Origin of the sequence: Actinomadura sp. 3N508 (assembly GCF_044326375.1) — a bacterium.
Classification (GTDB): Bacteria; Actinomycetota; Actinomycetes; order Streptosporangiales; family Streptosporangiaceae; genus Spirillospora.
Genome location: NZ_JBIRAX010000006.1, coordinates 171,583 through 227,727, shown reverse-complemented (window position 1 = coordinate 227,727; position 56,145 = coordinate 171,583). Strand labels below are relative to the sequence as shown.

Sequence of the window (56,145 nt, the reverse complement as noted above, 5' to 3'; positions counted from 1 at the left end):
GCTGGAGTTCCCGAGCGAGGACGTGCACGCGTTCGTCCACGGTGAGGCGAACTTCGTCAAGGTGCTGCGGCGGCACCTGCGGGTCGAGCGCGGCCTGCCGCTGGAGCGGCTGTCCATCTCCGGCTACTGGCGCCGGGGCCGCGACGAGGACGGCTGGCAGTCCAGCAAGCGCGAGTGGAACCAGCAGGTCGAGGCAGAGGAGGCCCAAGCCCTCGCCTGAGATCAGGCGGTGGCCTGGGTCTGGTCGTCCAGGTCGGGGCCTTCGCCGGCGGCGAAGCCGGGGAGCCAGCGTTCGGCCTCGGCGCGGAACTCGCCCTCGGCCTCCAGCTGGCAGAGGACGCCGCCGCATCCGGACAGGGCGCGGCTGACGGCCAGGTACTGGGGCGGCAGCCGGAACTGGCGGGCGAGCGCGCCGGGCCGCATGTCGGCCGCGAGGCCGAACCCGCGCGCCGTCTGCTCGCGCAGCCATTCGCGCGAGTAGCGGAAGCGTTCGACGGCGAACGGGGCGGCGTGCGGCGCGACGAGGTCGGCGACCTCGCCGGCGTCGACGTCGGCGTCCGGGGCGAGGAAGCCCTCCTCGCGGAGCGCGTCGACGATGTCCTCGGGGTCGCCGAGCGTGCCGATGCGCAGCAGGCGGCCGATCGACCATTGCAGCTCGGCCGGGACGCGGGCGGCGCCGCCGAAGTCCATGACGCCGAGGCGGCCGTCGTCCAGCAGCCGGAAGTTGCCCGGGTGCGGGTCGATGTGGATCATCTCGCAGCGGTCCGGGCCGGAGAGCAGGAAGCGGAACAGCAGCAGGCCCGCGCGGTCGCGCTGCTCCTGCGAGCCGTCGGCGATGACCTTGGCGAGCGGGGTGCCCTCCAGCCATTCGGTGACCAGGACGTTGCCCGACTGGGCGACGACCGCCGGGACGAGGAAGTCGGGGTCGCCGGCGTAGGCGTCGTGGAAGGCGGTCTGGGCGCGGGCCTCGTCGACGTAGTCGAGCTCCTTCTCCAGCCGCCGTTTGAGGTCGGCGATCACGGGCTTGACCTCGACGCCGGGGAACAGCGGGGTGAAGAGCCTGCTGAGCCGGGAGATCTGGTTGAAGTCGCTCATCACGGCCTGGGCGGCGCCGGGGTACTGGACCTTGACCGCGACCGTCCGGCCGTCGTGCCAGACCGCCCGGTGGACCTGGCCGATGGACGCCGCGGCGGCGGGCCGGTCGTCGAACTCGGCGAACTTCTCGCGCCAGTCGCGGCCGAGCCCTTCGGCGAGGACGCGGTGGGTGGTCGCGGCGGGCATCGGCGGCGCGGACTCCTGCAGCTTGGTCAGGCTCGCGCGGAACGGCCCGGCGATCTCCTCGGGCAGCCCGGCCTCGAAGATCGACAGCAGCTGGCCGACCTTCATCGCGCCGCCCTTGAGCTCGCCGAGCACGGCGAACAGCTGGTCGGCGGTGCGGCGCTGGACCTCCAGCGCGACGGCCTCGGCGGGCCGCCCGATGGTCCGCTTCCCGAACCCGAGCGCGGTGCGGCCGGCGAAGCCGAGCGGCAGGCTCGCCAGCTTGGCGGTCCGCGTCACGGCGCGGCGGGGGATGTCACTCACGGCCCGACCGTCCCTCGTTCGACGATGCGTCCAATGGCTGCCAGCCTCTCACGGCGTGCGAACACCTCAAAGTGGTCATTGCCCGTCAAAGTTTCAGCGTTCGAGCAGGCCGGAAGATTCCCGGACCGGGGCGTGAGCCGGGTCCGCGGGGCGGCGGCTCTTTGCGATCGAGCGACTACAGACCGTGATCAAGGGTAGTTAGCGGGTGTGAGAGAGAAAATCGGAGGTGCCGGACGCAAGGGCCGGCTGCTGATCATCGGCGGGGCGGAGAACCGCACCTGTGGGTCAGGGGCGCTGGAGACGTTCGTCGAGCTGGCGGGCGGCGAGGACGCGCGGATCGTGGTCGTGACGACGGCGACCGAGGTACCGGAGGAGGTCGCCGACGAGTACACCGCCGTGTTCGGGCGGCTCGGCGTGACCTCGGTGCGGGAGCTGCGGCTGCTGGGCCGCGCCGCGGCCGACGGCGCGGCGACGCTGCGGGCGCTGGACGCGGCGACCGGGGTGCTGTTCAGCGGCGGCGACCAGTCGCGGATCCGGACCCTGGTGGGCTCGCGGACCAACGAGCTGCTCAAGCGGCGGCTCGACCAGGAGGGCCTGGTCATCGCCGGGACGAGCGCGGGCGCCACCGCGATGGGCCACTGGATGATCCTGGGCGGGCACGGCCACGAGGTGGCCGCGTCCAGCGTCAAGGTCGGGCCGGGGCTCGGGCTGCTCGACAACGTGCTGATCGACATGCATTTCAACGAGCGCGGGCGGCTGCCGCGGCTGATGAGCGGCATCGCGCTCGACACGCGGCTGCTGGGCGTCGGGATCGACGAGGACACCGCGATCGTGGTCGGCGACGGGCAGTTCGACGTCGTCGGGACGGGCGTGGTCACGGTCGTGGACGCAGGCCAGTCCACCATCGCCTACGCCGTCTCCGACGACGAGCCGATGGCGATGCTGGACGTGTCGCTGCACCTGCTGCCGGCCGGGTGCGCCTTCCAGATGAACGACAAGCTCCCGGCGATCGGCAACATGCGCGGGCCGGAGGAGGGGTAGCCGTGCGGCTCGACCATGTGCGCCGCCTGAGCGGCCCGAACGTCTTCCTTTCACGTCCCGTCGCGGTCGCGCGGCTGGATCTGCAGGGCCTGACCGGCCACGAGACGACCGACCATCCCGGGTTCGCGGAGCGGCTGGTGGAGGCGCTGCCGGGGCTGCGGACGCACCACTGCTCGGCGGGACGTCCGGGCGGGCTGCTGGAGGCGATGGCGCGCGGCACCTATTTCGGGCATGTCACCGAGCACGTCACGCTGGAGCTGTCCGGGCTGATCGGCCGGGAGGTGTTCTTCGGCCGGACGGTCCGCGCGGGCGGCCCCGCCGAGTACGACGTGATCCTGGAGTGCCCGCGCGACGAGCCGCCGGCCAGCCCGGTGGTGGAGCGGCTGATCACGCTCGCGCTGCGGCTCGTCAACGGGGCGCTCGCCGGGCTGGTGCCGGACCCGGCCGCCGACCTGGCCCGCATCGCCGCGGCCCACGAGGAGGAGCGGCTCGGGGTGAGCACGTCGGCGCTGGCGCGGGCGGCGCGGCGGCGGGGCGTGCCGGTCCGCCGGGTCGGCGGCCTGAACCTGCTGCGGCTCGGGTACGGGCGGTACCGGCGGACGGTGTGGGCGGCGATGACCGACGGCACCTCGGCGATCGGGATGGAGGTCGCGGGCGACAAGCGGCTCGCGCACCGGGTCCTCGCCGACGCGGGCCTGCCCGTCCCGGAGGGGCGGGTGGCGGCGTCGCCGGCGGAGGCGCTGGAGGCGCTGCGCGAGATCGGCGGGCCGGTGGTGGTCAAGCCCCTGTCCGGGCACCAGGGCGAGGGCGTCCACATCGAGCTGGCGACCGCGCCGGAGGTGGTGGCGGCGTTCGCGTCGGCGGCCGGCGAGGAGGGCGAGGCGCTCGTCGAGTCCTACATCCCGGGCCGGGACTACCGGGTCCTGGTCGTCGGCGGGCGGGTGGTGGCGGCGGCGGAGCTGACGGCGGCGTGCGTCACGGGCGACGGGGCCGCGACGGTCGCCGAGCTGGTGGCGCGGGTCAACGCCGACCCGGCGCGCGGTGCGGGGCACGACCGGCCGCTGACGCGGATCGCGCTCGGCGCGACGGAGCTGGCGCTGCTGGCCCGGCAGGGCCACGGCCCCCGGTCGGTGCCCGGCGACGGTGAGCGGGTGTGGCTGCGGCGTAACGCGAACCTGTCCACCGGCGGCACCAGCCGGGACGTCACCGACGGCGTCCACGCCGAGGTCGCCGACATGTGCGTGCGCGCCGCCGCGACGGTCGGGATGGACGTGTGCGGCATCGACCTGCGGCTGCCCGACATCGGCTCGCCGGTGCCCGCCGACCCGATGTCGGGCACTCGCGCCGCCGGGATCCTGGAGGTCAACGCCGCGCCGGGCCTGCGGATGCACCTGGCGCCGCACGAGGGCACGGGACGCGACGTCGCGGGCGACATCATCGGCCTGATGTACCCGGCGGGCACGCCGTCGCGGGTCCCGGTGGTGTCGGTGACGGGCACGAACGGCAAGACCACGACCGTCCGGATGATCGCGCACATGCTGGAGCTGGACGGCCGCCGCACCGGCATGACCAGCACCGAGGGCGTGTACGTGGGGCGGCGGCTGGTGCACGCCTCGGACGCGTCCGGGCCCCGGTCGGCGGAGATGGTGCTCGGCGACCGGTCGGTGGAGGCGGCGGTGCTGGAGACGGCGCGGGGCGGGATCGTCCGGCGCGGCCTCGGCTACGACCGCGCCGACGTCGCGGTCATCACCAACATCACCCGCGACCATCTCGGCGTGGACGGCACCGAGCACCTGGAAGACCTGATCGACATCAAGGCGCTCGTCGCGGAGGAGATCCGGCGCGGCGGGCACCTCGTCCTCAACGCGGAGGACCCGGCCGTGGTGGGGCTGGCCGGCCGTCCCACGGTGAAGGACCGGGCGCCGGTGCTGCGCTACTTCGCGATCGCGGCCGACGCGCCCGTCCTGGTGGAACATCTGCGGGGCGGCGGCCTCGGCTTCTACGTGCGGGACGGCTGGCTGACGGAGGCGCACGGCGACCGCCGGACCCGGATCCTGCCCGCCGCCGACGTCGCGGGCTCGTTCGGCGGGCACGCCGTCCACGTCGTCGCCAACGCGCTCGCCGCCGCCGCCGCGGCCCGCGCGCTCGACGTCCCGGTGGACGTCGTGGCGCGGGCGCTGCGCACGTTCGACCCGCACCTGCGCAACCCGGGCCGGGGCTGCGTCTACCGGGTCGGGGCCAATCCCGTCCTGGTCGACTACGCGCACAACCCGGCGGCGGTCACCGCGATGGCCGAGTTCGTCGAGCGGCGCTGGGGCGGCGGGGGGGTCGCCGCGGTGACGCTGCCCGGCGACCGGTCCGACGAGCTCGTCGGCGAGACCGCGCGGGCGCTGGCCGGGACGTTCGGCCGAGTCGTCGTCTACGAGGACGAGGACCTGCGCGGACGCCGCTCGGGGGAGATGACCCGGCTGATCGTGCAGGGGCTGCGGGAGGGGCGTCCGGGCGTCCGCACGCATCCGGCGGGCGACCTGAAGGGGGCCCTGACGTCGGCGCTGGACATCGCGGAGCCGGGCGAGCCCGTCCTGCTGCTGTACGAGAAGCTTCAGCCCGTCGTCGAGCTGCTGGAGACGCTGGGCGCGGAGCCCGGGGCGCCGGAAGCGGGAACGCCGGGTGTGGCGGCGGGCGGGCGCAGCAGCAGCACGGTGATCGACAGCAGCGCGAGCGCGACGATCCCGTCCAGCCAGTAGTGGTTGGCGGTGGCGACGACGACCGCGATGGTCGTCACCGGGTGCAGGAGCCAGAGCCACCGCCACCGCGTCCTGGACGTGACGACGAGCCCGAGCGCGATCACGGCCGCCCACCCGATGTGCAGGGACGGCATCGCCGCGTACTGATTGGCGATCATGTCGCTCTCCGGGGCCCCGTACACGGCGGGCCCGTACCTGGCGGCGGTGTCGATGAGACCGGTGGCGGGGAGCATGCGGGGCGGGGCCAGCGGCACGAGCAGGTGCAGGGCGAGCGCGGCGGCGGTCAGGCCCACCAGGACGCGGCGGATCCACCGGTAGTGGGCGGGCCGCCGCAGATAGATCCAGAGCAGGAACAGCACGGTCGCGGGGAAGTGCACGGCCGCGTAGTAGCCGTTCACGAGGTGGATCAGCGCCTCGCTGTGCAGGATCGCCTGCTGGACGGCGGCCTCGTCCGGCAGGTACAGGGTCCGTTCGAGGTCCCAGATGTCGCGGGCGTTGGCGAAGGCGTCGGTGACGCGGTCGCTGGAGAACAGCCGGCCGAGCTTGTAGAGCCCGAACAGCCCGAGGATCAGCGCCAGTTCCCGGACCGGCCGCGGCCGCCCGCCCGGCTTCTTCTCGTTCCGCCTCGCCGCCTGGTCCGGCCGCTCGGGTTCCGGCGGGCGTGGCGGGGTCTCGTCCGGGTGGTGCGGCTGCTCGACAAGGCTCACCGCGCTCCCCCGACCGCCCGCACCGTCACGGGCCCCACGGTAGACCGAACTTGCCCTTTCGGCAGAATTTCAGACGCTGTCACCTTAGGTGACATCCATCTCATCACCCGATCGGAAGGCCGACGTAGTTCTCCGCGAGCGTCGTGGCGGCCGGCTCCGAGGAGGCCACGTAGTCCAGGTGGGCGCGCTGGAGCCGCCGCTCGAACGCGGTCGCGGACGGGTCGGTGTGCAGCAGCGTGGTCATCCAGTACGAGAAGTGCTCGGCCCGCCAGACGCGGCGCAGGCACGTGTCGGAATAGCCGTCCAGCAGGCTCTCCGATCCGGTGGCGTAGCGCTCGGCGAGCGCCCGCGCCAGGATGATCACGTCGGACACGGCGAGGTTGAGGCCCTTCGCGCCGGTCGGCGGGACGATGTGGGCCGCGTCCCCGGCGAGGAACAGCCGGTCGTGCCGCATCGGCTCGGCGACGAAGCTGCGCATCGGCGTGATCGACCGGTCGGTGATCGGGCCCTCGTGCAGCTTCCAGCCGTCGCCCGTGGCGAACCGGGCGGCGAGCTCGTCCCAGATGCGGGCGTCGGGCCAGGCGGAGATGTCCTCGTCCGGCGGGACCTGGAGGTACAGGCGGCTGACCGTGGGTGAGCGGAGGCTGTGCAGCGCGAAGCCGCGGTCGTGGTGGGCGTAGATCAGCTCCTCGGTGGACGGCCGGACGCCGGCGAGGATGCCGAGCCACGCGAACGGGTAGTCGCGGAAGAACGTCCGCAGCCCCGGGACGGCCGGGCGGCTGACGCCGTGGAACCCGTCGCAGCCCGCGATGTAGTCGCAGTCGAGGGTGCGGGTCTCGCCGCCGCCGCGGTAGGTGACGCGGGGCGCGGACGCGTCCAGGTCGACGACCTCGGCCTCGAACCGGACGTCGCCGCCGTCCGCGAGCCGCCGCGCGAGGAGGTCCTTGACGATCTCGGTCTGCGCGTAGACGGTCACGGTCCGGCCGGTGAGGTCGGTCAGCGGGATGCGGTGCCCGGCGCCGCCGAACCGCAGCTCCAGCCCGTGGTGGACGAGGCCCTCCCGGTCGAGCCGCTCCCCGACGCCCGCGTCGCGCAGCGCGTCGGTCGTGCCCTGCTCCAGCATCCCGGCGCGCTGCCGGTGCTCGACGTAGTCGCGGTCCCGGCTCTCCAGGACGACCGAGTCGATCCCCTGGAGGTGGAGCAGCTGGGACAGCAGCAGGCCCGCGGGCCCGCCGCCGATGATCGCGACCTGGGTGCGCATCGCTCTCGTTCTCCTCGTCGTCTCGTTGATCGGGGGGTTCAGGCGCCGGTGTCGCGCTCGGCGGAGAACATGTCGGGGTTCCCGTGCCAGTGCGCGGCCACGTCGCGGGACAGGGCCCGCACCGCCGTCGTCAGCGGCGGCAGCAGGCGGCGCAGGTCGGCCCCGCGGGTACCGGAGACCAGCGACATCGCCGCGACGACGGCGCCCGCGCCGTCCCGGACGGGGGCGCCGACCGACGACGCGCCGAGCGTCATCTCGTCGCGGGTCAGCGCGTATCCGGAGCGGCGGACCTGCTCGATCGAGCGGCGCAGCTCGTCCGGGTCGGTGATGGAGCGGCGCGAGTGCCGGTCGAGGTCGCCGCGCAGGACCTTCTCCCGGACGTCCGGCGGCGCGTAGGCCAGCAGCACCTTCCCGACGCCGGTGGTGTGCAGCGGCAGCGTCTGCCCGACCTGCGTGACGATCGGGGCCGAGCGGGTGCCGCGCAGCCGTTCCACGATCAGCACGCGGTCGTCGCGCAGGACGCCGAGCTGGACGTTGTCGTGCGTGGCCTCGTACAGGTCCTCCATGTGCGGGAGCGCCAGCTCGCGCAGGCCCATGACGGCGGGCGCCTGGCTGCCGATCCGCCACAGCCGGGTGCCGATGCGGTAGGTGCCGTCCGGGACGCGCTCCAGGAACCCGCCCGCGACCAGCTCGCCTACGAGCCGGTGACCGGTGGCCAGGGGCAGCCCGGCCCGGCGGCAGATCTCGCTCAGGTTCAGCCGCACGCCGCCCTGCGCGAACGCGTTCAGGATGGCCATGACCTTGCCCGCCACGCTGACCGGCCGCGTCCCGCTCGTCTGGTCACCGCCCACGCCGTCCACCGCCCGCACTGTCACTGCCCGGGACCGCCCGCCCGTCATTCCTGTTCGGTGAGTACCCGCTGGGCGACGGCGAACGCCGAGTTCGCGGCGGGCACCCCACAATAGATCGCCGACTGCAGGAGAACCTCCTTGATCTCCTCGCGGGTCAGGCCGTTGCGGATCGCGGCCCGCACGTGCATCGCCAGCTCCTCCAGGTGCCCGCCGGCGACCATCGCGGTGAGGGTGATGCAGCTGCGGGTCCTGCGGTCCAGGCCGGGGCGGCTCCAGATCTCGCCCCACGCGTACCGGGTGATCATGTCCTGGAAGTCGGCGGTGAAGTCGTCCTTGCGGGCCTCGGCGCGGTCGACGTGCGCGTCGCCGAGGACCTCGCGGCGGGTCTTCATGCCCTGCGCGTGCCGCTCCGCGTCGCTCTTCCGCTGCGCGTCGCTCATCGGGCGGTTCCCTTCCAGGTGCGGTCGAGGTGCTCGGTGATCGCGCCGGTGACCGGGGCCGGCCGCTCGACGTTCGCCAGGTGCCCGGCGTCGTCGATCACGGTCAGCCGGGCGTCGGGGATGCCGGCGGCGAGCGTGCGGGCGTGGCCGTCCGGCGGGGTGGGGCGGTCCTGCGCGCCGGCGATCACCAGGGTCGGCGCGGAGATCTCGCCGAGCCGGGCGGTGACGTCGAACCGGGCGAGGGCGTCGCAGCAGGCGGCGTAGCCCTCGGGGTCGGTCGCGCGGAGCATCGCCACGCAGGGGTCGGCGCCGGTGAAGGACGGGGTGAACCAGCGCCCGGCCGCCGTGTCCGCCACGGGCCCGACGCCCTCGCGGCGGACGAGCGCCGCCCGCTCGTGCCACGGCCCGGGTTCGCCGAAGCGCGGGGACGTGCAGCACAGGATCAGGCTGGCCACGCGGCCGGGGGCGCGGAGCGCGAGCGTGGTGCCGATCGCCCCGCCGAGTGACACGCCCGCGTAGGCGACCCGGTCGATGCCGAGGTCGTCCAGGAGGCGGGTGATCCCGTCGGCGAGGTCGTCGACGGTGAGGTGGCCGTCCGGTGGCGGCTCGTTCCCGTGGCCGGGCAGGTCGTAGCGCAGCACGCGCCACGACCGGGTCAGCGCGGGCAGCTGCGGCAACCACAGGTCCATGGACGTCCCGAGGGACGGGCCCAGGACGACGACGGGCGCGTCCGCCGGGCCGTCCAGCCGGTGGTGCGGCGGTCTTGCCCCGGTCACGCGCGGCTCCTGCGGTAGGCGTCGAGGGCCTGGTCGACGAGGACGGCGGCGGCGCCCGGCCCGGGATCGCGGCCGAGGACGTCGAGCAGGTCGTCGAGGTCTGCCCGCATCAGCTCGGTGGACACCTCGAGGCCGGCCACCAGCCCGGCGGCCGTCTCCGCCGCGCCGCCGGTGAGGCGCAGGCACTCGCGCAGCGGCTGCCACTCCGCGTGCCACTCCCCCGCCGGACGCTCGTGCGGCGCGGCCTGCGCGGCGAGCAGCACCTGGACCTGGGCCGGGACCTGCAGCGCGGCGGACCGGATCAGCGTGGACAGCGCCGGGTTGCGCTTGTGCGGCATCGACGACGACCCGCCCTTGCCCGGCCCGGCCGCCTCGGCGACCTCCCCGACCTCGCTCTGCGACAGCAGCCACACATCGGTGGCGATCTTGCCGAGCGCGCCGGTGACCAGCGCCAGCGCCGCCGCGAGGTCCGCGACCGGGGTGCGGCGCGTGTGCCACGGCAGGACGGGCGCCGCCAGCCCCGTCTCCTCCGCGTAGGCGGCTACCAGGTCGAGGGCCTGGTCGCCGTAGGCGTCGAGCGTCCCGGCGGGGCCGCCGAGCTGCACCGGGAGGGACACGGCGGCAAGCCGTTCGCGGCCCTCCAGGCAGCCCAGCAGCCAGTTCGCGGCCTTCGCGCCGAACGTCGTCGGCAGCGCCTGCCGGCCGAGCGTGCGGGCGGGCATCGGGGTGTCGCGGTGCCGCGCCGCGAGCCCGGCCAGCGCGTCCATGGCCTGGTCGAGGTGGGCGAGGACGATGCGCCGGGTCCGGGCGGCGACGAGCATGGCGCCGGTGTCGACGATGTCCTGGCTGGTCGCGCCCTTGTGGACGTGCTCGCCCGCCGCCCCGGCGAGCCGCCGCAGGTCGGCGACGAGCGGCACGACGGGGTTGCCCGCGCCGCGGGCCCGGAGCGCCACGTCCGCCAGGTCGAACCGGTCCGGGACGGCGGCGGCGGCGATCGTCTCGGCCGCGTCCGCGGAGACGATCCCAAGGCGGGCCTGAGCGCGGGCCAGGGCGGCCTCGGCGTCCAGCATCGCCGTCAGGTAGGCGAGGTCGCTCGTGGCGGCCTCGGCCTCCGTCCCGGCGCGGACCGGGGACAGCAGCCCCGCGTCCGGCGACGCGGTTCCGGCGGCCTCGCCCGCCGCGCGATGTTCGTCAGAAGCCAAGGAAGACCGTCTCCCGCTCCCCTTGCAGGTGGATGTCGAAACGGTACCGCCGCTCCCCCTCGCGCTCGGCGACCAGGGTCGCGCGCCGCGCGTCCGGGACCTCGCGGAGCAGCGGGTCGCCGGCGTGCGCCGCCGTGTCCTCGGGGAAGTACAGCCGGGTGAAGACGGGCTTGAGCAGGCCGCGGGCGAACACGAGCACGGCGATGTAGGGCGCGCCCGCGCCGACCGCGCCGGGCTTGACGGTGCTGAACCAGTAGCCGCCGTCCGCGTCGGTGCCGCAGCGTCCGAAGCCGGCGAAGTCGTGCCCGGCGCGGGCGATGCCGCCCGGCCGCCGCCGGATCTCGCCGGTCTCGTCGGCCTGCCAGATCTCCAGCAGCGCGTCCGGCACCGGCTGCCCGGCGCCGTCGAGGACCCGGCCGCGGACGCGGATCGCGTCCGGCCGCCAGCCCGGCACGACCTCCGGCCCGGCCTCGTAGGGCAGCGCGTACCCGAAGAACGGTCCAACGGTCTGCGAAGGCGTGCTCATGCTCATCAGGCCTGCCTTTCTGGGGGACGACCCCCAGACCCCCGGGGGGCGGAGCCCCGAAGATCCTCGCTCCGCTGCGGTCATCAGGCCTGCCTTTCTGGGGGACGACCCCCAGACCCCCGGGGGCGGAGCCCCGAAGATCCTCGCTCCGCTGCGGTCATCAGGCCTGCCTTTCTGGGGGACGACCCCCAGACCCCCGGGGGGCGGAGCCCCGAAGATCCTCGCTCCGCTGCGGTCATCAGGCCTCCATGGGGGTGTCGCCGAGGACGATGTCCCATTGGTAGCCGAGCGCCCACTCCGGCTCGGTGGTGTCCATGTCGAACCGGGCGATCAGCTTCTCGCGGTCCTTCTGCTCCGGGATCGACTGGAAGATCGGGTCGTAGGCGAACAGCGGGTCGCCGGGGAAGTACATCTGGGTGACGAGCCGCTGCGTGAACGCCGTCCCGAAGACGGAGTAGTGGATGTGCGCGGGCCGCCACGCGTTGTGGTGGTTGCCCCACGGGTAGGCGCCGGGCTTGATCGTGATGAAGCGGTAGCGGCCGTCGTCATCGGTGAGGCAGCGTCCGGCGCCGGTGAAGTTCGGGTCGAGCGGCGCGGGGTGGACGTCGCCGAGATGGTTGTAGCGGCCCGCCGCGTTCGCCTGCCACGCCTCGACGAGCGCGCCCCGCACCGGGCGGCCCGCGGTGTCGAGCACCCGGCCGGTGACGATGATCCGCTCGCCGAGCGGCTCGCCGGGATGCTGGGCGGTGAGGTCGAAGTCCCGCCGGCCGAGTTCCTGGTGGCCGAAGACGGGCGAGGTCAGCTCGACGCTGTCCGGGCCGAGCCTGGGCATGATCAGTTCCTGCGCGGGGGCGCGGAGCACGGTGCTCTTGTAGCCCGGGTACAGGTACGGAGGGTGCGGCGACGCCTCGACCATGTCCATGTGCCTCCCATTCCCACTCGGCGGGGGCGGCTCCGGCCGTCGTGCCGGGGCCGCTCGTCATCCACCCTGGCAGCCGGCGTCCGATGCGCCCGCCGCGGGTTTCCGCTCAGTGGAAGGGAGGGCCGTTCAGAGCTCTTCTGCCAGCCCGAACAGCGGGAACAGGGTCGTGTCGAAGAACGCCGAGACGTGCGCGACGCCTTCTTCGGTGACGCTGATGACCTGGAGCTGGTAGGCGCGGTGGACGCCGTCGTCGCCGCGCATGTAGAGCCCGAACGCGGGCTGCCCGTTCGCGGCGGACGGGACCATCCGGATGTCGCCCGGCGAGGGCGCGCACTGGACGCTGATGAGCCGCACGACGTTCTCGGCGCCGACGAACCAGTCGAGGTGGGGCGGCATCTCCCAGATGACGTCCTTCTTGAACAGCTCGATGAGGCCGGTGATGTCGGCGTCCTCGAAGGCCTTGGCGTAGCGTTCGAGCAGGTCACGCTGGGCGGCGTCGGTCGGCTCGACGAGCTCGTCGCGCAGGGGCTGGTTCTCCTCCAGCTGTGCCCGCGCCCGCTGCAGCGCGCTGTTGACGGCGGCGGTGGAGGTGTCGAGCAGCTCGGCGACCTCGGCGGCCCGCCACTTCAGGACGTCCCGCAGGATCAGCACGACGCGCTGCTTGGCGGGCAGGTGCTGCAGCGCCGCGACGAACGCCAGCCGGGTGCTCTCGCGGGCGGCGACGATCGTGGCCGGGTCGGCGGCGTCGGCGCCGATGACGGCGTCGGGGACGGGCTCCAGCCACGGCACCTCGGGGGAGGCGACGACGGGCCGCTCGGGCTCGTCGCTCGGCGCCCCGAGCCCGGACGGCATGGGCCGGTTGCCGCGCTGGTCGATCGCGGTGAGGCACACGTTGGTGGCGATCCGGTAGAGCCACGTCCGCAGCGAGGAGCGCCCCTCGAAGTTCTCGTAGGACCGCCACGCCCGCAGGTAGGTCTCCTGCACGAGGTCTTCGGCGTCGTGCATGGACCCGAGCATCCGGTAGCAGTGCGCCAGCAGCTCACGCCGGTAGGGGTCGGCGAGTTCCTGGAAGTCCCGGTCTGTCTCGATGGTGCTGTTCGACATGGCTGGTCGTCACCTTCGTTCGGCGTCGTCGCTCGGACGGGCGTGGGCCGACGGGCCCCTGTCGCCTCCGACCGTAGGCGAGCCCACCGACAGAACGTGTAAAACCCGCCCCATTCTACGCTCCGACCAGCGAATCCACCGCGAAACGGGCGGCCGCGTCGGCCCGCGCGGGGGCGTCAGAACTCGAAGCCGCCGGGGCGGCCGTTGCGGTCGGCGATCAGCCCGGCGAGGGTCGCGATGGCGATCTCCGCCGGGGTGCGGGAGCCGATGTTCAGCCCGATGGGGCGCTGCACCCGGGCGATGTCGGCGGCGGGCACGCCGAGCTCGGTGAGCGCCGGGATGTGCGGGGCCGGGTGGCGGGGGTTGCCCATGACGCCGACCCACCGGACGGGCTGGGTCAGCACGTCCCGCAGGACGGGCCCGAGCTCGGGACGGTGGTGGTCGGTGACGACGACGTCCGCGGTCGCGTCGAGCGGCGGGAGGTCGGTGGCGCCGGCGCGGTCCTTGTCGGGGTCGACGAGGAACGTGCGGTAGCCGAGGTCGGCGCCGTAGCGCAGCAGGTGGTCGGCGACGGCGCCCGCGAAGACCGCGACCAGCGTCCGCTCCCCCGCCTCGGGCCGGACGTCGCCGTGCGCGACCGCGCAAGACGGGTCGTTCGCGTGCGGTGTGGCCATACGGGAAGTCTGCCGCCGGCGGGGCGGCCGGTAAAGCGGACGCGTTCATTTTGGGGAAACCGTCGTTTCCACTACGCGAAACACTTCCGTGGCGGCGGGTATGCCTGCACCCTAGACTGCACATCAACCGGCGGCCTCGGGAGGGACCGTGATCGCGAGACCGGAGGGCGGCCCCCGCGTGGTGGTGGGTGTCGACGACTCCGCGGGCGCCCGCTGCGCCCTCTCCTGGGCGATCGGCGAGGCACGGCTGCGGAGGCTGCCCCTGCTGGTCGCCCATGCCGCGCCGCTGCCCCCGCACGTGTCGGCGGCCGGGCAGCTCGGCTGCGGCATCACCGAGGCGCTGCGCGGGTCCGGCGCCGAGCTGATCGCGCGGCTGCTCGCGGAGGTGAGCGACGGCCCGCCGGACGGCCTGGAGATGACGGCGCTGGCGCTGGTCGGCGAGCCGGGCGCGACGCTGGTGCGGCTGGCGGGCGACGACGACATCCTCGTCGTCGGGCACGGCACCCGCAGCCCGTTCTCGCGGCTGCTGCGCCCGTCGGTGCGGCTGCACTGCGCGCGGCGGGCCCGCGCGACGCTGGTGTGCGTCCGCCCGCCCGCGTTCGACCTGCTGCTGGAGTGCCTGACCGAGCGGGACGAGTCGCCCGAGCACGTCCCCGACTCCCGGTTCCGCCGCCTGGGCCGCCGCCTGCGCCTGCCGCTCTGAACGGGGCTCCGGGGCGCGGCGCATAGGCTCTCGGCATGCGCAAGTACGTCATCATCGGCCCGCTCGGCTGCGGCAAGGGAACGCAGTCGGGGCTTCTCGCGCGGGACCTGGACATCGTGCACATCAGCGTCGGGGACATCTTCCGGTGGCACGTCAAGAACCACACCAAGCTCGGCGCGCAGGTCCGGCGGATCATGGCGGCCGGGGAGCTGGTCGGCGACGACCTGGTGGAGGGCGTCGTCCGGAGCCGCCTCGACCAGCACGACTGGAACTACGGGTTCGTGATCGACGGGTTCCCGCGCAACCGCAGGCAGGCGGAGTTCTTCCTGGAGAGCTACGACATCGACGGGGTGATCCATCTGGACCTGCCGGACGGTGAGGTCCGCCGCCGCGTCCTGGCCCGGCGGCTGTGCTCCCAGTGCGGGATGGACTACAACCTGATCAACGACCGGCCCACCGAGGAGGGCCGCTGCGACGTGTGCGGCGGCGACCTGAAGGCGCGGGAGGACGACACCGAGGAGGCGCTCGCCGAGCGGCTCCGGCTGTACCACGAGAAGACCGATCCCGTCCTGGACCTGTTCGGCCGCAAGGAGTACGTGGTGACCGTGGACGCGCGGCCGGGCGTCCAGGAGGTGCAGAAGGCGATCCGCGAGCGGCTCCGGCTGCCGATGCCCCGGTGATCTCGCCGGTGCTCTCCCCCGTCGCCGAGCTGGCCGACGACCGGTTCGCCCGGCGCGGGCTGCGGCTGTTCCTGAAGCGGGACGACCTGATCCACCCGGAGCTGCCCGGCAACAAGTGGCGCAAGCTCAAGCACAACCTCGGGCCCGCCCGCGAGCACGGGACGGTCCTGACGTTCGGCGGCGCCTACTCCAACCACGTCCGGGCCACGGCGGTGGCCGGGAAGATCTTCGGGTTCGCGACCATCGGGGTGATCCGGGGCGAGGAGCACCTGCCGCTGAACGATTCGCTGGCCTTCGCCGAGCGGATGGGGATGCGCCTGACCTATCTGGATCGTGCGTCCTACCGGCGCAAGCACGAGCCCGGTGTCATAGCGGCGCTGCGCCGGGAGTGGGGCGGCTTCTACCTGCTGCCGGAGGGCGGGAGCAACGCGGCGGCCGTCCGGGGCTGCGCGGAGCTAGGCGAGGAGGTGCCCGGCTACGACGTCGTGTGCTGCCCCTGCGGGACGGGCGGGACGCTCGCGGGCCTGGCCGCCGGGCTGGGACCCGGCCAGCGCGCCCTGGGCTTCTCCGTGCTGAAGGGCGGCTTCATGGACGGCGAGGTGGCGCGCCTCCAGCACGAGACGTACGGCGAGCGGCGCGGCGACTGGCGCGTCGAGGACGGCTTCCACTTCGGCGGATACGCCAGGACGACACCGGAGCTGGACGGCTTCGCCGACGACTTCGCCGCGCGGCACGGGATCGTCCTCGACCGGATCTACACGGCGAAGATGATGTTCGGCGTCCTCGCGCTGGCCGACCGCGGCGCGTTCCCGGACGGCACGCGAGTCTTGGCCGTCATCACGGGCTGATCGGCGCGTCAGGCGGGCGGCAGATCGACGAGCCCGGCCAGGGCGGTGCGGTGGCGATCGGGGGTGCCGAGGGCGATCGCGTCGGCCTTGGCGCGTTTCAAGTACAGGTGCGCGGGATGCTCCCAGGTGAAGCCGATGCCGCCGTGCATCTGGACGCATTCCTCGGCGGCCTTGAGCGCGGTCTCCGAGCAGTGCGCCTGCGCCACGGCGACCGCGATCCGCGTGTCCCCGTCCCCGGCGGCCCCGCCAGTGGCAAGGCAGGACGCGGCGTGGCGGGCGACGGCGCGGGCCTGCGTGATGGACGTCCACAGGTCGGCGAGACGGTGCTTGAGGCCCTGGTAGGAGCCGACCGGGCGGCCGAACTGGTAGCGCGTCTTGACGTAGGCGACGGTGTCGTCCAGGCACCGTTCGGCGAGCCCGAGCTGCTCGGAGGCCAGCATCGCCGCGCCGGCGAGCAGGGCGGCGTCGACGGCGCCGGTCCCGCCGGCGACGCGGCGGGCGGGCGCGGCGGTGAAGGCGATGTCGGCGAGGCGGCGCGTCATGTCCAGGGAGGTCACGGCGGTGCGGCGGGCTTCGGCGGCGGCCACGGCGTAGAGGTCGCCGGCCGCCGGGACCAGCAGCACGTCGGCGGCCATCCCGTCGGCGACGCTGGTGACCTCGCCGGTCAGCGCGTCACCGCCCGCCTGGACGGTCACGGCGCTCGCGCCGATCTCGTCGCCGGGAGCGGCGCTGAACGGGACGGCCAGGACGGCGATCTTCTCCCCGGCGGCGACCCTGGGGAGCAGGTCGAGCACGCCGGGCTCACCGGCGGCCATCAGCGCGGCCGTCGCGACGACCGAGCTGGTCAGGAACGGGACCGGCGCGGCGAAGCGGCCGAGTTCCTCCATCACGACGGCGGTCTCGCGCCAGGTCGCCCCGGCGCCGCCGAGGTTCTCGGGGACGGGCAGCCCGGCGCATCCCAGGCCGGTGGCGAGCGCCCGCCACAGGGACGCGTCGTAGGGGTCGTCCTTCTCGGTGCCAGCCAGGACGGACGTCCAAGGCGCCCTGTCGTCGAGGACCTGGCGGACGCTCGCCCGCAGGTCGTCCTCGATGTCGCTGTAGAGGAGGTCGGTCACTTCGGCAGGTCCTTCCACGGCACGTCCTTGTCGACCCGGATCTCGCCGGGCAGGCCCAGGACGCGCTCGGCGATGATGTTGCGCAGGATCTCCGAGGTGCCGCCCTCGATGGAGTTGCCCTTGGCGCGCAGGTAGCGGTAGCCGGGCGAGCGGCGGGTGAAGTCGACCTCGGTCGGGCGGCGCATGGTCCAGTCGTCGTAGCGCAGGCCGTCCTCGCCGAGAATGTCCAGCTCCAGGCCGGACACCTCCTGGTTGAGCCGGGCGAACGCCAGCTTGACGCCCGATCCCTCGGGTCCGAGGTGCCCGGCGGTGAGCTGCTGCCGGAGCCGCTCCCCGGTGAGGCGGGCGGCCTCGGTGCCCACCCAGGCGCGCATCAGCGCGTCGTGCAGGCCGGGGGTGCGCAGCTCGGGGCGGTCGCGCCAGAGGGCGGCGGCCACGCCGATCATGCCGCTCTCGCGGGGCGCGGCGTGGCCGCCGATCGCGACGCGCTCGTTCATCAGCGTGGTCGTGGCGACCTGCCAGCCCTGCCCGACCTCGCCGAGGCGGTGCTCGTCGGGGACCCGCACGCCGGTGAGGAAGACCTCGTTGAACTCGGCCTCGCCGGTGATCTGCCGCAGCGGCCGAACCTCGACGCCCGGCGCGGTCATGTCGAGGACGAAGTAGGTCATGCCGCGGTGCTTGGGAACGCCGGGGTCGGTGCGGGTGACGATGATCGCCCAGCGCGCCTCGTGGGCCATGGACGTCCAGACCTTCTGGCCGTCGACGGTCCAGGCGTCGCCGTCGCGGACGGCGCGGGTGGCGAGCGCGGCGAGGTCGGACCCGGCGCCGGGCTCGCTGAACAGCTGGCACCAGACCTCCTCGCCCGTCCAGAGCGGGCGCAGGAAGCGGCGTTTCTGCTCGTCGGTCCCGAAAGCGGCGATCGTCGGGGCGGCCATGCCGAGCCCGATGGCGTTGCGCTCGGGATGGTTGGCCGGCGCGCCCGCGTCGGCGAACCGCCGGTCGACGGCGGGCTGCAGGGCGCGCGGGGCGCCGAGCCCGCCGAGCCCCTCCGGGTAGTGGACCCAGGCGAGTCCGGCGTCGAACCGGGCCCGGAGGAACTCCAGGGGCTCCATCGCCGCCGGGTCGTGCGCGGCGAGGAACCCGGTGACCAGCCCGTCCAGTCCGGCGGCGTCGGGCGGTGCCGCGCTCACAGGGCGAACGCCTCGTCGAAGGCGTGATGTCCGGCGTAGTCGCGGGACTCGACGATGCGGCCGTCCCGTACCCGCAGGACGAAGATGTTGGGCACGACGAACGCCCGTCCCGTCTCGGTGTTGCGTCCCTCGTACTCGAACTCCGCGATGATGACCTCGGGGTCGGCGGTGTGGTGGACGACGACGTTGCGCGCCGTCATCTCCACCGGCAGCGTCTCCAGCCGGGCGAAGTGCTCGCGCAGCGCCTCGCGGCCCTCCAGCCGGGCGGCGGGACGGGCGAGCGGGTGCACGACCACCGCGTCCTCCGCGTACAGGCGCGGCAGCGCGTCGGGCCGCCGGGCGGTCACCCCGTCGATCAGCCGCTGGAAGACGGCCCGGGGGCTGGCGAACTCGGACATTTCCCTCCCCTACAATCGGAGTTCGTGCTCCGGAAGACGATATAGGAGCCGCGACACCGGTCAATCCGGCCAAACGGCACAAACATGTCAATGAAAGGCTGCGATGACGTCATCCGCGTCCGGGCGGCCGCTTCGTGCCGACGCGGTGCGCAACCGCGCGAAGGTCCTCGCCGCGGCGGAGGAGGTCTTCGCCGGCCAGGGGACCGCGGCCCCGACCGAGGAGGTCGCGCGGGCGGCGGGCGTCGGGATCGGCACCGTGTTCCGGCATTTCCCGACCAAGGAGTCGCTGCTGGAGGCCGTCCTGGTCGCCCTGCTGGAGCGGCTCGTGGCCGAGGCGGAGGCCCTGCGGTCGGCCGAAGACGCCGGAGAGGCGTTCTTCGGCTTCTTCACGCGGGTGGTGGCGCAGGCGGCGACCAAGCACGCGGTGACGGAGGCGCTGGCCGAGGCGGGTGTCGACGCCCACGCGGCGTCGGGGCGGGCGGGACCCGACCTGAAGGCGGCGCTCGGCGTGCTGCTGGAGCGTGCGCAGGAGGCGGGAGCGGTCCGCGGTGACGTGGGTCCGGCCGAGGTGATGGCGCTGCTGGCGGGCATGTCCTACGCGGCCGGGCGCGCCGGGGCCCACGAGGACGTCCTCAAGTTCGCCTTCGACGGCCTCCGCCCCCGCCCCTGACGCGCGGCTTCAGGAGGCCAGCTCCGCCGGAAGATCGTCGCGGTGCAGGATCGTCAGGGACGTGACGGCGCGGGTCAGCACCACGTACAGGCGGGCCAGGCCGCGCGCCTCCGCGGCGGCGATGGCGGCGGGCTCGGCGACGATCACATGGTCGTACTCCAGGCCCTTGGCGAGCGTCGCCGGAATGACGAGCAGGCGGGCGGCGCCGTCGGAGTCGGGCCCGAGAATGGCGTGCTCGACGTCCGCGGCGCGCAGGGCGGCGGCGTGCGCCTCCGCGGCGGCGTCCGGGACGATCAGCCCGACCGACCCGGGACGGGCGAGGGCCTCGCGAGCGGCGTCGACGGCGGCCGGCAGCGGGTCGGGGACGCGCCGGACGTCCAGCGCGCCCGGCCCGGCACGCAGCGAGCGCGGCCGCTCCAGCTCCGGCGCGACGTGCGGGAGCAGCCGGGCCGCGAAGTCCAGGACGGTGCCGGGGACGCGGAACCCGAGGGTGAGCTCGGTGACGTCGCCGTCCTGCCCGAGGTGGGTGAGGACGTCCTTCCAGGACCGCGCCGACCAGGCCGTGGTGCCCTGCGCGATGTCGCCGAGGACGGTCGCCGAGCCCGTCCCGCAGCGGCGGCCCAGCGCCCTCAGCTGCATGGCCGAGAGGTCCTGCGCCTCGTCCACGACCAGGTGCCCGAGGGAGGCGGTGCGCTCGATGAGGTCGTTCAGTTCGTCCAGCAGCGCACGGTCGGCGGCGGTCCACTTGGCCGTGCGGTGGGAGCGGGCGGGCTTGGCCCACCGGATGGCGTCCTGCTCCTCCTCGTCGAGGACGCCCTTGGCGGCCTTCCGCAGGAAGTCGGCGTCCGACAGCAGCCGGAACAGCACCTGCTCGGGGGTCAGCTTGGGCCACACCTCGTCCAGGACCTGCTTGACGGGCCTGCTGCGCGCGACCTGGTCCTGGACGCGGTCGTCGGGCGCCTCGCCGCGCCGCTCCATCAGGACGAGGATCTGGTGGGCGAGCCGCTGCGCGAACGCGGCGCGGCCGCTGCCGTAGCGGGTCGTGCCGCGCAGCGCGGCGGCGATCTCCCGGACCTCGTGGTCGGCGAGCCGGAAGCGGGCGGAGCCCCGGGTGAAGACCAGGCCGTCCGCGGGCTTGCGGACGTGCAGCCACAGCGCCTTGCGGAGCACGTCCGCCATCCGCGCCTCGCCCTTCAGCGCCGCGACCGGCGCGGGCTCCTCGGCGGCGGGCGCGCCGAGCAGGTCGTCGATCGTGGCCTGCTCGACCCTGACCTCGCCGAGCGCGGGCAGCACGGCCGAGATGTAGGCGAGGAACGCCCGGTTCGGCCCGACGATCAGCACCCCGGACCGCGACAGCCGCTCCCGGTGCGTGAACAGCAGGTAGGCGGCGCGGTGCAGGCCGACGGCGGTCTTGCCGGTGCCGGGCGCGCCCTGCACGCACACGGTGCGGGCCAGGTCGGCGCGGACGATCACGTCCTGGTCCGGCTGGATCGTCGCGACGATGTCGCGCATGGGGCCGGTGCGGGGGCGCTCGATCTCCTCGGTGAGGATCCGGGAGGGGCCGGTCGCGCCGCCGCCGTCGAGGGGCTCGTCCTCGAACGCGGTCAGCTCCCCGGCCTGGAACCCGAACCGGCGCCGCAGCCGCCAGCCCATCGGGTCGGCGGGCCCGGCCTGGTAGAACGCCCGCGACACGGGGGCGCGCCAGTCCAGCACGAGCGGGCGGCCCTCGTCGCCGTCGTGGACGTGCCGCCGCCCCACGTACATGATCGCGGGCAGGTCGTCGTCCGGGAGGGTCGCGGAACCGGCGGCGTCGCGGTCCATCCGGCCGAAGAACAGCGGGGTGTCGGGGTGGTCGGCGAGCGCCGCGACGCGCTGGTCGAGCAGCGACTCCAGGAACTGCTTGGACACCCAGTCCGCCGCGACGTCGGCGGACAGGCTCCGGGCGTGCTCGCGCATCCGCCGCAGCGCGGCGCGGGACTCGGCCAGGTGGGCGCGCTCCGCGGCGAGGACGTCCGCCTCGGCAGGGCGCTCGGGTTCGTCGGGTTCGTCGGGCTCCGCGGATCGGGCGGGTTCGGCGGGCATGCGCGCAGACCTCCGGCGGCGAGAGGGGGGTGGGTGAGGGCGAAACCCACAACCTTACCGGGCCGGGTCAAGCCGTGCCCGCGGGCGGCGCTGCGCCTTGCCGGGCGGCCCGGGGTGTGTGACGTTGGGCGGCATGCTGACGCAGACCGGGAAGACCCTGACGCAGACCGGGAAGACGAGGCCGGACGGAGCGGGACGATGACCCTCGAAGGACGGTCCGCGCTGGTCACGGGCGCCTCGTCCGGCATCGGCGCGGTCGTCGCCGAGGCGCTGGCGGCCGCCGGGGCGCGGGTGGGACTCGTCGCGCGGCGCAAGGACAGGCTGGAGCAGGTCCTCGCGCGGTGCCGCGAGCACGCGCCCGACTCGGCGATGTGGGCGGCCGACCTCACCGACCTCGACGCGATCGCCGACCTCGCGGCGGACGCCGAACGGACGCTCGGCGGCGTGGACGTGCTGGTCAACAACGCCGGAATGCCGAAACGGCGCCGCGTCCAGGACCTCACCCCCGCCGAGGCCGAGGAGGTGATGCACCTCAACCACCTGTCCCCCGTGCGGCTCACGCTGGCGCTGCTGCCCGGGATGATCAGGCGCGGACGCGGGAACCTCGTCGCGATGGGGTCGGTCGCGGCGCGGCTCGGGCCGCCGCACGAGGCCGCCTACGCGGCGTCGAAGGCGGCGCTGACCGCGTTCTGGGAGAGCATGGCGGTCGATCTGGACGGCACCGGCGTGCGGGTCCACGTCGTCCAGCCCGCGCTGATCGCCGGGACGGAGCTGTTCACGCTCCCCGGCAACGAGGAGCCGATCAGCGACCTGTCCGACGCGCTGCCGCCGCAGGAGGTGGCCGCGGCCGTGCTGGAGGTCCTGGCGAGCGGCCGGTTCGAGCAGTACGTCCCCGGCTGGTTCAGCGAAATGGCATCGGGCAAGGCCGCCGACGTCGACGCGTTCATCGCCGGGGTAAAGGAGTGGACCCGGGACCGCCTGGCACCCTGACCAGGGAGGGGCCGGCGAGGGATAATGGTGACGTGCGCCCCCGCCGCACGATCACCACCCCGGAGGCACGACGACATATGGGCACTGCCGGCCGCCCCGTGCGCGAGTCCCTGCTGGACGCCGCCGCCGACCTGCTCGTCGAACGCGGCTACCGCGCCGTCCGGATGCGGGACGTCGCCGCCGCCGCCGGGGTGAGCCGCCAGACCGTCTACAACGAGTTCGGCGACAAGTGGGGCCTGGTGCAGGCGGTCGTGATCCGCCACAACGAGCACTACCTCGACGGCATCGACGCGGTGCTGTCCGATCACGACGACCTGTACTCGGCGGTGGTCGCCGCGGTGACCTACACGCTGGAGACGGCCGCGGACGACCGGCTGATGAAGGCGGTCCTGACCGGCGAGGGCGGCGACGAGATGCTGCCGCTGCTCACCACCCGGGCCGAGCCGCTGCTGTTCGCCGCGAGCGACCGCATCGCCGCGCACGCCCTGCGCCACTGGCCGCACCTGGACCGCGCCGCCCTCACCGAGATCACCGCCGCCGCGGTGCGCCTCACCACGAGCCACCTCATGCTGCCGTCCGGCCCGCCGGAGCACACCGCGCACTTCATCGCCCGGATCGTGACCCGCTACCTGGGCGCCCCCGCGAAATCCCCTGGCACCGGCGCCGGCTCCCCCGGTACCGTCTGAACCGCCTCGCGGCTGCTGAACCGGAGGAACGAGCGGGCCACCGTCCGCTCCCCCGCCGTCGCGCGCCTCCCTGCGCGGACGGCCTTCCCCCGCGCGCCATGACGCGCATCCAAGCAGCCCGAAGGAATCGCATGCCCGCACGTCAGGACCGCCGGCTCGTCCGCACGGACGAGCACTGGCTCACCCTCCCCAACCCGCACGGCGTCCCCGCCGAGATCTGCGCGGGCGACGACGTCCCGCTGGAGCCCGCCGCCGTGGACGAGGCCCTCTCGCTCCTCGACACCGCCGTCACCCTGGAACGCCTCGCCGAGGCCAAGCCGCACTACGACGGGCCCGCGCCGCGGATCACCCGCCTCGTCCTCACCCCCGACTTCCACAAGGGCGCCGGGATACCGATCGGCACCGTCCTGGAGACCGAGGGCGCGCTGCTCCCGCAGGCGGTCGGCAACGACGTCAACTGCGGGATGCGGCTGGAGGTGACCACGCTGCGCGCCGACCGCGTCCGGCCGAGGCTGGAGGCGCTGGAGCGGCGGCTGCGGCACCTGTTCTTCGAGGGCGGGCGCCGGATCGCGCTCACCCCCGCCCAGCGCGAGGGTCTCCTCCGGGACGGCCTGCCCGGTCTCCTGCTCACCGGGGAGACGCCCTGGCAGGGCGTCCGGCCCGGCGACGCCGAGGAGTGCCTGGACCGGGTGCACGCGTCCGGCCATCCGGTGGAGACGGCCGCCGCGTTCGCCGACTGGATCGGCAGCGCGGGCGGCGCGAGCCACGACAGCGTCATCGGCGGGATCGGCGGCGGCAACCACTTCGCCGAGCTGCAGTACGTGGCGGACGTCCACGACGCCGCCGCCGCGCACGCGTGGGGCCTGACGCCCGGCACGGTCGTGACGATGGTGCACAGCGGGTCGCTGTCGACCGGGCACCAGGCCAACGCGACGGCGCTGACCCGGCTCCGCGCGTACTGGCCCGCCGGGCTGCCCCGGCCGGGCAACGGCATCCTGCCGTTCCTGCTGGACGAGCGGTCCGAGCCGGACCGGCGCCGGTACCTCGACGCGTTCGGCAACGCCGCCAACTTCGCGTCCGGCAACCGGTTCTTCCTCTCCCTGACCATGCGCGCCGGGCTCGCGGCCGAATGCGGGGACATGGCGTCCCGGCTCCTGTACGACGCGCCGCACAACCTGTTCTGGCAGGACGGCGACCGGGTCGTGCACCGCAAGGGCGCGACCCCGGCGGGCGGGCACGCCGAGATGGCGGGCGGCCCGTACGCGATGTGGGGCGAGCCGGTGATCGTCCCGGGGTCGATGGGGGCGGCGAGCTTCGTCCTGCGCGGGCATGGGAGCCCGCGCACGCTCGCCAGCGCGTGCCACGGGGCGGGACGCCGCGTCCCGCGGGGCGCGGCGGCGCGCGGGAACGACGCCGAGCTGGACGCGTTCCTCCGCGACTTCCGCGTGGTGACACCGCTCGACCACCGGGACCCGAGAACGGCGCGGCGCTCCGACGTCATCGAGGCGTGGCGCCGTGACCTCAAGCAGGAGGCGCCGTGGGCCTACAAGGACATCGGCCCGGTGGTCGCCGGGCTGCGGGGCGGCGGCGTGGCGACGCCGGTCGCCGAGCTGCGCCCGCTCCTCACGGTCAAGGGATGACGCCGTACGAGGTCGTCAGTGTGCACTTACTAGAATCCGGTACGGTGAGCGGACCGAGCGTGTAGGGAGGCGCGGTGGACTTCGACCTGCCGGAGAGCGCGGCCGCGGTGCGCGAGGGCGTGCTCGCGATCGCCCGCGAGTACGACCAGGACTACTGGGGCCGCTGCGACGCGGACAAGCGCTGGCCCGAGGAGATCTGGCGGGATCTCGTCCGGGGCGGCTGGCACGCGCTGGCGATCCCGGAGGAGCACGGCGGCGGCGGGCAGGGGCTGCTGGAGCTGTCGGTCGCGCTGGAGGCCCTCGCCGAGGGCGGCGCGGGCGGCGCGGCGGGCTTCATGTACCTGCTCACGCCCGCGTTCGGCGGGCTGACGATCGCCCGGCACGGCACGGACGCGCAGCGCCGCGAGTTCCTGCCGGGGATCGCCGCCGGGGAGATCGAGACCTGCTTCGCGATCACCGAGCCGGACGCGGGCAGCAACTCCATCGCGATCACCACGCGCGCCCGCCGGGACGGCGACGGGTTCACCGTCAGCGGCCGGAAGATCTGGATCTCCGGCGTGGAGCGGGCCGACTTCATGCTGGTCGTCGCCCGGACGATCCCGGCCGCCGAGGCGCGTCCGCGCACGGCCGGGTTCACCGTCCTGCTGGTGGACGTCAAGCAGGCCGTCGCCGACGGCACGCTCACCTACCGGCCGATCCCGAAGCTCGGCACCAACGTCGTCGCGTCGAGCATGGTGTTCCTGGACGAGGTGCGCGTCCCCGCCGACCGGGTTCTGGGCGAAGTCGACCAGGGCTTCGCCGTCCTGTGGGACATCCTCAACCCCGAGCGCGTCCTGGCGGCGGCGAGCGGTGTCGGGTTCGGGGAGCTGGTGCTGCGGATCGCGTGCGAGTACGCGTCCGAGCGGGCGCCGTTCGGGAAGCCGATCGGCGCGAACCAGGCGGTCGCGTTCCCGCTCGCGCGGATCAAGGCGCAGGTCGAGCTGGCCCGCCTCATGACCTACAAGGCGGCCTGGCTGTGGGATCGGGGCCGCCCGTGCGGGCCGGAGGCCAACATCGCCAAGCTCACGGCCGCGGACGCGGCCTGGCAGGCCGCCGACCGCGCGTTCCAGACCTACGGCGGCATGGCCTACTCGCTGGAGTACCCGGTCGCGCGCATGTTCCGCGACGCGCGCATCGCCAAGAACATCCCGGTCGCGGAGGAGCTCGTCCTGGCGCACATCGCCCAGCACGAGCTGGGCCTGCCCAATTCGTACTGACCGCCTGCCCCGATCAGCCGAACTCGGGGCGGCGTTTCTCGCGGATCGCGGCGACGCCCTCCCGCACGTCCGGGCCGGTGAACCCGAAGAACTCCATCGCGAGCGACGCGTCGAACGTGGGACCGGCGAGCCGCAGCCAGTTGTTCAGCGCGTGCTTGGTGAACGACAGCGCCTCCGCGGGCCCGGCGGCGAGCCGCGCGGCGATCTCCAGGGCGCGGTCGTGGACGTCCTCGTCGTCGACGCACAGCGAGACCAGCCCGATCCGCTCCGCCTCCTCGCCGGTGAGGACTTCGTTGAGCAGCAGGTAGTACTTGGCCTTCGCCAGCCCGCACAGCAGCGGCCACACGATCGCGGCGTGGTCACCGGCCGCGACGCCCAGCCGCGTGTGCCCGTCGATGATCTTCGCGGTGCGGCCGGCGACGGAGATGTCGGCGAGCAGCGCGACCGCGAGGCCCGCGCCGACCGCCGGGCCCTGCACGGCGCTGACCACCGGTTTCGAGCAGTTCAGCACGTTCATCACGATGTCCCGGGCCTCGCGCATGATCGTCCGGCGGGCGGTGTGGTCGCCCATCATCTCCTCGATCATGGCGAGGTCGCCGCCGGCGGAGAACGCCGTCCCCTCGCCGCGCAGGAGCACGGCCCGCACCTCGTCGTCGGCGTCGGCGTCGCGCCAGATCTCCGCCAGCTCCCGGTGCCCGGTCCGGTCGACGGCGTTGAGCTTGCCGGGCGTGCTGATCACGACCCGCAGCACGCCCTCCCCCGCCCGGTCGATCTTCAGCCGCTCGTAGCGCTCATACGGTCCGCCGCCCATGCCCGGCTCCCTCCCGCGTCCGCTCGCCGAATGCCGCGCGCAATCGTCGCACAGCGAACTCGATGGCCTCCGCCCCGGCGTCGAAGATCTCGGGGAGCAGGAAGAACGCGTGCACGACGCCGTCGTGGCGGCGCAGCTCCACCGGCACCCCGGCGGCGCCGAGGCGGCGGGCGTACGCCTCCGCCTCGTCGCGCAGGATGTCGTACTCCGCGGTGATCACGGTGGCGGGCGCGACCCCGGCGAGGTCCGGGGCGCGCAGCGGCGCGAGCCCGGGGTCGGACGGGTCGGCCCCGCCCCGGTACAGGGTCATGAACCGGGCGAGGGTCGCCGCGTCCAGGCCGTATCCGGTGGCGTAGCGGCGCCAGCTCGGGGTGTCCATCGCCGTGTCGGTCACCGGGTAGACGAGCAGCTGGTGGACGAGCCGCACGCCCCGGTCGCGGGCCAGCAGCGCGACCACGGCGGCGAGGTTCCCGCCCGCGCTGTCACCCGCCACCGCGACGGCCCCGGGCCGGACGCCCCACCGCCCCGGCTCGCGCGCGGCGGACGCGACGACGGCCCACGCGTCGTCCACCGCCGCCGGGAACGGATGCTCGGGCGCGAGCCGGTACCCGACGTTCAGGACGGTGCAGCCCGTGCCCGCGGCCAGCTCGCGGCACAGCGCGTCCACGCTGTCGACGCTCCCGAGGACCCAGCCCCCGCCGTGCAGGTAGACGATCGCGGGAAGCGCGCCCCGGCCGGGCGGCTCCGGCCGGTACACGCGCACCGGCACGGACCCGCCCGGACCGGGCACGGCGACGTCGCGGACCAGTGGCAGCTCCCGCCGGACGGCCGGGGACGCCAACCCGACCTCGGCCCGCATCTCCTCGATCGTGGGCTCGGCGCCCTGCCGCAGGTCCGTCCAGGACGCGAGGACGTCCAGGAAGCGCACGGTCTGCGCGTGCAAGGGCATGCGGCCTCCGGCGGGCGGGAACGCGACAGGGATCTCCCCGATCGCCTTCCCCGGGCGCCGCGGCGTCAACCCCGCCGCGGCGGCCATCAGCGGCCGGCGGCCTCGGCGACCAGGGCCTCGAACAGCCGCCCGTCGCTCCCCTCCTCCGGATGCCACTGGACCGCCAGCCCGAAGCGGTGCCCCTGCAGCTCGACGGCCTCCACCACCTGGTCCTCCGCCCAGGCGACGGCGGACAGGCCCTTCCCGAGCCGGCTCACCGCCTGGTGGTGGTAGGTGGGGACGTCCGCGGTCTCGCCCAGGATCTTGCCGACCAGGCTCGTCCCGCTGATCCGCACCGGGTGCGAGCCGACCATCCCGATCTCCGGCGCGTGGCCCTTGTGCCCCACCGCCTCCGGCAGATGCTGGATGAGCGCCCCGCCGCGCGCCACGTTCAGCACCTGCATGCCCCGGCAGATCGCCAGGAACGGCAGGTCGGCGTCCACCACGGCGCGGGTGAGCGCCAGCTCGAACCGGTCGCGCAGCGGCTGCGGCGGCCCGGTCTCGGTGTGCCGGAGCGCGCCGTACAGGTCGGGATCGAGGTCGCCGCCGCCCGCGATGACGATCCCGTCGAGCCGCGCGACGAGGGCCTTCAGCCCGTGCAGCGCCGTGGTCGGGGGCAGCAGGACCGGGACCCCGCCGGCCCGTTCGACCGAGCGCACGTACGGTGCCGGCAGGAGCGCGGCCTCGCGCACCCAGGCCCCCCAGCGGGCCGGCTCCAGATAGGTGGTGACTCCGATGAGCGGCGGTGGCCCGTCACCGCCCGGGTTCGGGGCCGGGGCCCCGCGGATGGCCTCTGACATGCGTGCTTCCCCCTCTGCTGAGCACCGGCCACAGGACGGCGAAATGGGTGATTCGCCGTCCTTGACTGGACATCATGGTGCATCACCCTCCCCTCCGGCCGTCCTGCCCCCGCGCCTTGCCTCCCGGTCAGCTTGCCGCACGGGACCGATTCACGCAGTCCCAAACGGCGAGAACGTCAACGCGGGCCGGGCTTCCCGGCCGCCACGGCCACGGCGAACCCCCGGCCGCGAAAACCAGCAAATCCGGAAATCTTCCACCAGGGAGGAGGATCATCCTCCATCCGCCCACCCCCGACCCGGCCACAAGGAGTTCATTCCGGGCCATGTTGGTACTGATCAGTATGCGTCCGCTTCTTTCTGAATATCCGGCTACGGAGAATTAATGGCCGATCACGCACCGCTCTGATCACGCCGGCGTCCCGGCGTCCCGCTTGAACACCTGCGGATTCGGCTGCGAGAATCTCACCCAGCCGGGCATCGAACGCGGTCCGATCACCGCCGATATCCCGGACCAGGCCGCTGAAAAGCCCCAGGGGGCGAGCAGGCGAATGGCACCGGAACCCCGAATCGTCAAAGAGACCTTCACCCGCCTCGAATCCGACCCGGCGGGCGCGATGAGCTTTTTCTACGGCCGCCTTTTCGCGGCGGAACCGCGGCTGCGCGCCCTGTTCCCGCCCGCGATGGGCACCCAGCACGACCGTTTCTTCCACGCGCTCACCCGGCTCGTCTGGAGCCAGGACAACCCGGAGGACCTCGCCCGCCACCTCGGGCGGCTCGGCCGCGACCACCGCAAGCACGGGGTGCTGCCCGAGCACTACCCCGCCGTCGAGGCCGCGCTCATCGCGACGCTGCGCTTCTTCGCCGCCAACGTGTGGACCGCCGAGGCCGAGCGCGCGTGGACCTCCGCCTACCGGTCCGCCGCCGCGACGATGATCGAGGCCGCGGAGCGGGACGCGGCGGACGCCCCGCCCTGGTGGCTCGCCGAGGTCGCCGCGCACGACCGCCGCGCCGGCGACCTCGCGGTCCTCACGCTGCGGCCCGAGCGTCCGCTGCCGTTCCTGCCCGGCCAGCGCGTCAGCGTGCAGACGCCCCGCTGGCCCCGCGTCTGGCGGCCGTACTGGATCGCGAACGCGCCCCGCTCCGACGGGATGCTGCGCCTGCACGTCCGCGCCCGCCCCGCCGGATGGGTCAGCGGCGCGCTCGTGCGGCACACCGCGCCCGGCGACACCGTGCTGCTCGGCCCGGCCGCGGGCTCGATGACGCTCGACCGGGACTCCGGCCGCGGGCTGCTGCTGATCGGCGGCGGCACCGGCCTCGCCCCGATGAAGGCGCTCGCCGAGCAGGCCCTCTCGTCCGGGCCCGGACGCGACGTCCACCTGCTCGTCGGCGCCCGCGACGGGCGGGACCTCTACGACCTGGAGGAGCTGCGCCTGCTGGAGTCCGCCTACCCGCGGCTGCGCCTGACCACGGTCCTGTCGCGACCACCCGAACCCCACGACGCGCCGGGCCGGGCGCCGGGCTCCCCGCAGGGCCGGCTGCCCGACGTCCTGCCGTGCTTCCTGGACCGCCTGCCCCACTGGGAGGACCTCGACGCCTACGTCGCCGGGCCCGCCCCCTTCGTCCGGAGCACCGCCACCGCGCTGCAGCGGCACGGGATGCCCCTCTCCCGGATCCACCACGACCTGCTCGACGCGGAGGACGAGCCGCCCCGCGCCGGCACGCCCGCCGGGACGTCCGCAGGGGCGCCCGTCACCAGCCCGCGCGTTCCCGCAGGAAGCGGGTCGTCGGCTCATCCGCCGGGTAGAACGATTCGATCGCCAGCTCCGCGACCGTGATGTCGACCGGCGTGCCGAACGTCGCGATGGTGGTGAAGAACGACAGCTCCCGGCCGTCCGACCGCAGCCGCAGCGGGACGACCACCTCGCCGCCCGCGGGCGGCGCGAACGCCTCCCCCACGTCCCCGGGGAAGCTCCGCAGCTCCCGGTAGAGCTGGGCGAGGCCCGCGTCCGCGGTCAGCGCCACGTGCCGCCGCACCCGGTCGATCATGTGGGCGCGCCACTCGGGCAGGTTCACGATGTGCCTGGCCATCCCGTCCGGATGCATGCTGAGGCGCAGCACGTTCAGCGGGGGCTCCAGCAGCTCCGGCGCGACGCGCTCCATGAAGAGCCCGGCCGCGGCGTTGGCGTCGACCAGGTTCCAGAACCGGTCCACGACGACCGCCGGGAACGGCTCGTGCCCGTCCAGGACCTGCTTGAGCGCCGCGCGGACGGTGTCCATCCGCGGCTCCTCGAACGGCGTCTCGCCGAACACCGGCGCGTACCCGGCCGCCACCAGCAGCAGGTTCCGGTCGCGCAGGGGGACGTCCAGGTGCTCGGCCAGCCGCAGCACCATGTCCCGGCTCGGTGCCGAGCGCCCGGTCTCCACGAAGCTCAGGTGCCGCGTCGACACGTCCGCCGCCGACGCCAGCTCCAGCTGGCTCAGCCTGCGCCGCTGCCGCCACGCGCGCAGCAGGTCCCCCACCGGTCTGACATCGCTCAACGCCGCCGTCACGCCCCCGACGCTACCCGCGGCCCGTAATGCCGGCGATTACGTCGCAGGTAACGTGCGACCGGCCCGACGCCTTTACATTGTAGATTCTTATTGGGGTGAGCGGCGCGGCCGCCGCCTAGACCTTCCGCCACTTGGGGATCCAGGTCCCGTCCTCGACGACGTAGTCGCCGAACAGGTCCGGGGCCTCCTTGCGCATCACTTCGCCGATCTTGCCGAACAGCAGCCGGATCTCCTCCTCGGCGCCCGGCGCGGTGCGGTTCTCCAGGGTGTGGCGCAGCGTGCGGACGTTGGCCGTCCAGACCAGGCCGGTCCCGACGCCCTCGGGCGCGAACCGCCGCATGAACGAGGTCTTGTGCTTCTTCTCCTTGAACGGCACGCCCTCGTCGTCCAGGCCGAAGTGCCCGGCCATCCACGCCTGGAACTCCTCCATCTGCTCCAGCATCGCGGTGGCGCGCTTCATCAGCTCGGCGTCCTCGCGGGCCCATTCGGGGAACCAGAAGGGGAGGTCCTGGAGCCGGACGAACCGCATCGACTCCTGCGAGATCGCCACCCCCGGACGGTGCCGCACGAGCTCGTGGGTGAGGACGCGGCTCACGTTGTGCAGGACGAAGCTGAAGTTGACGTGCTCCAGCACCGAACCGTGCAGGCTGCGCAGGATGTTCTCCAGATACTCGCCCGAGTCGGTCCGGATCCGCTTCACGTTGGGGTTCAGGCCCGGCTCCCAGGAGCGGTAGCAGAGCCGTCCCGCGAACTCGGCGAGGTTCTGCGGGTCGTTCAGCTCGTCGTCGAGGTCGCCCCGGTCGAGACGCTCCAGCCAGCTCTCGCCGCCGACGTCCCGCAGGTACCGGGAGACCTCGTCGTAGTCCAGGTCGGGCCGCGCTACGAGGAACACCTCTGGTTCGACGCTCTTCACTCTCGTATCCCCCTCGCTCGTTTCCGTCGTCCATAGGAAACCACCCCCCGCACGACGCCCGCGACCCGGGCACGACCGGTCTCCCCCAAGGCTGACCACGGAGATCACCGGGCCCGGTACCGTTGCCCGCGGAGGGGACCATGACTTATCAGGGCATTCTCGACCGGGCCCGGAAGTTCGAGCGGCAGGGGCGGGCCGGGGAGGCCGCGGCCGCGTACGCGGAGGCCGCCGAGGCGATGGAGGCGCGCGGCGACCTGGCGCCCGCCGTCGCGGCGCGGGCACGGTGCGCGCGGGCGCTCGCCGCGGCGGGGAAGACGGGCGAGGCGCAGCGGCTGCTCGACACGCTCGACCGGGGCGCCGCGTCCATGCCCGCCGCGGTCCGCGCCGGGCTGGACGCGCAGGCGGCGCACGTCATGGCCGCCGCGGGCCGTACCGGCGAGGCGGCCAGGCGGGCGTGGGCGGCGATGAGCGCGTTCTGGGCACTGCACGACGCCAAGCGCGCCGACGCCGCCGGGGTGCACGCGGCGCGGCTCATCGTCAAGGACGCCGGCCCGCGGGAGGCGCTGCGGCCGCTGCGCGAGCTGATGGCGCAGATGCCGCCCGGCGGGGACGGGCACCGGCAGGTCGCCAAGCTGCTCGCCGACGCCGAACGGCGGCCCGACCGCGACCACGACGTCCTGATCACCGATCCCGGCAGCGCCGCGTGGGGGCGGCTCGCCGCGGCGCTCGCCGTGGGCGCGCACCTCGCGGTCGGCAACGGGGTGGCCTGGAACACGCTCAACCATGACGACCCCGGCGGGGACCGGGACCTGCTGGAACGCGACTGGGGCATCACCGACCACGCGAGCTGGCGCGAGCAGATGGACGGGCTGCTGGAGGCCCGCAACAGCGACCCCGCCATCCAGATGGTCCTCGACCGGCGCGGGCGCGGCACCGACCAGGGGGCGTGGCGCGCGGCGATCGTGGCCTGGTGCCGGGAGCGGGACGTCGCGGAGCAGACCGTCCACGAGGTCGTCGAGATGTCCGGGCTGATCCTGCGGTACGAGTCGCGGTTCCGCGCCGACGGCCTCCTCCCGCCGGACGGGCGGGTCGAGAGCGTCTACGGCTACGACTTCGGCCGCGCGGTGAACATGGCCCGCTGGGGCCTGAACGCCGGGTACTGCGACGCGGAGGAGGCCGAGAAGTGCGTCCTCACCGCCGGGCAGCGCGCCAACCAGGTCTACACGTCGTGGGGGGCGTTCTCCGCCGGGTACGTCCTCGGGCGGATGCTGCGGTTCGACGACGGCGAGTTCGGCGAGTGGTACGAACGCTCCGTCGCCGGGCACCGCGTCCTGGCCGAGGAACCTGAGAGCCCCTGGCGTCGCATGGCGTGGGGCTAGGCCGCGCCGCCGGTCACGGTGTCGATGTCGGCGAGGATCGCCCGGCGGGCCTCCTCCTCCAGCGACGAGGCGGTCACGGCGTTGCGGGCCAGGGCCGCCAGGCCGTCGCGGCCCAGGCCGAACACCTCGGCGGCGATGCGGTACTCGCCGGTGAGGGTCGTGTCGAACATCGGCGGGTCGTCGCTGTTCAGCGTGACGAACAGGCCCTCGTCCAGCATCCGCGGCAGCGGGTGCTCGGCGATGGCGGCGACCTGCCCGGTGCACACGTTGGACGTCGGGCACACTTCGAGCGCGATCCGCGTCTCGCGCAGGTGCGCGACGAGGCGCGGGTCGTCCAGGCAGCTGATGCCGTGGCCGATCCGTTCGGCGTGCAGGCCCTCGACGGCCTCCCAGATCGTCTCCGGACCGGTCATCTCGCCGGCGTGCGGGAGGCTGCGCAGCCCGGCGGCGCGGGCGGCGGCGAACGCGGCGCGGAACGCGTCCCGGTGCGGCGGGCGCATCTGCTCGATGCCGCCGAGGCCGAACCCGACGAGCGCCTCCGGCGGGTGCCGGAGCGCGTGGTCGAGGGTGCCGCGGGCGCCGTCGGCGCCGAACTCGCCCGGGATGTCGAAGATGTAGGCGACGCGGATGCCGAGCCGCTCGCGGGCCTCGCGGACCGCGTGGTCGAGCGCCTCGGTGATCGCGGGCATCGGCATCCCGGCGCGCTGGTGCGTGTACGGGGTGACGGTCAGCTCGACGTACCGGACGTTCTGGGCGGCGAGGTCGCGGGCGACGCCGAACACGAGCGTCCCGACGTCCTCGGGCGTCCGGACGAGGCTCGACACCGCCTCGTACACCTCGGCGAAGTGCGGGAAGTCGCGGAACTCGTAGAAGGCGCGCAGCTCGCGCTCGTCCACCGGGACGGGCCCGTCGGGGTGGCGGCGGGCGAGTTCGAGCACGGTCGGGACGGACGCGGAGCCCACGAGATGGACGTGCAGCTCGACCTTCGGCAGGGCGTCGATGAACGCTTCGATGGAGGTTTTTTCGGTGAGCACGCCGTGAAGCTAACAGCCCGTCCGCCCGGCCCGGAAGGCGATCCGGACGAAGCTGCCACGAAATTGTCAGGAACGGCCCTGGGGCGGCGTTCCTGGTAGACAGGGGGCGTGCGGGCGGCTCGGTTGATCTCGATGGTGCTGCTCCTGCAGTCGCGGGAGACGATGACGGCGGGCGAGCTCGCGCGGGAGCTGGAGGTGTCCGAGCGCACCGTCTACCGGGACATGGAGGCGCTGTCGGCGGCCGGGGTCCCGGTGTACGCCGAGCAGGGCCGCGCGGGCGGGTACCGGCTCGTCGGCGGGTACCGGACGCGGCTGACCGGGCTCACCCGCGAGGAGGCCGAGGCGCTGTTCCTGTCCGGGCTGCCGGGACCGGCCGGGGACATGGGCCGCGGCGACGCGGTCGCCGCGGCGGAGCTGAAGGTCCTGGCGGCGCTGCCCGCCTCGCTGCGGGACGCGCCGTCGCGGGCGGGCCAGCGGTTCCATCTCGACGCGCCAGGGTGGTTCGGCGAGTCGGGCCCGCCACCGCTGCTGCGCGACCTCGCCCGCGCCGTTTGGGAGGACGAGCCGGTCGAGCTGCGCTACCGCCGCAAGGACACCGAGGTCACGCGGACGGTCGAGCCCTACGGGCTGGTGCTGAAGAACGGCATCTGGTACCTGATCGCGCGGGTCGGCGGCACGCCGCGCACCTACCGGGTGGACCGGGTCACCGGCGTCCGGCCGGCGGGCGGCCGCTTCGACCGCGACGAGGACTTCGACCTCGCGGCGCACTGGCAGGAGCAGGCGGCGTCGTTCGTGCGGTCGATGCTCCGGGAGGAGATCACCGTCCGGCTGTCGCCGGCGGGGATGCGGATGCTGCGGTTCGCCGTCGAGCCGTACGCGGCGCGGCGGGCGCGGGAGGGCGCCGGGGAGCCCGACGGGAAGGGGTGGGTGGTCACCACGCTTCCCGTCGAGTCGATGACGGTCGCGGCGTCGGAGCTGATGCGGTTCGGGCCGGAGGTCGAGGTCCTCGCGCCGCCGGAGCTGCGCGAGCGGATGGCGGACGCCGCCGCCCGACTCGCGGAGCTGTACGCGACCCGCTGATCCGGGCCACCGGCGTCGGGCGCGAGGAGCCCGGCCCGCCGGCGGCGTCAGGCGCGGGCGGCGGCCTCGGCCGTGCGGCGGATGCCGTCGTACTCGTCGTGCACGTCGGCGAGCGCGAGCGCGCCCACCAGCCAGGACAGCTTCTCCTCGCCGCCGCCCCTGGCCACGTCCTCCAGCAGCTCGCGGGGGTCGGACGGCAGGCCGAGCCGCTCGGCGGCCCCGGCGGCGCGCTCGTCGACGAAGGGCCCTGCCTCCGGCCAGAACATCTGCGCCTCGCGCAGGAAGACCGTCAGGCCGGCGTCGTCCATGCCGGGGATCTCCCGGAGGAGGTCGCGCAGCCGTCCGGCGTCGCCGTCCGCCGCCGCCCGGAGCCGCTGCAGGTCGCCGTCGTAGCGGTCCATGACGAGGCGGGTGGCCTCGCCCAGCCGCCGGGACGCCTGCTCGGCGCCGCCGTAGCCCGCGCGGTCGATGACCTCGGCCCGGCCGCGCTCGTCCGACTTCGCCATCTCGGGCGCGCTGTCCCAGTGCCGGTCCAGCAGGGCGCGGGTCGCGTCGACGGCGGCCCGCGACGGCGCGCCGTCGTCGGCGAGGATCGACAGGACCAGCAGCCGGAACAGCCCCGCCGCCGTGTTGGTCACCGTGAAGCCGGTGGTCTCGGCGACGTAGCCGTCCGGGTGCCGGTCCAGCAGGGTCCGGACGGTGGCCTTGGTGCGTTCGTCCATGGGCATGGCCGTTCGCCTCCTCGTCCTCGCTCGTCCCTCTCGTCCCGCTCGCGCGGCTAGCCCTGCTTGCGCGCGATCGCCTCGGCGAGCTCTTCCTTGGTCATCTTCGAGCGGCCCTGCACGTCGAGGTCGGCCGCGCGGTCGTACAGTTCCTTCTTGCTGTTGCCCTCGACGTCCACGCCGCCGAAGCTCTTCCCACGGCCGCGGCGGGCCTGCGGGTCCTTGGCCCGCGGGTCGGACGGGCCCTTGCGTCCCTTCGGGAGCCAGCGGTCGCCGCGCTTCTCGAACTTGTGCTTGAGCGCCGAGTAGGCGGTGCGGTGCGCCCGCTCCCCCTCCCCGTAGGTCTCGACCGCGGAATCGTGGGCCTTGGCGAAGGTCTCCTGGGCCTCCGCCGGGGAGCGCTGGAGCGTGCTGGGGAGCTCCTGCTTCCGCAGCTTGCCGCTCTTGGTCATCATCGGCATGGCTCCTCCTTCCAGGTCACTGCAAGCCATAACCGCCTCAAACCATCTGAAACAGGAGCAAATCCCCTTGTCAGCGGTAGCCGGTGACGTCGGCGGGCAGCCCCGCCTGCTCCACCTCGACGATGTAGCGCCACGCGTCCGGGCGGCTGCCGTCGGCGTCGGTGAAGCCGTACTCCTGCGCGAGACCGCCGCTGGACAGCGACGCGCCGTTCCAGCGGGCCCGGTCCGGGTCGGCGGCGAGCGCCGCGACGGCGCGTCCCACGTACGCCGGGGACTCCGAGATCGCGAAGTGCGGGACGTCCTTCGTGGCGTCGAGCCAGTTCGCCTCGGTGACCCCGAAGTTGTCGAGCATCGCCTCCGAGCGCAGCCAGCCTGGCGTCAGCGCCAGCGCCGTCGCCCCGTACTCCGCGATCTCCTCGGACTGGGCGAGCGCCATCCTGATCACGGCGCTCTTGACGAGGTCGTAGAAGTAGCCGACGTCCTTGCGGTACGCCGCGTTGTACTCGGCGGTCCCGTCGGTCATCTCGATCACGAGCCCGCCGGGCTCGCGGATCAGCAGCGGCAGGGCGCGGTGGCTGGTGATGGCGTGGGTGTCGATGCCGAGACGCAGCATCCGCAGCCCGTTGCCGAGGGACTGCTCCCACAGCGGCTTGCCGAACTCGAAGTAGTTGTCCGAGCCCCAGACGTCGTTGACGAGGACGTCCAGCCGGCCTTGCTCGGAGTCGATGCGCGCGACGAGCGCGCCGACCTGCTCAGGGTCGAGGTGGTCGACCCGGACGGCGATGCCCTCGCCGCCCGCGGCCGTCACCAGCTCGGCGGTCTCCTCGATGGTCTCGGGACGGCCCATCTCCGAGCGGTTCGCCCGGGTGGAGCGTCCGGTCACGTACACGGTCGCGCCGGCGGCGCCGAGCTCGACGGCGATACCGCGGCCCGCGCCGCGCGTCCCGCCCGCGACCAGGGCGATCTTTCCTGCCAGCGGGGTGGTGTTCGGTGTGGTGGCACTGCTCATGGGGACGATGCTGGCACCGAAACCTGACAACCCGTGTCAGCGTTCCGTCCCGGCGTGCCGCCACGCGGGCGAGAAGAGGGTCAGTTGAAGATGCTCACCCCTCCCGGGCCGACGAGCAGCCCGACCACGATGAGCACGAGGCCGAAGATCAGTTCGCGGCGGGCGAGGATCACGTAGACCCCGGCGATGACCAGGATCACGGCGATGAGCCACAGAATCGTCATCATGGCGGGCGGGATCCCCGTGGAGAGCGCCCGGAAACGAATACCGCGTTTCGGATGACCGAAATAGCCGTTTTGTACCTCAAGGCCGGGTCCCGGGCGCGGAGAGGGGATTGCTCCCCTCTCCGCTGGGATAACGGCGATCACTGCGTCGCGGAAGGGCGGCGCCGTGGCCGGTTACCCAGTCTTCCCGCGCCCGGTGGGTCGCGAAAGGACCCAGAGGACCATTTCGCCCCGCCGCCCCTCCTGCTTGGGGACTAGGGACGGCTCAGCCTCAGGACGTTGGCCACGATCCGGTGCCCGGCCCCGCCCGCCGCCGTGAGGATGGACTCCGGGTGGAACTGCACCGCCCAGCGCCGCCGCTCCGGGGCCTCGATCGCCATGACGACGTCGCCGGTCAGCGCCGTCACCTGGAACCCCTTCACCCGTTCGGGCGTGGCGTGCAGCGAGTGGTAGCGGGCCGCGGTGAACTCGTCCGGGAGGCCCTCGAACAGCGCGCCGCCGGTGACCTTGACCTGGCCGGGCTTCCCGTGGGACGGCTCGGGCAGCAGCGCCAGCTCGCCGCCCGCGTGCTCCACCATCGCCTGCAGGCCGAGGCAGACGCCGAAGACCGGGAGGTTCCGCTCGTCCAGGGCGTCCAGGAGGGAGTGGGCGGCGAAGTCCTCGGGGCGGCCCGGCCCCGGAGACAGGACGACCAGGTCGGGCGCGTGCTCGTCCAGCAGCCGCGCCGGGAACCCGTGCCGGAGGGTGACGACGCCGGCGCCCTGCTGGCGGAAGTAGTCGGCGAGGGTGTTGACGAACGAGTCCTCGTGGTCGACGAGCAGCACCTTCAGCCCGTCCCCCGCCCGGTCGGCCCGCGGCTCCACCCGGGGCCCGGCGGCGGCGCCCTCCTGGGACTCGGCGAGCGCGCCGAGCAGCGCGCTGGCCTTGAGGTGCGTCTCGCGCTCCTCCTCGTCGGGGTCGGAGTCGTAGAGCAGCGTCGCCCCGGCCCGGACGGTCGCGATGCCGTCGCGGATCTGCGCCGTCCGCAGCGTCAGGCCCGTGTTCATCGACCCGTCGAACCCGATGCATCCGACCGCCCCGCCGTACCAGCGGCGCGGCGACTCCTCCTGGTCCTCGATGAACTGCATCGCCCACGTCTTCGGCGCGCCGGTGACGGTGACCGCCCACATGTGGGTGAGGAACGCGTCGAGCGCGTCGAACCCGGGGCGCAGCCGTCCCTCGATGTGGTCGACGGTGTGGATCAGCCGGGAGTAGATCTCGATCTGCCGGCGGCCGAGGACGCGCACGCTGCCCGGCACGCAGATCCGCGACTTGTCGTTGCGGTCCACGTCGGTGCACATGGTCAGCTCCGACTCGTCCTTGGTGGACGACAGGATCGCGCGGATCTGCTCGGCGTCCTCCAGCGCGTCGGCGCCGCGCTTGATCGTCCCGGCGATCGGGCACGTCTCGACCCGGTCGCCGCCGACCCGGACGAACATCTCCGGCGACGCGCCGACCAGGTACTCGCCGTCGCCCAGGTTGAACATGAACTCGTACGGGGCCGGGTTGGTCTCGCGGAGGCGCTCGAAGAACGCGGCGGGCGCGTCGCACCGGCCGTACATGGCGTGCCCCGGGGTCACCTCGAACAGGTCGCCGCGGATGAACTTCTCCTTCGCGTCCCGCACCATCTGCGCGTACACGCCGGGCACGGGCTGCGGCGGAAGCTCCGCGTGCACCGGGACGGGCGTCGGCTCGGTGCCGCGCGCCAGTCCCTCGGTGCTCCTGCCCCCGATCTCGAACTCGTAGGAGAGGCGGTGCGAGGTCTCGCGCTTGCGGTCCACGACGACGAGTTCGTCGGGCAGGTGCAGGACGAGGTCGCGCTGGTCGTCCGGGCGTTCCAGGCGGGTCCGCAGCGGCTCGAACTGGAGCGACAGGTCGTACCCGAACGCGCCGTAGAGGCCGAGGTGCGGGTCGTCGCAGGCGAACAGGCCGACGATGGCGCGCAGGGCGGTGAACACGGTCGGCTGGCGGCTGCGCTCCTCCTCTGGGAAGAACCCCTCCGCCGGCGGGACGAACAGCTCGAAGAGGCCGAGCTCGTCGGTCCTCACCTCGCCGGCGTCGCGGAGGACGGCGGCCATGGCGGGCACGAGGACGCGCCCGCGCTCGTTGAGGGCCCGCACGGCGACCGTCCGGCCGCGGGCGACGATCTCCGCGCAGGGGTCGACGTAGGCCATGTGCCAGCGGCTGTAGCGGCCCGGGTACTCCATCCCGGAGCTGAGGACGCCGCCGCGCCGCTCCCCCACGGCGGCGACGAGGGCGTTCAGCACATCGGACTTGCGCTCGGGGTCGACCGGGATGGCCGTACGGCTCACCCGTACGCCCCCGGCCGTGACGAACTCGCTGGTCAGCGGCTGCTGTGAGACGGTCTCCACCGCGGTGGCCCCTCATGTCGGGCCCTCACCAGGCGGGGAGAACGCAAAACGACCGCCGGTGAGGGCGGTCGCCTGATCTGAACACGCACGAACCGGCACCGCCGCTAGCGGCGCCACCACCACTGGGAGGCTGCGATTCGCATGCGGCGAGGTTACCATGGGCACAGCTGAAAGGGATCACTTACTGGACGACGGAGCGGGCTCCCATGACCAGCGAGAACACCGAGTTCGAACTGCGCGGCGTCAACCATCTCGCGCTCGTCTGCAGCGACATGGAGCGGACGGTGGGCTTCTATCAGGGCGTGCTCGGCATGCCGCTGATCAAGACGATCGAGCTGCCGATGGGCTGGGGCCAGCACTTCTTCTTCGACTGCGGCGGCGGGAACGCGCTCGCCTTCTTCTGGTTCCCGGACGCGCCCGAGCCCGTCCCCGGCGTGTCCGCGCCGAAGACCCTGCCCGACCGGGGCGAGCTGCTGTCGGCCGTGGGGTCGATGAACCACGTCGCGTTCGACGTCCCGCCGGAGCGGATCGAGGAGTACCGCGACCGGCTGATCGCCAAGGGCGTCGACGTCGGGGTGCTGCTCAACCACGACGACAGCGAGTTCGGTGTCGCGCCGGAGAACCACGAGGGCGTGTTCGTCCGCTCCATCTACTTCAAGGACCCCGACGGGATCCTGCTGGAGTTCGCCGCGTGGACCCGGGAGCTCGACCGGCCCACCGACGTCCGGCACGAGCCGCGGACCGCCGCCGACCGCACCGTCTGAACGACGCCTCAGCTCCCGCGCACCCCGCTTCCTGGTGGAACGATCCACTCAGTCGTGCCGTGAGCGAGATCACACCGTGATCATGTGACGTGTACTCTCGCCCGGCCGCACTCTCCGGCACGGCACGGTCACGCGATCCGGACGGCCGCGCCCGCGACGCACGACGAGGAGGACCCCCGTTGGCTCCCGAGAACCCGAAGAAGACCGACCCGAAGGACACCGATCCGCCCCCGCCGTCCCCGCCCGCGCCGCCGCCACCGCCGTCCAGTGGACGCTCCGACCGGAGTCCCTGGAACTGGCTGCTGCTCCTCCCGGTCGCGGTGCCGCTGATGACGTTCATCTACAACAGCGACGAGCCCCGCCTGGCGGGGTTCCCCGCCTTCTACTGGATCCAGCTCGCCTTCATCCTGCTCGGCGTGAGCACCACGGTCGTCGTGTACCGGATGACCAGGAAGCGGGGCTGAGCCATGGCGAGCGACCACATCACCGAGATCGTCATCTTCTCCCTGTTCTTCCTCGTGGTCAGCGGGATGGGGTTCGTCGCGGCGCGCTGGCGCCGCGCCGAGACCCTCGACAACCTGGACGAGTGGGGTCTCGGCGGCCGCAGCTTCGGCGGCTGGGTCACCTGGTTCCTGATCGGCGGCGACCTCTACACCGCGTACACGTTCGTGGCCGTCCCGGCGCTGGTGTTCGGCGCGGGCGCGGCGGGGTTCTTCGCGGTCCCGTACACGGTCGTCGTGTATCCGCTGGTGTTCCTGTTCCTCATCCGGCTGTGGTCGGTGTCGCACGTGCACGGGTTCGTGACGCCGGCCGACTTCGTCCGGGCGCGGTTCGGGTCGCCGACGCTGGCGCTGCTGGTCGCGATCACCGGCATCGTCGCGACGATGCCCTACATCGCGCTGCAGCTGGTCGGCATCGAGGCGGTGCTGAAGGCGATGGGCGTGCACGGCCACTGGCCGATCATCATCGCGTTCGTGATCCTCGCGGCCTACACCTACCAGTCGGGGCTGCGCGCGCCGGCGCTGATCGCCTTCGTCAAGGACGCGCTGATCTACCTGGTGATCATCGTGGCGGTGCTGTACATCCCGGCGAAGCTCGGCGGCTGGGGCGAGGTCTTCGGGGCGGCGAAGGCCAAGTTCGAGGCGACGCCCGCGCCCGGGGACGGGATCACGATCGCCGGGAGCGGCCAGCTGAACTACGCGATGCTGGCGCTCGGCTCGGCGATGGCGCTGTTCCTGTACCCGCACAGCGTCACCGGCGTGCTCGCCGCCCGCAACCGCGACACGATCAAGCGGAACATGGCGGCGCTGCCCGCCTACAGCCTGGTGCTCGGCCTGATCGCGCTGCTCGGCTACATGGCGATCGCGGCGGGCGTGAAGCCGGTCACCACCGACGGCAAGCCCGACGCGAACACGGCCGTCCCGGTGCTGTTCGACCAGATGTTCCCGGACTGGTTCGCCGGGGTGGCGTTCGCCGCCGTGGGCATCGGCGCGCTGGTCCCGGCGGCGATCATGTCGATCGCCGCGGCCAACCTGTTCACCCGCAACATCTACCGGGAGTACCTCAAGCGGGACGCGACCGAGAAGCAGGAGGCGACGGTCAGCAAGCTGGTGTCGCTGATCGTCAAGGCCGGTGCGGTGCTGTGCATCCTCGCGCTGGACCCGGAGTTCTCCATCGACCTCCAGCTGATCGGCGGCGTGATCATCCTGCAGACGCTGCCGGCGGTGGCGCTCGGCCTGATGACGCGCTGGTTCCACCGGGGCGCGCTCATCGCCGGATGGGCCGGCGGCATGGCCGCGGGCCTGTGGATGCTGTACCAGATCCCGAACCCGGCGAAGGGCAAGGAGCACTTCGGCGGCTCGGCCTACCCGCTGAGCGACCTCGGCATCGACACCACCATGACGATGTACGCCGGGATGCTGGCGCTCGCCGTCAACGTCGCGGTCGCGGTGGCCGGCACCGTGGTCTGCCGGGCCGCGCGGCTGGCGGACGGCCTGGACGCGACCCGCACGTCCGACTACTTCGCGGACGAGGGCGACCCGAAGGTCAAGGAGCTGGACCTGACCTCTAGCACCTGAGCCGGCGGCCGGTGACGGAACGGCACGTTTCCGCTCGGGCCTGCATATTTCCGCATCGTCCCATTTCGCACCGGCCGCGCCTTTCAATTCCGGGTGCCCGAAAATTCGTTTCGGGCACCCGGAGCCATGATCACGTCCGTCAGCTGGGCTTTCGCGCCGGGCTGACCGGTGATCGAACACTCCGGAGATCGTCCCCGTCAAGATCCGGTGCTTGTCCGGAGGCGGCCACCGGCACTGCCTGCGGGTTCACAAATGACCTGGTCAGAGGCCGGGATCTTGGCAAATTATTAGGATAGTTTCCTATTTATGCCGAAAAGACCAGCGGCCGTGCTGACGGCCGCCGCGCTCACCGCGGCCCTACTTGCGGCCGTCCCGTCGAGCGCGGCGTCGGCGGCCTGCAACCCGGACCCCCGCGATCTCATGGTCACCTACCAGCCGGTCGACCACACCGTCGCCGACGCGCAATATCACCTCGCGCGACTGACCATCGACAACAACGACAACAGCTGCGCCCTTGGCAGCGCCGGATGGGCGCTGTACTTCAACGGCGTGCGGCAGCCGACCGCCGTCCTCGCGGGCGAGGTCGGCGACATCGGCCGCAAGCAGCTCGCATCCCAGGGCCTCGCCGTGGCCCGCGCCGACGCCGCGCAGAGCGGCGACTTCTACGCCCTCAAACCCGCGGACGGTTTCAAGGCGATCGCCCCCGGCGAGCGCCGCGAGATCGACATCTACTTCGAGGTGTGGGCCGTCCACAAGTCCGACGCCCCGAGCGGCTGGACGATCGCCTACAACGGCGGCAAGCCCGCGTGGGTGCCGGCCAAGTCCCTCCTCGACCCGACCGACCCCAAGCAGACCAAGGCGTTCTCGGGCGACAAGCGTCCCGTGGAGACGGCGGCGACCCGGTACGCCGAGAACACCACGCCGAAGCTCGACCTCACGCTCCAGCAGAGCCTCGTCCCGCAGCCGCTGTCGGCGAAGTCGAACGGCGGCACGATCGCGATCGGCGGGGCCTCGCCCGTCACGGCCCCGCGCGAGCTGAGCCGCGAGGCGGGCTACCTGCGCTCCGCGCTGAAGGACGTTGCCCGCGGGCGGGGCGCGCCGATCTCGCTGAGCGTCAACCCGAAGCTCGACGTCGACGGTGACGGCAAGGCCGACGCCGAGGGCTACACGCTCAGCGCGACCGACAAGGGCGTGCAGATCGTGGGCACCGACGCGGCCGGGGTGCTGTACGGCATCCAGACGCTGCGCCAGCTCATCCCGACCGGCGGCTACAAGACCGCCGCGCAGGGGCACCGCGCGTGGAACGTGAGCGTCCCGCAGGCCGAGATCGCCGACGCGCCGCTGTTCGGTTACCGCGGCCTGCACATCGACACGGGCCGGCACTTCGAGTCCAAGCAGACGATCCTGAAGTTCCTCGACCTGATGAGCTTCACCAAGCTCAACAAGCTGCACCTCGGGGTCACCAACGACGAGGGCTGGCGGCTGGAGATCCCCGGCCTGCCCGAGCTGACCGACTTCGGCTCCAAGCGGGTGCACGACCTGCAGGAGAAGGACGGGCTGCACCAGGGCATGGGGTCGGTGAACGACCTCGGCGGCGGTGACGGCGTCAACGGCAAGGCCCGCAACGAGACCGAGGCCAACCTCGGGCAGCGGCCGACCTACCAGGGCTACGAGGACAACACCCTGAACTTCGTCGGCAAGGGCAGCGGGTACTACACCGTCAAGGACTTCGAGGAGATCCTGCGGTACGCGTCCGACCGGCACATCGAGGTCATCCCCGAGCTGAACTTCCCCGCGCACGCCCGCGCGGCCGTCCAGTCGATGGAGCGCCGCTACCAGAAGACCAACGACGGCACCTACCGGCTGCTCGACCCCGAGGACACCAGCAAGCACGTCAGTGTCCAGTACTACACCGACAACCTGGCGAACCCGTGCCTGGCCAGCACGTACACGTTCCTGAACAAGGTCGTGTCCGAGGTGGCGAAGATGTACGGGCGGGCGGGCGTCCCGTTCAACCGGCTGAACCTCGGCGGCGACGAGCCCCCGGGACCGCCGGCCGGATGGTGGTCCGGATCGCCGGCGTGCAAGAAGAACCCCGACACCGAGGGCAAGACCGGCGAGCAGCTGAAGGAGCTCTTCTTCGGCCGCTACAACGAGATCGCCCAGAAGCACGCCAAGACCACCGCCGGGTGGGAGGACATCACCGACCCGACCCACAAGTTCCGCCTCAAGAACTTCGCGCCGCTGCCGTGGCAGAACGTCTGGGGCTGGGGACGTGAGGACTGGGCGTACCGGTTCGCCAACGAGGGCACCCCGGTGATCCTCGCGCACGCGACGAACCTCTACATGGACCTCGCCTACAACAAGGACCCGGACGAGCCCGGCTACTACTGGGCGGCACTGGTCGACGAGGAGAGCACGTTCACCTACCAGCCGTACAACGTGTACGCGAACGCGACCTCGGACCGCTGGGGCAACCCCGTCACACCGAACCCGGACTGGACGAAGCTGACCGCCGAGGGCAAGAAGAACATCCTCGGCCTCGAGGCCCAGCTTTGGGCCGAGAACGGCAAGACCCCCGGGATCCGCGAGTACCAGGCGTTCCCCAAGCTCCTCGGCGCGGCCGAGCGTGCCTGGAACCGGAACACGCCGGCGCCGGAGAAGATGGGCGAGGCCTGGAACGTCTTCAACAACACGCTCGGCCAGAAGACGTTCCCGCTGCTGTCGTTCTACAAGCCGGTCGGGATCTACGGTGACGACGGCGTGAACTACCGCATCCCGCTGCCGGGGGCGAAGATCACCGACGGGACGCTGACGGCGAACGTCCGCAACCCGGGCCTGGAGATCGAGTACTCGACGGACGGCAAGACCTGGCGGCTCTACACCGGGCCGGTCAAGGTCGGCGACACGGCGCTGACCCGTACCCGCAGCGCGGACGGGCGCACCAGCCGCATCTCGCCGGTCGGCGTCGGCAACTGGCAGGGCGTCGAGTCCTACCGGCCCGGCGACCTCGTCCGGCACCAGGGCGAGCTGTACCGGGCGACGCGGCCGCGCAGCGGCAAGGAGCCCGGCCGCACCCAGCACTACTGGACGCTGCTCCGGTAGCCCGCCCGATCCCCTGTAAGGCACGCGATTTCCGCAAGGCAAAGGCCCGGTCGTCCGCTCTCCGGACGGCCGGGCCGCTCACTTCGGGCCCGCTCTCCCAGGCCCGCGTCTCAGCTGAAAGGGCGGCGGTCTCGCCTCGGTCAGGCGCGCCCGTACTCGTCTTCGAGGCGCTCGATGTCGTCCTCGTCGAAGTGCCCGAACGCGATCTCCATGACGCGCACCGGCGGGCCGTCCGAGCCGAGCCGGTGCGTGTCGCCGGCGCGGATCAGGACCCGCTCCCCCACCTCGGGCAGGATGCGCCGGCCCGCGACCTCGAACACCGCGCCGGGGTCGAGCGCCACCCACATCTCGTCGCGGTCGCGGTGCCGCTGCAGGCTGAGCCGCTGCCCCGCCGCCACATGGATGATCTTCACGGTGGACGGCTCGTTGAGCGTGAAGCGCTCGAAGCTCCCCCAGGGCCGCCGCTCGGTCTCCACGTCGGGTTCCGGACGCGGGGCGGGCTCGGACGGCGCCTCGGGCTGGGGGCGCGCTGCCGGTTCGGGGCGCGAGCCGGTCTGCGAGGGGGCATCGGTCTTCACAGTCACCTCGGGGATCGTGTCTTGTCGGACGGCTGCGGGCCGCGGGCGCCGGACGCGGCGGCCGGCAGCCCGCCGAGGACGAGGTCGGCGAGCCCGTCCACGACGGTCTCGCGCGGCACGTCCGCGCCGTGGTCGAGCCACCAGTCGCCGGCGGTCTGCACCATGCCGACGATCGCGTGGCCCCACACGTAGGCGCGGGCCCGGTCCGCCATCTCGCCCTCGGCGATCATCACCTCGGCCAGCTCCCGGCTGACGTCGCGGATCATCGTGCTCATCGCGCTGTGCGTCGCCGTGTCCTCGGCGCTGGCCCGGTGCATGAGGAAACGGTAGAGGTTGAGGTTCTTGGAGATCGTCGCCAGGTAGGTGTCGATGGTGGAGCGGGTGCGCACGCGGATCGGGTCGTCGCGGGAGAACTCCGCCCGGATGGCGTCGATCAGCTTGCGGGTGTGCCGCTCGGCCAGCGCCTGGTACAGGCCGCTCTTGTCGCCGAAATGACGGTAGAGGATCGGCTTGCTGATCCCCGCCTCGGCGGCGATCGCGGCCATGGACGCCTCCGGTCCCTCCCGCTGGATGACCCGGTCGGCGGCCTCCAGGAGGGCACGCCGGCGTCCGGGATCGCGTCTGGTCCCCGGCGCCGCCCCGCCCCCCGGTCTCGTCATGGATGCACGGTATCGGCGGGTGTTACCCGGCGACAACACCGCCTGGCCTGCACGGAAGACGCGCCCCCATGCCACCCCCGGTCACCGATGCCCGGTTTGGCATGATTTGCGAGTGTGCCGGAGCCGCGCCCGGGGGGACGATCGAGGTCATCACCGAGGAGGTTCCCGATGCCGTCTCCCAAACGTTCCGTCCTGATCGCCGCCGGCCTCGCCGCGCTGGCCACGGGGCTGTCCGGCGCCCAGCTCGCGGCGGGCGCCGCGGCCGTTCCCGCCCAGGCCCCCGCGCCGGGCCCCGGCGTGCGCGGCGTCGTCCTCGCCGTCCACGGCGGCGCGGGCTCGCTGCCGCGCGGCAGCCTGACGCCCGAGCAGGAGAAGGCCTACCGCGACGGGCTCACCCGGGCCCTGCGCACCGGCTACGAGCTGATCAAGGACGGGAAACCGGCGCTCGACGCGGTCGAGAAGGCCGTCAACGTCCTGGAGGACGACCCGAACTTCAACGCGGGCAAGGGCGCGGTGTTCAACACCGACGCCGAGCACGAGCTGGACGCCTCGCTCATGAACGGCAAGGACCGCAGGTCGGGCGCGGTGGCGGGCGTCCACCACACCAAGAACCCGATCTCCCTCGCCCGGCTGGTGATGGAGAAGTCGCCGCACGTCTTCATGGCGGGCGAGGGCGCCGACGACTTCGCGCTCCGCAACGGCGTGCCGTTCACGCCGCAGGACTACTTCTGGACGCAGCGCCGCTGGGACCAGCTCATGGCAGCCAAGGGCAACCCGCCGGCCGCCGCGTCGGGCGCGAAGGCCGAGCGGTCCGAGGCGGGCGGGACGGTCGGGGCGATCGCCCTGGACGGCGACCGGAACGTCGCGGCGGCGACGTCCACCGGCGGCCTGACCAACAAGCAGGCCGGGCGCGTGGGCGACTCCCCCGTCATCGGCGCCGGGACCTACGCCGACAACCGCACCGTCGCGGTCTCGTGCACCGGCACCGGCGAGGTCTTCATCCGCGGTGTCGCCGCGCACGACATCTCCGCCCTCATGGAGTACGCGCGCATGCCGGTGACGAAGGCGGCCGCGACGGTCGTCAACCAGAAGATCCCGGCGCTCGGCGCGACCGGCGGCGCGATCGCGCTGGACGCCCGCGGCACCCTCGCCGCGCCGCACAGCACCAAGGGCATCATCAACGGCTACGTGACCAGGGACGGCGAGATCACGACGAGGCTCTACGACGACGAGACCCCGCCGGAGTAGCCCGCCCGGAGGAGCCGGTCACCGCGCCGGACGGGGTCTCGTCCAAGGCGTCTTCGAGCGCGTCCGCGAGGGGTAGCCGCCCGCCCTCCGCGAGGGCGGCGCGGTACCGCTCCGCACCGAGCGCCTCCATGGCCTTGCCGGTGTGTATCTCCCTCAGCAGCGCGTGATGGGGGCCGAACCAGGACGTCTGCGTGCGCTCGCGCAGCCGGTCGGCGGCCCCCAGCAGCCTGATGGCGCGGTCGGGCTCGCCCTGGCTCGACATGCACGCGGCGATCGCCTCCAGCGCCAGCGTCATGCCGAGCCCGTCGTCCAGGTCGCGTTTGATCCGCAGCGACGCGCGGAGCCGCTCCATCGATGCCTCCAGGTCGCCGGCGAGCCAGAGCGCGAGCCCGCCGACGAGCATGCCGTACGAGCGGACCCACAGCTCGCCGCGTTCCTCGCCGGCGCGCACCGCGCGGTCGGCGTGCTCGGCGGACGCGGCGAACTCGCCCTTGAACAGGTGCGCGACGCCGCGGAAGACGTCGACGAGCAGGAGGAGCACGTCGTCGTGGCCAGAGCCGCGATATCGGTTGTCGGCCGTCGTGAGCAGTTGCAGCGCGAGATCGAAATCGCCTGTGAAAAGGGCCTTGATGCCCTGGCCCGCGTAGGCGAGCGCGATGCCGGGCCGGTCGTCCTCGGCCTGCCCCTGGGCCAGCGCCCGGTTCAGTAACTCATCGGCCCGGTCCAGATCGTTCTGGAGGGTCATCACCAGGGCGGCCACCGCGAGGCAGCCCGACCACCCCGGGCCGGTGGTGTCGCGGGTCTCCAGCACCCGGTCGAACCACTGCCGGCCCTCGCCCAGCGTCCCGCGCAGCGCCCACAGGCGGCCGAGGGCCTCCACCGCGTCGCGGAGCCGCCCGGGCTCCGCCGTCGCGACGCCCTCGCCCAGCAGCGCGCGGATGTTGCCGCGCTCGCCGTCGAACCACTCCAGCCAGCGGGCCTGGGACGCGCCCGCCAGCTCCCGGTGGGCGCGACCGAGCAGCCCGGCGTACCAGGCGAAGCAGCGGCGGCGGAGCCGGTCGGCCCCGCCGAGCTCGGTGAGGCGCTCCGCGCCGTACTCGCGCAGGGTGTCGAGCATCCGGTAACGGGCCTGGCCGCCGCGGTCGGCGCGCTGCGCGATCGACTTCTCGACCAGGCCCGTCAGCGCCCCGACGACCGCCTCGGACGGCAGGCCGTCCCCGGCGCACACGTTCTCGGCGGCGTCGAGGTCGAAGCCGTCGGCGAACACCGAGAGCCGGGCCCACAGCAGCCGCTCCTCGGCCGAGCAGAGTTCGTGGCTCCAGTCGACCGCGGCGCGCAGCGTCTGGTGCCGCCGCACGTTCGTGCGCCTGCCGCGGACCTGGAAGAGGTGGGTGCCGAGCCGCCCGAGCACCTGGTCCAGCGAGAACGCCCGCAGCTGGACGGCGGCGAGCTCGATCGCCAGCGGGATGCCGTCGAGCCGGTCGCACAGCCGGGTGGCGGCGTCGCGGTTGCCGTGCGTGAGCGTCCAGCCCTGGACGGCCGCGGCGGCGCGCTCGGCGAACAGCCTGACCGCATCGCATTCGGCGCCGTCCGGGGCGCCGTCCGCGGCCGGGCCCGGACGGCCGAGCGGCGTGACGACGACGGTGTGCTCGCCCATCACGTCCAGCGCCTGGCGGCTGGTCGCGAGGACGTGCAGCCCGGCGGCGGTCCGCAGCAGCTCCTCGGCCAGGATGGCGCACTCGTCCAGCAGGTGCTCGCAGGTGTCGAGGACGAGCAGGACCCGGCGGTCGGCGAGATGCTCGGCGAGCCGGGCGGCGGCGTCGCCGTCCTGCTCGGTCAGCCCGAGCGCGTCGCAGATCGCCTGCGCCAGCAGCGACGGCTCGGTGAGCCCGGAGAGCCCGACGAAGTACACGCCGTCGTCGAAGGCGTCCCGCACCTGCGCCGCGGCGCGGACCGCGAGCCTGGTCTTGCCGACGCCGGCGGGCCCGCTCAGCGTGACCAGCCGGTGCTCGTCGAGGAGCCGCCGCAGCCGGGTCAGCTCCGCGTCGCGGCCGATGAAGCTGGTGAGTTCCGCGGGGAGCCGTCCCGTCTGCCGTTCCAGGATCGCGTTCGACGCCATGGCCGCCTCCGAGTCCGCTCCCGCCGGAAGCCCGGCTACCAACGACATCCTGGATTGTATTCGCATCACCACGCAGAGCAACTGCGATCGGCGGATTATCAGTGGTCGCGGCCCCACAACGGGCCGCGCCCGCGTCCTTGCGGGACGCGGGCGCGGATGCGGCTAGGCCGTCTGGGTCAGCACTTCTTCCAGGCGAACTGGTAGATGGTCCGCACGCTGCCGTCGGCGGAGTCGAACGACATGAAGCTGGTCTCCTTGCCGTCGCCGCCCTCGACGCGCAGCTCGGTGTTGATGTTGAAGTTGCGGTTCTCACCGCACGGCTTGTAGACGAGCTCGGCGACCGGGGTCCGGTCGGTGAACTGCCAGTTGCCGGAGGTCTTGCCCTTGACGGTGTGGCTGATGGCCGTCGACTGGGCCATGCCCTGGTGGTAGTAGTTCGCGCGCTCGGTCCCGGTCACCCCGGCGCCCAGGTACGCGAAGCCGCGGTAGTCGGCGCTGGCGATCGCGTAGGTGAAGCCCTGCGGGATGTGCACGGCCAGGCTGAGCTGGCAGTTCTTGCGGAAGTCGGTGGGCTTGGAGTCGCCGCCGCGCTGCGCGGTGTAGTCGCTGTAGGTGACGGTGAACGCGGTGTTGTCGCTCGACGGGGCCACGGCGGCGGTGCCGGCGGGGCACCCGGAGCCGTTCACCGTGAGGACCTCCATGGTGATCTTGCCGGGGGGCGGCGGGTCGTCCGTCGCGGACGCCGCCGGGGCCGCGACCACCGACAGCGCGAGCGCGGACAGGCAGGCTGCCGAGGCGGTCAGACCTTTGCGCATGGTCTTTCTCCTTCTGAGTGGGGGTGACACGGGGTTAAGGGGACACGCGCACCGGCGGTCGCGAAAAAACCCGCGAGGCCCTCGCACATACGATTCCTTTTCACTGGAATTCAATGCTCTCCGGGGCGACAAGCAGGGCGACCGCCCGGCAATTCTTTGCGCCCCTGAACTCGCCGAATAGACGTGGGAGCCAGGAACCGGTTTGAGCTTAACCAGGGCATCCCCGAATCTCAATCACCAGTCTTTAACTTCGCTATACTTGAATAGAATTGGAGACTCGGGGCTGCAGCGTTCCATTTCATCAACGGCAATCGAACACGCAGTAAATTTCCACTCGGGAACGTTCCATCGAGCCGAGCCGGCTCAACGGCCCCCGAACGCCACGCCCCCCGGGCACGTTCGGGGAGGCCGGACAGAACCCCTGTCGCAGCCGTGACTGGACGGCCGGCACGGACGCCTGAGACGGACGGCCGAGAGCGGACAACCGGCACCCGGAACGGGTCAGCGCGCCGGGTCCTTCTTCCAGGGGCTGACCGCGAGCTTTCCGGTGGTTCCCAGATCGAGTTCCGGAGTGACCATGACGGGCCTGGCCCCGGGCTTGGCCCTGACCCTGACGTAGGGGACGTTGACCGCCGCACTGCCGGCGTCGGTGGTGTTGCGCCACATCAGGCCGCTGCCGGCCGTCTGGCCCGGCGCCAGGACCACCGGCCGGGCCGGGGCATCGAAGTCGGTCACGGTGGCGATGCCGCCGCTGCCCTTGAAGATCTTGACGGCGGGAACGGGCTTCCTGTCCTCGTCCAGGAGCTGAAGGACCGGGAAGCCGTTGAGGTGATAGGCGCGGGTCCCGCAATTGGTCAGGCGCAATCCCACCACGCGCAGCCCCATGGCGGCGTCTCCGGCGTCGACCGTCAGCCGCACACCGGAGGGCGGGCAGGGGCCGGTCTCGGCCGGAGCCTCGGCGGCCGGGACCCGCCGGACTTTGGCGATGCGCACACGCCCCTTATCGCCGCGCAGGTCCGGCGCGGAGCCGCTCAGGCGGACGGCCCGCCTGACGGTCTGGCCCGGCCCCACGTCGGGCACCGTCTGCTTGGTGTTCTCCAGAACCGCGCCGGAGCCGGACACCGCGTCAAAGGTGATGGTGTAGGTGAACGGTTCACTCTCACGATTGGCGACCTCGAACTCGGCGGAGATCACCGGGGGCGTCTCCTGGTGGGACCAGCCGCTCATGCCGATGATCCGCACCCCGTCCCGCGCCAGTTCGTCAGGGGCGCCGGGAAGCGCCGTACTGCCGGACGAGGTCGCGTTCACGCCGCCGACCGCTGACCCGCCCTGCGTGCCACAAGCCGTCATGAACACGGCACACGCGAGAACGGTGGACAGTACGTGGACCAAAGCGGGACGCATCCAGCCATCCCACCACAAGTACGAGGATGCAAGGACAGCGCCGTCCGGCGGGAAGGCCGGGCGAGCGGGCCGTCAAGCGGACCGGTTCAGGGCGGAGGCCCCGGTCCCTGAGCGACTGCCTGCGCGCCAGGTCGAACGACTCGACGGGGCAGGTGACGAGGGCCACGTCCACCCCGGCCAGCAGCCGGACCACCTCAGCGCGGCGGTGCACATGCCCGTGGAAACGGACGGGCAGCGCCTTCCGGTCCGCGAGCGAGCGGAGCGCGGTGTGCACCGGCCCGCTGCCCATAACGTCAAGGTGCACCGGAACGCCGCGCCGCCGCAGTTCCCGCACCGTCGCCATTGCCAGGTCGGGACGTTTCTCACTGGAGAGCCGCCCCAGATGGACGAGCCGGAACGATCCGGAGCGTCCGGCCGTGTCGTCGGTGGGACGGAAAGTGGCGAGGTCGACGCCGAGCGGGACGCGGTGCAGGTGGGGCGTCCCCACCCGGGCGAACTCGGCCGCGGCGAACGCCGAGGTCGTCACGACCGCGTCGAACATCGCGGCGAGCCGCCGGTTCCGGCGGTCGGTGACCGGTTCCACCGGGAGGCGGCCGGGCAGGTGCGGCGCCAGGATCGCGTCCAGGAGCCCAGGGCCGCGTGCTATTTCATAAGCTGCGACCACGGCCAGAAGTCCGGCGCCCCCTCTTCCTGGGCGGCGCGTCCGGTCAAGCACGACTCAGCTTCGCCAGCTCCCGCCGGCGCCCCACGAACGGTTCCGCCACCCAGCCAGTGTCACCCAGCCCCGATCACCGGGTCCCGCGAATCAGGCCCTCGCCGCGTGACTGACAGCCACGACATTTTCCAGCAATGAGTGAGGTCGATTGGAGCCGCCAGTCGTGGTGCTGGAGGGAGCGCTGCCAGTCGGCGGACTCGAATGGTTCACCCTCTTTGATCCTGCTCGGAGGCAAGGACTCCGCGCAGTCCCCCGGCTGATTGCTGGGCATCGCGTGCACGTCCATGACCCCCAGACGGGTGCCGGACGACTTGCTCCGGGCCCGCGGTCCCGTCCAGCGCCGATGTGGCGGAAGCGGTTGGGGGGAACGACTGCCCTTCCCGAGGCGGGTGTTAGGGGTGGTCGATGGGTGGGGGTGGGGTCCAGCGGTTGGTGGGGGTGGGGATGCCATGAGCGGGCTTGAGTTCTTCGGGGATGGCGTAGTGCATGACGCGGCCACGAGTCAGTGAGGACAGTTCCAGATGCGTGATCAGGCGGCCGAGGCGGTCGGAGATTTGGGCGGCCCAGGGGCCGCGGTCCTCGAAGCGTTCGATGGTGTTCAGGAGGGCGGGCGCGGTCTTGACGAGGGTGTCGAAGCGGGAGCGGGGGACCTGGAGCCAGTCGGCGGCGGTGTCGCCGATCAGGTAGCGGATGAGGGCGGGGACGAGGGGGTCCAGCAGGGTGCCGGGGACGACCTGCTCGTACATGTCGATCAGCTGCCGGGTCAGGTGGGCGCCTTCGGGTGAGGGGCCCATGTGCCGCAGCATGTACCGGTCGGAGAACTCGCGGGCGGCCTGCAGGTCGGGCGGGATGTCGTCGGGGTCGCAGCCGAGGATGGCGCCGACGACCGTCCAGGCGTAGTAGTAGGCGTCGGCGCCGCCGGGGGTGATGTGGACGCCGAGGCGGTGCAGGGCGTCCAGGACCTGGATGCTGAACATCATCAGCCCGCCGAGCATGTCCTCCTGGCAGATCGCCACGGGTTCGGGCCAGCGATCTTCCTGGCGCAGGTGGCGGCGGATGGTGGCGTGCAGCAGCCGGACCTTCTGCGCGGCGGGCAGGAACCGGCCGCCCGCCTCGAACGCGTCGGGTTGCATGAGGTAGACGGTGAACTGGCCGGTCTCCGCCATCCGCCGCGCCGGGTAGTCCAGCGAGTGGGTGGCCGACAGCAGCCTGGCCACGTGCGGGACGACGTAGCAGGCGGGCATGGACGCGAACGACAGCGCGGTGGAGATGTGCACGTCGTTGTCGATGAAGAACTGCCGGGCTCGTTCCATCGTCGCCCAGTCCACCCAGTCGGGGGGCGTGGCCGTGGCTTGCAGGTAGTCGCGGGCGGCGGCGGGCAGACCGTCGGGCAGGTCCTGCCCGGAAGTGGTGAACCAGCGCATCAGCGTGTTGAACCGGGGAACCTGCCCGCCGGTGAACAGGGCCTCGACGGTGGCGTCGGCCAGGTCGTCGCCCTTGAGGCGCAGTGCGTCCAGGTGGGCGTCGGTGTAGCGGCCGGTCGAGGCGGCCGGTCCGGTCCGAGTGGACGAGCCGGTCCGGTCGGCGGGTTCAGGCATCTGCGGTCACCTCGGCGATCAGTCGGGTCAGGGCGGCTGCGGCTTCGGGCGGCAGGCGCACGTGTTCCAGGGCCGCTCGTGCCGCGCCGGCACGGTCGTCGATCATCCGCCGGATCTGGTCGCGGGCGCCCGCGCGGTGCATGATCTCCCGGATCTGCGCGCTCTCCTCCTCCTGGACGGGAGCCCGCAGCAGTTCCTGTAATCGGGCGCGGTCTTCCTCGTCTGCCCGCTCCAGCGTGAGGGCCAGCAGCGCGGTGGGTTTTCGGCCGGCCAGGTCGTCCAGCGGCGATTTTCCGGTGTCGGCGGGGTCGCCGAACACTCCCCACAGGTCGTCGCGCAGTTGGAACGCCTCGCCCAGCGGCCGGGCGTAGGCGGCCAGCGCGTCCAGCAGCGCCGGGGCCGCGCCGCCCAGGACGGCGCCGATCCGCAGCGGCCACTCGATCGTGTAGGAGCCGGTCTTCAACCGCACGACCTGCAGTGACAGGGCCACGTCCGGTGCGGCCCCGGTCCGCAGGATCTCCAGGCACTCGCCCGCGATCAGCTCCCGGCCCATCGCCGTCCACGCCGACACCGCCCGGGCCAGGAACGTG

At 73.1% G+C, this 56,145-nt stretch carries 52 protein-coding genes and 1 pseudogene (2 of these 53 cut by a window edge); 19 read left to right on the top strand and 34 right to left on the bottom strand.

Features of this window, described 5'->3' with window-relative positions:
- On the top strand, window positions 1-220 hold the end of the coding sequence (locus ACH34S_RS22790) for a siderophore-interacting protein (protein WP_395954771.1). Its footprint begins 626 nt before the window's first position; 220 of the gene's 846 nt are visible here — the last part of the coding sequence; its start codon lies off the left edge, out of view; the stop codon is at window positions 218-220.
- A gap of 2 nt (window positions 221-222) precedes the next feature.
- On the opposite strand, the gene ACH34S_RS22785 is transcribed toward ACH34S_RS22790, so the two are convergent.
- Window positions 223-1,581 carry an ABC1 kinase family protein gene (locus ACH34S_RS22785; protein WP_395954770.1) on the bottom strand — a complete coding sequence of 453 codons (1,359 nt, stop codon included), beginning with the start codon at window positions 1,579-1,581 and terminating at the stop codon, window positions 223-225.
- Between the two features lie 207 nt (window positions 1,582-1,788).
- Here ACH34S_RS22785 and ACH34S_RS22780 point away from each other — a divergent pair, with 207 nt between their 5' ends.
- Both ACH34S_RS22780 and cphA read left to right on the top strand, forming a co-directional pair.
- Complete coding sequence (locus ACH34S_RS22780) at window positions 1,789-2,622, top strand: cyanophycinase (RefSeq protein WP_395954769.1); 834 nt, start codon at window positions 1,789-1,791, stop codon at window positions 2,620-2,622.
- Window positions 2,556-5,198: pseudogene (cphA, locus tag ACH34S_RS22775) on the top strand (cyanophycin synthetase); the annotation flags it as partial. The gene ACH34S_RS22780 and the pseudogene cphA, both read left to right, overlap by 67 nt.
- A 26-nt stretch (window positions 5,199-5,224) precedes the next feature.
- Here cphA and ACH34S_RS22770 read toward each other — a convergent pair.
- From ACH34S_RS22770 to ACH34S_RS22725, 10 genes are all read right to left on the bottom strand, one after another.
- Window positions 5,225-6,076 carry a phosphatase PAP2 family protein gene (locus ACH34S_RS22770; RefSeq protein WP_395954768.1) on the bottom strand — a complete coding sequence of 284 codons (852 nt, stop codon included), beginning with the start codon at window positions 6,074-6,076 and terminating at the stop codon, window positions 5,225-5,227.
- A gap of 103 nt (window positions 6,077-6,179) precedes the next feature.
- Window positions 6,180-7,337, bottom strand: coding sequence for a 4-hydroxybenzoate 3-monooxygenase (locus tag ACH34S_RS22765; RefSeq protein ID WP_395954767.1), 1,158 nt, complete (start codon window positions 7,335-7,337; stop codon window positions 6,180-6,182).
- Between the two features lie 38 nt (window positions 7,338-7,375).
- The gene (locus ACH34S_RS22760; RefSeq protein WP_395954766.1) at window positions 7,376-8,197 is read right to left on the bottom strand and encodes an IclR family transcriptional regulator; all 822 of its coding nucleotides are present in this window, start codon (window positions 8,195-8,197) and stop codon (window positions 7,376-7,378) included.
- A 35-nt stretch (window positions 8,198-8,232) separates the two neighbouring features.
- Entirely contained in the window at window positions 8,233-8,628 is a 396-nt protein-coding gene (pcaC, locus tag ACH34S_RS22755; RefSeq protein ID WP_395954765.1) for a 4-carboxymuconolactone decarboxylase, read from the bottom strand.
- Window positions 8,625-9,404 carry a 3-oxoadipate enol-lactonase gene (pcaD, locus tag ACH34S_RS22750; protein WP_395954764.1) on the bottom strand — a complete coding sequence of 260 codons (780 nt, stop codon included), beginning with the start codon at window positions 9,402-9,404 and terminating at the stop codon, window positions 8,625-8,627. The genes pcaC and pcaD overlap by 4 nt, the downstream gene beginning before the upstream one ends.
- Window positions 9,401-10,606 carry a 3-carboxy-cis,cis-muconate cycloisomerase gene (pcaB, locus tag ACH34S_RS22745; RefSeq protein ID WP_395954763.1) on the bottom strand — a complete coding sequence of 402 codons (1,206 nt, stop codon included), beginning with the start codon at window positions 10,604-10,606 and terminating at the stop codon, window positions 9,401-9,403. The genes pcaD and pcaB overlap by 4 nt, the downstream gene beginning before the upstream one ends.
- Complete coding sequence (gene pcaG, locus ACH34S_RS22740; RefSeq protein WP_395954762.1) at window positions 10,596-11,138, bottom strand: protocatechuate 3,4-dioxygenase subunit alpha; 543 nt, start codon at window positions 11,136-11,138, stop codon at window positions 10,596-10,598. The genes pcaB and pcaG overlap by 11 nt, the downstream gene beginning before the upstream one ends.
- Window positions 11,139-11,370: 232 nt before the next feature.
- Window positions 11,371-12,054, bottom strand: a complete 684-nt coding sequence (gene pcaH / locus ACH34S_RS22735) for a protocatechuate 3,4-dioxygenase subunit beta (RefSeq protein WP_395954761.1) — start codon at window positions 12,052-12,054, stop codon at window positions 11,371-11,373.
- 126 nt (window positions 12,055-12,180) lie between these two features.
- Entirely contained in the window at window positions 12,181-13,158 is a 978-nt protein-coding gene (locus tag ACH34S_RS22730; protein WP_395954760.1) for a sigma-70 family RNA polymerase sigma factor, read from the bottom strand.
- A gap of 176 nt (window positions 13,159-13,334) precedes the next feature.
- Window positions 13,335-13,832, bottom strand: a complete 498-nt coding sequence (locus ACH34S_RS22725; RefSeq protein WP_395954759.1) for an XdhC family protein — start codon at window positions 13,830-13,832, stop codon at window positions 13,335-13,337.
- A 148-nt stretch (window positions 13,833-13,980) separates the two neighbouring features.
- On the opposite strand from ACH34S_RS22725, the gene ACH34S_RS22720 reads away from it, so the two are divergent.
- The 3 genes from ACH34S_RS22720 to ACH34S_RS22710 are packed head-to-tail and all read left to right on the top strand — an operon-like array spanning window position 13,981 to window position 16,063.
- On the top strand, window positions 13,981-14,535 hold the full coding sequence (locus ACH34S_RS22720) for a universal stress protein (protein WP_395954758.1): 555 nt from the start codon (window positions 13,981-13,983) through the stop codon (window positions 14,533-14,535).
- A gap of 35 nt (window positions 14,536-14,570) precedes the next feature.
- The gene (locus ACH34S_RS22715) at window positions 14,571-15,215 is read left to right on the top strand and encodes an adenylate kinase family protein (RefSeq protein WP_395954757.1); all 645 of its coding nucleotides are present in this window, start codon (window positions 14,571-14,573) and stop codon (window positions 15,213-15,215) included.
- Window positions 15,212-16,063 carry a 1-aminocyclopropane-1-carboxylate deaminase/D-cysteine desulfhydrase gene (locus ACH34S_RS22710; RefSeq protein ID WP_395954756.1) on the top strand — a complete coding sequence of 284 codons (852 nt, stop codon included), beginning with the start codon at window positions 15,212-15,214 and terminating at the stop codon, window positions 16,061-16,063. Before ACH34S_RS22715 ends, ACH34S_RS22710 begins: the two co-directional genes overlap by 4 nt.
- An 8-nt stretch (window positions 16,064-16,071) precedes the next feature.
- On the opposite strand, the gene ACH34S_RS22705 is transcribed toward ACH34S_RS22710, so the two are convergent.
- From ACH34S_RS22705 to ACH34S_RS22695, 3 genes are read right to left on the bottom strand one after another with little or no spacing between them, the layout of a single operon-like run.
- Entirely contained in the window at window positions 16,072-17,178 is a 1,107-nt protein-coding gene (locus ACH34S_RS22705) for an acyl-CoA dehydrogenase family protein (RefSeq protein WP_395954755.1), read from the bottom strand.
- Window positions 17,175-18,368, bottom strand: coding sequence for an acyl-CoA dehydrogenase family protein (locus tag ACH34S_RS22700; protein WP_395954754.1), 1,194 nt, complete (start codon window positions 18,366-18,368; stop codon window positions 17,175-17,177). Before ACH34S_RS22700 ends, ACH34S_RS22705 begins: the two co-directional genes overlap by 4 nt.
- Complete coding sequence (locus ACH34S_RS22695; protein WP_395954753.1) at window positions 18,365-18,766, bottom strand: nuclear transport factor 2 family protein; 402 nt, start codon at window positions 18,764-18,766, stop codon at window positions 18,365-18,367. Before ACH34S_RS22695 ends, ACH34S_RS22700 begins: the two co-directional genes overlap by 4 nt.
- 103 nt (window positions 18,767-18,869) lie before the next feature.
- Between ACH34S_RS22695 and ACH34S_RS22690 the strand changes: the two genes are divergently transcribed.
- Window positions 18,870-19,436, top strand: a complete 567-nt coding sequence (locus ACH34S_RS22690; RefSeq protein ID WP_395954752.1) for a TetR/AcrR family transcriptional regulator — start codon at window positions 18,870-18,872, stop codon at window positions 19,434-19,436.
- Window positions 19,437-19,445: 9 nt separating this feature from the next.
- Here ACH34S_RS22690 and ACH34S_RS22685 read toward each other — a convergent pair whose 3' ends face one another.
- Entirely contained in the window at window positions 19,446-21,518 is a 2,073-nt protein-coding gene (locus ACH34S_RS22685; RefSeq protein ID WP_395954751.1) for a HelD family protein, read from the bottom strand.
- 198 nt (window positions 21,519-21,716) lie between these two features.
- Between ACH34S_RS22685 and ACH34S_RS22680 the strand changes: the two genes are divergently transcribed.
- The 4 genes from ACH34S_RS22680 (at window position 21,717) to ACH34S_RS22665 (ending at window position 26,090) form a co-directional block, all read left to right on the top strand.
- Entirely contained in the window at window positions 21,717-22,508 is a 792-nt protein-coding gene (locus ACH34S_RS22680) for an SDR family NAD(P)-dependent oxidoreductase (protein ID WP_395954750.1), read from the top strand.
- Between the two features lie 32 nt (window positions 22,509-22,540).
- Window positions 22,541-23,194, top strand: a complete 654-nt coding sequence (locus tag ACH34S_RS22675) for a TetR family transcriptional regulator (protein ID WP_395954749.1) — start codon at window positions 22,541-22,543, stop codon at window positions 23,192-23,194.
- A gap of 131 nt (window positions 23,195-23,325) precedes the next feature.
- Window positions 23,326-24,834: an RtcB family protein gene (locus tag ACH34S_RS22670; RefSeq protein WP_395954747.1), complete on the top strand. Its 1,509-nt coding sequence runs from the start codon at window positions 23,326-23,328 to the stop codon at window positions 24,832-24,834.
- 74 nt (window positions 24,835-24,908) lie between these two features.
- Window positions 24,909-26,090, top strand: coding sequence for an acyl-CoA dehydrogenase family protein (locus tag ACH34S_RS22665; protein WP_395954746.1), 1,182 nt, complete (start codon window positions 24,909-24,911; stop codon window positions 26,088-26,090).
- Between the two features lie 13 nt (window positions 26,091-26,103).
- Here the strand turns inward: ACH34S_RS22665 and ACH34S_RS22660 are convergent, their stop codons facing one another.
- From ACH34S_RS22660 to ACH34S_RS22650, 3 genes are all read right to left on the bottom strand, one after another.
- On the bottom strand, window positions 26,104-26,901 hold the full coding sequence (locus ACH34S_RS22660; protein WP_395954745.1) for an enoyl-CoA hydratase/isomerase family protein: 798 nt from the start codon (window positions 26,899-26,901) through the stop codon (window positions 26,104-26,106).
- Complete coding sequence (locus ACH34S_RS22655; protein ID WP_395954744.1) at window positions 26,882-27,850, bottom strand: alpha/beta hydrolase; 969 nt, start codon at window positions 27,848-27,850, stop codon at window positions 26,882-26,884. The genes ACH34S_RS22660 and ACH34S_RS22655 overlap by 20 nt, the downstream gene beginning before the upstream one ends.
- 86 nt (window positions 27,851-27,936) lie before the next feature.
- A complete protein-coding gene (locus ACH34S_RS22650; RefSeq protein WP_395954742.1) occupies window positions 27,937-28,689 on the bottom strand; it encodes a gamma-glutamyl-gamma-aminobutyrate hydrolase family protein in 753 nt (250 codons plus the stop codon).
- Between the two features lie 548 nt (window positions 28,690-29,237).
- On the opposite strand from ACH34S_RS22650, the gene ACH34S_RS22645 reads away from it, so the two are divergent.
- Window positions 29,238-30,524, top strand: coding sequence for a globin domain-containing protein (locus tag ACH34S_RS22645; protein ID WP_395954741.1), 1,287 nt, complete (start codon window positions 29,238-29,240; stop codon window positions 30,522-30,524).
- Here ACH34S_RS22645 and ACH34S_RS22640 read toward each other — a convergent pair.
- Window positions 30,439-31,239, bottom strand: a complete 801-nt coding sequence (locus ACH34S_RS22640) for a helix-turn-helix domain-containing protein (protein WP_395954740.1) — start codon at window positions 31,237-31,239, stop codon at window positions 30,439-30,441. The genes ACH34S_RS22645 and ACH34S_RS22640 overlap by 86 nt on opposite strands.
- A 115-nt stretch (window positions 31,240-31,354) precedes the next feature.
- Window positions 31,355-32,152, bottom strand: coding sequence for an FAD-dependent thymidylate synthase (gene thyX, locus ACH34S_RS22635; RefSeq protein ID WP_395954739.1), 798 nt, complete (start codon window positions 32,150-32,152; stop codon window positions 31,355-31,357).
- A gap of 140 nt (window positions 32,153-32,292) precedes the next feature.
- Here thyX and ACH34S_RS22630 point away from each other — a divergent pair, with 140 nt between their 5' ends.
- Window positions 32,293-33,531: a DUF1266 domain-containing protein gene (locus ACH34S_RS22630; protein ID WP_395954737.1), complete on the top strand. Its 1,239-nt coding sequence runs from the start codon at window positions 32,293-32,295 to the stop codon at window positions 33,529-33,531.
- Here ACH34S_RS22630 and add read toward each other — a convergent pair.
- A complete protein-coding gene (gene add / locus ACH34S_RS22625; RefSeq protein ID WP_395954735.1) occupies window positions 33,528-34,565 on the bottom strand; it encodes an adenosine deaminase in 1,038 nt (345 codons plus the stop codon). The two genes, ACH34S_RS22630 and add, sit on opposite strands and share 4 nt — an antisense overlap.
- Before the next feature lie 108 nt (window positions 34,566-34,673).
- On the opposite strand from add, the gene ACH34S_RS22620 reads away from it, so the two are divergent.
- Window positions 34,674-35,645, top strand: a complete 972-nt coding sequence (locus tag ACH34S_RS22620; protein WP_395954734.1) for a helix-turn-helix transcriptional regulator — start codon at window positions 34,674-34,676, stop codon at window positions 35,643-35,645.
- Between the two features lie 47 nt (window positions 35,646-35,692).
- Here the strand turns inward: ACH34S_RS22620 and ACH34S_RS22615 are convergent, their stop codons facing one another.
- From ACH34S_RS22615 to ACH34S_RS22595, 5 genes are all read right to left on the bottom strand, one after another.
- On the bottom strand, window positions 35,693-36,373 hold the full coding sequence (locus tag ACH34S_RS22615; RefSeq protein WP_395954733.1) for a hypothetical protein: 681 nt from the start codon (window positions 36,371-36,373) through the stop codon (window positions 35,693-35,695).
- Window positions 36,374-36,423: 50 nt separating this feature from the next.
- Entirely contained in the window at window positions 36,424-36,828 is a 405-nt protein-coding gene (locus ACH34S_RS22610) for a ChaB family protein (RefSeq protein ID WP_395954732.1), read from the bottom strand.
- Window positions 36,829-36,898: 70 nt separating this feature from the next.
- Window positions 36,899-37,837, bottom strand: a complete 939-nt coding sequence (locus ACH34S_RS22605) for an SDR family oxidoreductase (protein WP_395954731.1) — start codon at window positions 37,835-37,837, stop codon at window positions 36,899-36,901.
- An 80-nt stretch (window positions 37,838-37,917) separates the two neighbouring features.
- Window positions 37,918-38,064, bottom strand: a complete 147-nt coding sequence (locus ACH34S_RS22600) for a GPGG-motif small membrane protein (protein WP_395954730.1) — start codon at window positions 38,062-38,064, stop codon at window positions 37,918-37,920.
- Between the two features lie 251 nt (window positions 38,065-38,315).
- Entirely contained in the window at window positions 38,316-40,472 is a 2,157-nt protein-coding gene (locus ACH34S_RS22595; RefSeq protein ID WP_395954729.1) for an anthranilate synthase component I, read from the bottom strand.
- 206 nt (window positions 40,473-40,678) lie between these two features.
- Between ACH34S_RS22595 and ACH34S_RS22590 the strand changes: the two genes are divergently transcribed.
- From ACH34S_RS22590 to ACH34S_RS22575, 4 genes are all read left to right on the top strand, one after another.
- The gene (locus ACH34S_RS22590; protein ID WP_395954727.1) at window positions 40,679-41,236 is read left to right on the top strand and encodes a VOC family protein; all 558 of its coding nucleotides are present in this window, start codon (window positions 40,679-40,681) and stop codon (window positions 41,234-41,236) included.
- A 179-nt stretch (window positions 41,237-41,415) separates the two neighbouring features.
- Window positions 41,416-41,700, top strand: a complete 285-nt coding sequence (locus tag ACH34S_RS22585) for a DUF3311 domain-containing protein (RefSeq protein WP_395954726.1) — start codon at window positions 41,416-41,418, stop codon at window positions 41,698-41,700.
- 3 nt (window positions 41,701-41,703) lie between these two features.
- Complete coding sequence (mctP, locus tag ACH34S_RS22580; RefSeq protein ID WP_395954725.1) at window positions 41,704-43,314, top strand: monocarboxylate uptake permease MctP; 1,611 nt, start codon at window positions 41,704-41,706, stop codon at window positions 43,312-43,314.
- A gap of 306 nt (window positions 43,315-43,620) precedes the next feature.
- Window positions 43,621-46,419 (top strand): family 20 glycosylhydrolase, encoded by a 2,799-nt coding sequence (locus ACH34S_RS22575; RefSeq protein WP_395954724.1) that lies wholly within the window; start codon window positions 43,621-43,623, stop codon window positions 46,417-46,419.
- A 140-nt stretch (window positions 46,420-46,559) separates the two neighbouring features.
- Here the strand turns inward: ACH34S_RS22575 and ACH34S_RS22570 are convergent, their stop codons facing one another.
- Together ACH34S_RS22570 and ACH34S_RS22565 are read right to left on the bottom strand one after the other, a co-directional pair.
- A complete protein-coding gene (locus ACH34S_RS22570) occupies window positions 46,560-47,003 on the bottom strand; it encodes a mannose-6-phosphate isomerase (protein ID WP_395954723.1) in 444 nt (147 codons plus the stop codon).
- Complete coding sequence (locus tag ACH34S_RS22565) at window positions 47,000-47,656, bottom strand: TetR family transcriptional regulator (RefSeq protein ID WP_395954722.1); 657 nt, start codon at window positions 47,654-47,656, stop codon at window positions 47,000-47,002. The genes ACH34S_RS22570 and ACH34S_RS22565 overlap by 4 nt, the downstream gene beginning before the upstream one ends.
- Window positions 47,657-47,824: 168 nt before the next feature.
- On the opposite strand from ACH34S_RS22565, the gene ACH34S_RS22560 reads away from it, so the two are divergent.
- A complete protein-coding gene (locus ACH34S_RS22560) occupies window positions 47,825-48,904 on the top strand; it encodes an isoaspartyl peptidase/L-asparaginase family protein (protein WP_395954721.1) in 1,080 nt (359 codons plus the stop codon).
- Here ACH34S_RS22560 and ACH34S_RS22555 read toward each other — a convergent pair.
- The 6 genes from ACH34S_RS22555 to ACH34S_RS22530 form a co-directional block, all read right to left on the bottom strand.
- A complete protein-coding gene (locus ACH34S_RS22555) occupies window positions 48,864-51,023 on the bottom strand; it encodes an ATP-binding protein (RefSeq protein WP_395954720.1) in 2,160 nt (719 codons plus the stop codon). The two genes, ACH34S_RS22560 and ACH34S_RS22555, sit on opposite strands and share 41 nt — an antisense overlap.
- Window positions 51,024-51,199: 176 nt before the next feature.
- Window positions 51,200-51,838: a DUF4360 domain-containing protein gene (locus ACH34S_RS22550; protein ID WP_395954719.1), complete on the bottom strand. Its 639-nt coding sequence runs from the start codon at window positions 51,836-51,838 to the stop codon at window positions 51,200-51,202.
- Window positions 51,839-52,339: 501 nt separating this feature from the next.
- Window positions 52,340-53,146 carry a DUF4232 domain-containing protein gene (locus ACH34S_RS22545; RefSeq protein ID WP_395954718.1) on the bottom strand — a complete coding sequence of 269 codons (807 nt, stop codon included), beginning with the start codon at window positions 53,144-53,146 and terminating at the stop codon, window positions 52,340-52,342.
- Window positions 53,100-53,906: a glycosyltransferase gene (locus tag ACH34S_RS22540; protein ID WP_395954717.1), complete on the bottom strand. Its 807-nt coding sequence runs from the start codon at window positions 53,904-53,906 to the stop codon at window positions 53,100-53,102. The genes ACH34S_RS22545 and ACH34S_RS22540 overlap by 47 nt, the downstream gene beginning before the upstream one ends.
- A 443-nt stretch (window positions 53,907-54,349) precedes the next feature.
- Complete coding sequence (locus tag ACH34S_RS22535) at window positions 54,350-55,555, bottom strand: oxygenase MpaB family protein (protein WP_395954716.1); 1,206 nt, start codon at window positions 55,553-55,555, stop codon at window positions 54,350-54,352.
- On the bottom strand, window positions 55,548-56,145 hold the 3' portion of the coding sequence (locus ACH34S_RS22530) for a polyprenyl synthetase family protein (protein ID WP_395954715.1). Its footprint extends 392 nt past the window's final position; the window shows 598 of its 990 coding nt (coding positions 393-990); its start codon lies beyond the right edge, outside the window — the gene reads right to left on this strand; its stop codon occupies window positions 55,548-55,550. Before ACH34S_RS22530 ends, ACH34S_RS22535 begins: the two co-directional genes overlap by 8 nt.

Bases quoted from the DNA above. Each gene is read 5' to 3' on its own strand.
- ACH34S_RS22765 (WP_395954767.1), bottom strand. From the start codon at position 7,337: ATGCGCACCCAGGTCGCGATCATCGGCGGCGGGCCCGCGGGCCTGCTG.
- pcaC (WP_395954765.1), bottom strand. From the start codon at position 8,628: ATGAGCGACGCGCAGCGGAAGAGCGACGCGGAGCGGCACGCGCAGGGC.
- pcaG (WP_395954762.1), bottom strand. From the start codon at position 11,138: ATGAGCATGAGCACGCCTTCGCAGACCGTTGGACCGTTCTTCGGGTAC.
- pcaH (WP_395954761.1), bottom strand. From the start codon at position 12,054: ATGGACATGGTCGAGGCGTCGCCGCACCCTCCGTACCTGTACCCGGGC.
- ACH34S_RS22730 (WP_395954760.1), bottom strand. From the start codon at position 13,158: ATGTCGAACAGCACCATCGAGACAGACCGGGACTTCCAGGAACTCGCC.
- ACH34S_RS22725 (WP_395954759.1), bottom strand. From the start codon at position 13,832: ATGGCCACACCGCACGCGAACGACCCGTCTTGCGCGGTCGCGCACGGC.
- ACH34S_RS22715 (WP_395954757.1), top strand. From the start codon at position 14,571: ATGCGCAAGTACGTCATCATCGGCCCGCTCGGCTGCGGCAAGGGAACG.
- ACH34S_RS22695 (WP_395954753.1), bottom strand. From the start codon at position 18,766: ATGTCCGAGTTCGCCAGCCCCCGGGCCGTCTTCCAGCGGCTGATCGAC.
- ACH34S_RS22690 (WP_395954752.1), top strand. From the start codon at position 18,870: ATGACGTCATCCGCGTCCGGGCGGCCGCTTCGTGCCGACGCGGTGCGC.
- ACH34S_RS22685 (WP_395954751.1), bottom strand. From the start codon at position 21,518: ATGCCCGCCGAACCCGCCCGATCCGCGGAGCCCGACGAACCCGACGAA.
- ACH34S_RS22680 (WP_395954750.1), top strand. From the start codon at position 21,717: ATGACCCTCGAAGGACGGTCCGCGCTGGTCACGGGCGCCTCGTCCGGC.
- ACH34S_RS22670 (WP_395954747.1), top strand. From the start codon at position 23,326: ATGCCCGCACGTCAGGACCGCCGGCTCGTCCGCACGGACGAGCACTGG.
- ACH34S_RS22660 (WP_395954745.1), bottom strand. From the start codon at position 26,901: ATGGGCGGCGGACCGTATGAGCGCTACGAGCGGCTGAAGATCGACCGG.
- ACH34S_RS22655 (WP_395954744.1), bottom strand. From the start codon at position 27,850: ATGCCCTTGCACGCGCAGACCGTGCGCTTCCTGGACGTCCTCGCGTCC.
- ACH34S_RS22650 (WP_395954742.1), bottom strand. From the start codon at position 28,689: ATGTCAGAGGCCATCCGCGGGGCCCCGGCCCCGAACCCGGGCGGTGAC.
- ACH34S_RS22645 (WP_395954741.1), top strand. From the start codon at position 29,238: ATGGCACCGGAACCCCGAATCGTCAAAGAGACCTTCACCCGCCTCGAA.
- ACH34S_RS22630 (WP_395954737.1), top strand. From the start codon at position 32,293: ATGACTTATCAGGGCATTCTCGACCGGGCCCGGAAGTTCGAGCGGCAG.
- ACH34S_RS22615 (WP_395954733.1), bottom strand. From the start codon at position 36,373: ATGCCCATGGACGAACGCACCAAGGCCACCGTCCGGACCCTGCTGGAC.
- ACH34S_RS22610 (WP_395954732.1), bottom strand. From the start codon at position 36,828: ATGCCGATGATGACCAAGAGCGGCAAGCTGCGGAAGCAGGAGCTCCCC.
- ACH34S_RS22605 (WP_395954731.1), bottom strand. From the start codon at position 37,837: ATGAGCAGTGCCACCACACCGAACACCACCCCGCTGGCAGGAAAGATC.
- ACH34S_RS22600 (WP_395954730.1), bottom strand. From the start codon at position 38,064: ATGATGACGATTCTGTGGCTCATCGCCGTGATCCTGGTCATCGCCGGG.
- ACH34S_RS22590 (WP_395954727.1), top strand. From the start codon at position 40,679: ATGACCAGCGAGAACACCGAGTTCGAACTGCGCGGCGTCAACCATCTC.
- mctP (WP_395954725.1), top strand. From the start codon at position 41,704: ATGGCGAGCGACCACATCACCGAGATCGTCATCTTCTCCCTGTTCTTC.
- ACH34S_RS22575 (WP_395954724.1), top strand. From the start codon at position 43,621: ATGCCGAAAAGACCAGCGGCCGTGCTGACGGCCGCCGCGCTCACCGCG.
- ACH34S_RS22565 (WP_395954722.1), bottom strand. From the start codon at position 47,656: ATGACGAGACCGGGGGGCGGGGCGGCGCCGGGGACCAGACGCGATCCC.
- ACH34S_RS22560 (WP_395954721.1), top strand. From the start codon at position 47,825: ATGCCGTCTCCCAAACGTTCCGTCCTGATCGCCGCCGGCCTCGCCGCG.
- ACH34S_RS22555 (WP_395954720.1), bottom strand. From the start codon at position 51,023: ATGGCGTCGAACGCGATCCTGGAACGGCAGACGGGACGGCTCCCCGCG.
- ACH34S_RS22550 (WP_395954719.1), bottom strand. From the start codon at position 51,838: ATGCGCAAAGGTCTGACCGCCTCGGCAGCCTGCCTGTCCGCGCTCGCG.
- ACH34S_RS22535 (WP_395954716.1), bottom strand. From the start codon at position 55,555: ATGCCTGAACCCGCCGACCGGACCGGCTCGTCCACTCGGACCGGACCG.